Origin of the sequence: Halobacillus sp. B29 (assembly GCF_052246755.1) — a bacterium.
Lineage (GTDB): Bacteria > Bacillota > Bacilli > Bacillales > Halobacillaceae > Halobacillus > Halobacillus halophilus.
Genome location: NZ_JBQQCM010000002.1, coordinates 57,672 through 115,342 on the forward strand (window position 1 = coordinate 57,672; position 57,671 = coordinate 115,342).

A 57,671-nucleotide genomic window follows, 5' to 3' on the forward strand; every position below is an offset into this window, starting at 1 on the left:
CATTATGAATGCCCCCTTCCTATTTCTCACCTTTATTATATCATGTTCTATTTTGATTTAGACTTATAATTCAAGCATAATTTAGTGAGTTTTGTGAACTTTAAGAAAGAGGTGAGAAAATGAAGAAACCAGAAAATCCGATAGAACGTGAACAAAAGTTAGAGAGAGAAATGACTGCACCACTGAATGAAAGTTATCAGTCCATAAAAAAGAATGATGAGCCGAAGAAAAAGTCAAGCCAGTAAAAAGATAATCCCACCTCCAATTAAGACGGGGGTGGGATTATTGTGTTTGATTACTGATCTTATTAGCCCCAAGTCCTATGTTTCATAAACCATGGATAGGTAACCATTAATACTGTAAATGTGATAAACCCAGGCGACCAGTTGTCAGGAAAACTGAAATACATGAGACTTCCAAGAATGATAAAAATCAAAGCGTAAGGGTTAATACTCGACGTTTTCGTTAATTGCTCAATAGCTTTTTTATCCAGATGCAGTCGTTTAACGATTAGGTAATCGCCTGAGATGACTGCAGAAATTGGTATGATCAAACCTCCGAGCAATGAAATATAAGATTCAGCTTCATTGACCAGTGAGGGGAAGCCACTTAATAAGACCCCTAGAAATCCAAACATGACCGCACTTTGAACGCGCGTCAGACGGCTGAAAGTATTTAGTAAACTATATCCTCCGGTATAAGCATTGCTAATGTTAATCGAAATCATGGACACTACTGCAGTTAACGTGATTATACCAATAATAACAGGGGAGTCTGTTTGACCGCTTGAAGATACATAAGGGTTAATATCATGGAATAAATAGGCGGATGCACACCCGATTAAGGCTGTTATAAAAAAGCCGATCCCATTTCCTATGAGCAATCCCCAGAACCCGTGGGCCGGAGTTTTTGCATAGCGGGTCATATCGGCAGAAGCACTTACGCCAGAGACATATTGCACAAAAGCCAAGCTGGCATAGAAAAACATAGTGGTTAAAGAACCCTGCATAGGCTCCAATTGGAATGTAAACCATGCGGTGTCCCCATGATTTGTAGTAAAGTATATATATATAATCGTAAACTCTCCAAGTAAAAGGAGGGGAAGAAAGTAAGTGGTGGCTTTTTTTACAGCATCAAAACCTATTATGGCCAGGATTACCATCAGTATAGATAAAGGGATTGAGAACAGTAAAAAAGGCACCTCTTGGCCTGTCATCCGAATGAAAAGCTGCTGAATGACATATGTACCGCCTATGGTCTGTACGCTAAACCAATAGAGGGAGGTTATACTTCGAATAGGAGATGAGAGAAAACGAGCTCCCTGCACTCCGAGAATTGTGCGTATGGCGTATTGTGCAGGGATTCCTAAACGAGCCCCGGGTAACGATAAATAAGAGACAAATAAGAAACCCAAAATTGCTCCGATACATGTTGTAAGAACCCCATTCCAAAAGGATAGACCACCTTCCAGCACGGCCAATGCAGGTACGAGAAAATTCCCTGCATTGGCAGCTACGGCAATTTGGATAAATGCAAAGCGATACCATGAAGTGTTTTGTCTTTTTTTTGGAACCGCTTCTAAACCGATAGTTTCAATTAACTCTTTACGTGAGGCAGCTGCCTTCATTACATCCACGTCCTCTCTGCCGCATTTTATTGTACATAAGGCAGGAGGGCTTGTAAATAAATAGTATGAAAGTAAAAGATCAATGTGGGGGGATTGAAAATGAGGCATGCGATTATAACTGCTGGATCTAAAGGTTTGGGCAGGAAAGTTACTGAGCAGTTTATTAAGAAAAACATATCAGTGACTGTTACCTATTTAAATGATAAAAAATCAGCCATGACGTTGTATGAAGAATTCCCGGAAAAGAAGGACAAGATCCATATAATGAAAGCTGATGTGACAGAACTACAGGATTTACAGACTTTAATCCAAGAAACCATTCAAAGGTTTGGAAGAATAGATTATTTAATTAATAATGCGGGACCTTATATATTTGAACGTAAAAAATTGATGGATTATTCTACGGAAGAGTGGAACTCTATGGTCAAAGGGAATCTTGATGCCGTTTTCCATTTAATGAAACTGACTGTTCCTTACATGAGAGCGCAGTGCTTTGGCCGAATTATAAATTATGGTTTTCAAGGAGCTGGTTCGGCTTCTGGTTGGATTTACCGGTCTGCATTTGCTGCTGCAAAAGTTGGTCTTGTATCTCTTACTAAAACGGTCGCTTACGAAGAAGCTGAGTATGGCATTACTTCTAATATGGTGTGTCCTGGAAATATTGTGGGGGAGTGGAAAGAATCCACAATCGAGAATGGGCGAAAAACAAAGGATGGGTGTACTCCGATTGGACGACCAGGCACAGGGGAAGATATAGCCCGTACTATTGAGTTCTTGTGTCATGAAGACTCGGATATGATAACAGGAACTATATATGAGGTTACGGGCGGTGTCGATGTGATCCACAGGTACAGGTGAAAACTGAATATTTCAATATTTGATAAAAGGTAACCATTTACGTCCTGTTTTGATACAATGAAAGGGCTTTCAAAATAAACATCTACTTTCTATTGAATAATCATGTTATAGTGGAAATCGATAAATAGAGAGAATGGAATAGGAGGTTGAACGGCCTTGAAAATTGGAGTGCCAAGAGAGATTAAAAATAATGAAAACAGAGTAGCGATGACGCCTGCAGGAGTTGTAACTTTGACCAACGCAGGTCATGAAGTTTTTGTAGAAACTAATGCAGGAACTGGCTCTAGTTTTACTGATGCTCAATATAAGGAAGCGGGAGCAAGCATTGTATTATCTGCCAAGGAAGCATGGAGTCAGCAAATGGTGATGAAGGTTAAAGAACCACTTCCTGAGGAGTATGAATATTTCTTTGATGGTCTTATATTATTTACTTACTTGCATCTGGCACCTGAGCCTGAACTTACGAAAGCTTTAGTTAAGAAAAATGTAATAGCGATTGCCTATGAAACGGTGCAGGCCCCCAATGGATCTCTTCCGCTTCTTACCCCTATGAGTGAGGTAGCTGGAAGAATGGCTTCTCAAATTGGAGCACAATTTCTGGAAAGTTCTCATGGTGGTAAAGGAATTCTTCTCGGTGGAATTCCAGGAGTACGTAGAGGCCGAGTAACAGTTATTGGAGGCGGTGTTGTCGGAACTAATGCGGCAAAGATTGCCATGGGTCTTGGGGCAGACGTCACAATCATTGATTTAAACCCGGAAAGATTAAGGCAATTGGATGATATTTTCGGTTCAGATATTAACACTCTTATGTCGAACCCCTTAAATCTTCAGGAATCATTGGCAGAGTCAGACCTGGTAATTGGAGCAGTTCTCATCCCCGGAGCCAAGGCTCCAAAACTGGTTACAGAAGATATGGTTAAATCGATGAAGGAAGGTTCCGTTATAGTAGACGTGGCTATTGATCAAGGCGGTATTTTTGAAACAACAGATCGAATTACTACTCACGATAACCCTACTTATGAAAGATATGGTGTGCTCCATTATGCTGTGGCTAATATGCCCGGAGCTGTACCTAGAACCTCCACGATTGGATTGACGAATGTGACCGTTCCTTATGCCTTGCAGTTAGCTAACAAAGGCTATAAAAAAGCCTGCCAGGAGAATGAATCTCTCTTTAAAGGAATAAATACACTTGAAGGTTACGTTACTTACCGTGCCGTTGCGGAAGCCCAGGGACTCGAATACGCGGATGCGAAAGATTTAATTCATCAGTAAATAAACGAAAAAAAGCGAAGGGATACTGCTCCCTTCGCTTCTTCTATTTTGATTACATGTTCAACCATAGTTCCCAGTTAAAGATAAGCTCCCATTACTTGAAGACTCAGTTTCGAGATATTTGTTGAGCGGAAGGTCCGGAGGGGGACGATTTCGCTTTCCGCGGGCATGTGGTGAGCTTCCTCGGGCTTTGCAGCCCTGCGGGATCTCACCGATCATGTTCATCCCGCAGGAGTCTACATCGTCCCCCTCCGGACCTTGCGATATATAGAGCTCGAAATCATGTTTGAAAAACTCTGGTTTATGGTGGAGAGACATTTTTAACAACGAGCTTATCCAGATGGATGAATCCCGTTTTATAGGCATTTGAGGCGGATCAAGCTCCTCATTTCGCCTATAGAAGGGTCCGTTCACTCTTCAATCGTAGGGTGGCGGAGGAAACAGCGAGACTCCCGCGGGAGAAGGAGCTAGGCGAGACCCCACAGGGAGTGATAACGACTGAGGAGGCTTGCCAGTTCCCCCGCAGGAAAGCGAGTTGTTTCTGCAGCCATCCTTCTCTCTTTCTTAGCAACGGACCAAAGATATCTCGAAGTCGAGTCTTACAGTAACCGGCCCTTTAGTTTAATACGCTGCTTATGAAAAAAGTTGCTGCAATTTTAGTGAATTTTTTATTTTAAGAGGCTGAATGCATGGTTTTTGTTTCTTCATTCCTGTGACTTTTCTCTTTTTGTTTTCGGAATAAGGTGGCAATAATTGGCCCGGATATGTTATGCCATACACTGAAAATGGCACTTGGAACGGCAGCGAGAGGGCTGAAGTGAACGGCGGCCAATGAAGCACCAAGCCCGGAATTCTGCATACCGACTTCTATAGAAACTGCTCGTTGCTTAGCAGGTTCCATGTTGAAGATTTTTCCTAACATGTATCCAGTTAAATATCCTAGAGAATTGTGAAGGACAACGATTGCGAAAATGACTGCTCCCGTTTGAGCAATTTGAGTTTGATTGACACTAACGACGGCCGCTACAATGGCAACAATCGAGATTACGGATACGAGAGGAAGGGCCTTCACTCCTGCCTCTACTTTTCTACCAAGTAAAGCTTTCACACCAAGCCCCAGAAGAATTGGTAAAAGGACGATCTGTACAATTGATAGGAATAAATCTCCAGCAGATACCGGCAGCCATTGACTGGCAAACAGCCAGACTAGGAATGGAGTAAATATTGGAGCGAGCAAGGTAGATACAGCAGTAATAGAAACAGAAAGAGCTGTGTCTCCTTTAGATAGATAAGTCATTACGTTTGAAGAAGTTCCTCCAGGACAGCATCCAACAAGAATAACTCCAACAGCTACTTCTGTTGACACTGGAAGGATTGTGACTAGGAAGAAAGCCAACAGTGGCATAAGTATAAATTGCGCTCCCACTCCTACGGCCACGTCCTTTGGTCTTTTAAACACTTCTTGAAAGTCCTTTTTAGATAAAGTAAGTCCCATTCCGAACATAATGATTCCTAATAATGGCACAATATAGGGAGCGATCCATGAGAAACCTGATGGAATAAAAAATGATAACACCGCAAACAGTAACACCCAGATTGCAAAGGTTTTCCCTACAAAGTTACTTACTTGTTCTAATACCTTCATATATTTCCACTCCTTTATAAATTATTTGAATTTTGATTATACGCGACACATTCAGTTTTCAAAGAGGTGAATAAGGGAAAAAAATGAAAAAAATAATAATGGAGAAATACGCTAAACAGGCATTTAGATCAAAAGTCTGATACGATAATAAGAGAAAACTTTTTAAAAAGTGAAACCAAAGGGTATCCAGGCACGTAGATAAAAGTACACAGGGTCTTAGTGAAAGGTGAGGTGAGTATTTGGGATTCTTTTCAAGATTGTTTTCCAACCAAAAGAAACAAGCTCCTGAAGTAGAAGAAAGAACCGTGTTGAATATTCAGACAGGAGATATTCTCACATACGATCTTGTGGATTATGAGGTGGTGGGTAAGATCACCTACCGGGACGGATCATATGAGTGGTTTGCTTACCAGCTCCTGGAAGGTCAATCTACCAAATGGTTATCGGCTGAAATGGATGATGAGCTTGAGCTTGGAATTTATGAAACGATTAAGCTCCCGGTTTCCACCCCTTATCCAAAAGAACTTCAGTATGATGGAAAATCCTATTATAAGGATGAAGAAGGCGAAGCACGTGTTACAGGGGAAGGCAGAAGTAAAAATATTAATGGCCGCACTACTCATTATGCGGATTATCTTTCAGAAGATGAAGAAAGTTATCTCAGTCTGGAAGCGTGGGGTAGTGAAGTAGAAGTTAGTTACGGTCATGATATTGAAGCTTATGAGATTAAAATAATTGCTGGTTCCAAATAATAAAGGAGGAATTGTAAATGTTTAAATTTTTCAAACGCGTTAAGACAGTAGTAGGTTCAGAATTAAACTCCATGCTCGATAAAGCAGAAGATCCTGTGAAAATGCTGGACCAATTCATGAGAGATATGGAAAATGACATCCGCGAAGCTGAAAGTGCGGTTGCTAAACAAATTGCCAATGAGAAAATGCTGAAGCGTAAATATGATGATGCTCAAGCAATTGTTGATAAACGTATGCAGCAGGCTGAGCAAGCCATTGAAGCTGGAAACGAAGATTTGGCCCGCCGTGCTCTTGAAGATAAAAAGAATCATCAGGAGCAGGCAGATCAACTAAAAGCTTCCTGGGAGCGTGCCCAGACTGATTCCAGTAATCTGCGCCAAAAATTGGACGAAATGAAGAAAGAATATCAGGAAATGAAACTGAAAAAAGATTCACTAAAAGCGCGTGCTGAATCTGCGAAGACCCGTACGAAGATGAATCGTACAATGTCTAATATCGGCGGGGATGAGTCGCGTCAAGGCTTTGAGCGTATGGAAGAGAAGGTCATGCAGCATGAAGCAGAAGCTGAAACAAGCGAAGATATGTCCTCTGAAAGCCGTTCCCTCGATGATGAGTTTGAAGAATTGAATAATAATGACAGTGTAGATAATGAACTGGATGAATTAAAGAAGAAGATGAATAAAAAATAACTAGTATGCAAATGATACTCCGTGCCTGACACTGCGTCAGGCACGGATATTTTAGAGAAGAGGGGAGGAGCTGCATTGAGAGAATATGGAGGCATATTTGTCGTTGGTATAATTGCTATCGTTCTTTTGTTTAATGTGTTTGGAAATGGGAATCCAATGAGAGGTATTTCAGGGTCAAATATAGAAGATACATATGGAGAACTTCCCAGTGAACCTGATCGTTCTGAAATTTTAAATAAAATAGAAAATTCAGAAGCGGATTCAGTTGAAGACTTAATTCAACAAAACTTTCCTTTGTTAGACACTGTACAATCTGACCAGGGAACTACTTCACGCATATACATGACCAGAGAATTGACACTTACGGAAGTAGCTGATGCTTTAGCTGGTGCTATAACGCCCGAAGAAATCAGTGAGAGGCAGGAAGATAAACAAGCACTCGTTTATCCGGACCACTTTGTAATTATTCAGGAAAGTGAAGAAGAACCAGACGTTATCACTATTGAACTGGCTTCTGATCAGTTTGTTAGAAATCACTATTCACCAGGTTTCTTTAATGGGATGTTTACGGCTCTCCTGTTAAACCGAATGCTGGGTTCAAACGACTGGTATGACCGTAGAAGCAATACATGCAGGCAATCAGGAAACTGCTATGGCGGGTACGGAATGTACGGGAATTATAATACAGGAACTTCAGGGTCTCTTCGTGGGTCTTCAACTCGCGGTGGAGGGCCAGGAACAGGAAAATAAAGGAGGTAATCAGCATGGAACCGTTTTTAGCTACGTTAGGATATTTTGTCATTGCTGTAATAGTAATAGTAATTGGACTTTTAGTATTTGAATGGTTAACACGACAGTATAAGGACTGGGATGAAGTTAAAAAAGGCAACCAGGCCGTAGCCATGTCCATATCAGGGAAGATTATCGGGATTTGTATAGTTCTTTCCTTTGCTATTTATCACAGCTTTACCGTTTGGGATACATTAATTTGGGGCGCATATGGAGTCTTCCTTCAAATGATCGCTTATCTATTATTTGAAATGCTTACTCGTAAATTTTCAGTGGAAACTCAACTTAAAGCTAATAATACGGCAGTAGGGATCATTTCAATGGGTGTGTCCATAGGCCTCGCTTTTGTAATTGGAGCGTCAATTACATAGATAACAATGGATATCTTAGGAAAGCCACTATGAGTACCAGCATAGTGGCTTTTTTGAGGGATAACAACAGAATCCGAAAATTACGGGTTGGAGTGAACAAATTTGGAAACAAACGGCAAGAGAAAAAGTCATCTAATCTATTGGGCTTCAGGAATCGTTTCTATATGCGGAATTATATTTGAGGTTCTGTTCGGGGCACTAGGCTCCTATATCCTTGGAGATGGCGTGAAGCAGTACACCCTGACCATCAGTTTATTTCTAACCGGAATGGGTGTAGGGGCCAGTATCAGCGAGCGTGTTATGAAAAACCTGATTATTACGTTTATATGGATTGAGTTCATGGTGGCGCTTATTGGTGGTTTTTCAAGCTTTATCATGTTTGGGATGACAGCATTTGCTCCCTCAGGTACTGATGCGTTGTTTTTGTATCTTATAACTTTTACAATCGGGGGATTGACTGGTCTTGAATTGCCCATATTAATTCGAAAAGCTAATGAAATTGGAGTAGAACTGAACCGGAGTACAGCTAGAGTGTTGTTTTCTGATTACGCAGGAGGTTTGATAGGAGGGTTATTGTTTGCCTTCTATCTGCGGCCCCAAATGGGTATGGTTAAAAGTGCCTTTTTTGTAGCCTGTATCAATTTATCGGTAGCTTTAGTCGTTTTATATTTATTTCGATCTGAAATTAAGCGCTTAGTTCTTCACACAAGTGCAGCTGTTTTTATTGCGATTCTTTTAATTGGCGGTTTATTCTTCGGGGAAGAATTAGCATTTTCCTTCGAACAGAAGTTATACAAAGATCCAATTATTCACATGGAGGAAAGTGCGTATCAAAAAATAGTCGTGACAAAAGAACAGGGAGACACTCGTATGTTCTTAAATGGTTCGCTGCAATTTAGTTCCTCAGATGAATACCGCTACCACGAAACGCTGATCCATCCTACTGTTGCTAATGCAGAAGCTAAGGGAAATGTACTCGTTCTCGGCGGGGGAGATGGAATTGCCGTAAAGGAACTATTAAAGTATGAGAAAATCAAGAATATTACGGTAGTAGATTTAGACCCGGCTGTAACCACTTTAGCGAAGAATAATTATCATTTATTACAGTTAAACGAAGGAGCACTATCAGATGAACGAGTTCAGGTGCGAAACGAGGACGCTTTCGAATTTTTAGAAAAGTCTGAGGATTGGTATGACATTATTATTTCCGATTTGCCAGACCCCAATAATGAGAGTTTAAATAAGCTTTACACCAGAGAATTTTATTCCTTACTCCGGAATCATCTGGAACCTGGGGGTGCAGCAATGGTTCAGGCCACTAGTCCTGTGTTTGCTCCCAGTGTCTACTGGACGATAAGTAAAACAATAGAATCGACGGGATTACATACAGTAAATCTTCATGTGGATATCCCAAGTTTCGGTAACTGGGGGTTTGTTATGGCAAGCAGGGAGCCAATTAAAGTTGAAGAGATTTCAATTCAAGCCGAAACAGAATTTCTAACAGATGAAGTGTTAAAGTCTATGACAGTGTTTGGAAAAGACGAAGACCGGGAAATTGTAAACCGTGAAGGGGAAGTTGTTCCCTTAAAGCCAAATACATTAATAGATCCTCATTTAATACAAAAGTATGAAAGTGCCTGGCAAAACTATTAAACGAGGAAAACTAATTAATAAGGAGTGGTAAAGTGAAAGTATCTTATCATGGACATTCTGTAGTAAAGGTAGAAGCGAATGGCAAAACGATTTTAATTGATCCGTTTATTTCTGAAAATGGAAACACTGATCTTAACGCAGATGAAGTGAATCCGGACGTCATTTTACTCACACATGGTCACAATGATCATGTAGGAGACACCTTTGAGATTGCAAAACGCAATAATTGCCAAATTGTTGCTCCGTTTGAGCTAGCCACTTATCTTGGAAACAAAGAGTTAAACGCCCACCCAATGTATATAGGGGGAGGTCATGAATTTGACTTTGGTCATGTGAAATTCACTCAGGCGTTTCATGGTTCATCCTATACAGAAGAAGATGGAACAATTGTTTATACAGGAATGCCAACAGGCATCCTCTTAACAATTGAAGGAAAAACTATTTTCCATGCAGGCGATACAGGGCTATTCTCTGATATGAAAATGATAGGGGAACGTAATAACATCGACCTCGCTTTCCTTCCAATTGGTGATAATTTTACTATGGGTCCTGAAGATGCCCTGACAGCTGCTGAATGGCTTCAGGCTAAACAGGTTGTTCCTATTCACTACAACACTTTTGAATTGATTAATCAGGACGGGAAAGGTTTCGCTGAGCAAGTTAAGCCTGGTAAAGGAATGGCTCTCGAACCTGGAGACACTTTAGACCTTTAATATCAACTTAACGTAGTCTTCCATCTATTATAGATGGAAGACTTTTTAATGAAAATAAATCATATCCTAACAGAAATTGCGAAGTAACTGTATCACTTGTATAATAACAATATTAAGGTTATTAATTAGTACAGTTAGAAAGAATGGTGGGCGTATGGCTACAAAACATGAACAGATCCTGGAGTATATTGAAACATTAGAGGTCGGTAGTAAAATTTCCGTTCGTCGTATCGCAAAAGCCTTGAATGTTAGTGAGGGAACAGCTTATCGTGCGATTAAAGAGGCTGAAAACCAAAATTTAGTCAGCACCATGGAGCGGGTTGGAACCATTCGAATTGAAAAGAAAAAGAAGGAGGATATTGAACGACTGACCTTCGCCGAAATTCTAAATATTGTGGATGGTCAGGTACTTGGTGGAAGAGAAGGGCTCTATAAGACGTTAAGTAAATTCGTGATTGGAGCCATGAAGCTCGATGCAATGATGCGTTATACAGAAGCGGGATCCCTGCTTATTGTTGGGAACAGGACCAATGCACATGAATTAGCTATTAAAGAAGGAGCAGCTGTCCTCATAACTGGAGGTTTTGATACAGCTGATCAAGTGAAGCAATTAGCAGATGAGAAAGAACTTCCTGTCATTTCAACCAGCTATGATACGTTCACAGTAGCTACAATGATTAACCGTGCGATTTATGATCAATTAATTAAAAAAGAAATTGTTTTAATTGATGATATTTATACTTCTTTTCAAGAAACTAAGTTTTTAGTAGTAGATGATCAAGTGGAAAAATGGCATGAATTTAATAATGAGACAAAGCACAGCCGTTATCCAGTCGTTGATAAACATAATCGAGTTGTCGGGATTGTAACATCTAAAGATGTTATTGGAAAAGAAAGCTCTATGAGAATAGACAAAGTTATGACTCGGAACCCAATGACCGTCCATGTAAGAACCTCCTTAGCAAACGCTGCTCACGTGATGGTCTGGGAAGGAATTGAATTAATGCCTGTGGTGGATCCTTCTCATAAATTGCAGGGAATTATATCCCGCCAGGATGTACTGAAAGCTTTGCAGCAGATACAGAGACAACCGCAAGTCGGAGAGACGATTGATGATTTAGCCACGAACCAACTTGAAATCGTAAAGAATGAAGAAAATGAACATGTACTTAAAACAATGGTCACTCCGCAAATGACAAATCAGCTGGGCACTATGTCTTATGGGGTGTTTATTTCTCTAATAACAGAATCCTCAAGCAGACTGTTAAGGAAATATAAAAAGGGAGATCTTGTAGTAGAAAATATTTCTGTCTATTTTATAAAGCCCGTGCAAATTGAAAGTGAAGTCATTATTGCCCCTAATATCTTAGAAGTAGGACGTAAATTCGCTAAAGTAGACATAGAAGTTCACCATGAAGGATCTATTGTAGGCAAGGCCTTATTGATGGCTCAGTTAATTGATCGATAAATAAAAAAAGTCGCTGCAGTTAAGCAGCGGCTTTTGATTTAAGATTGAACACTAGCCTGATGTTTTTGAAATTCATTACGGTAATGTTTTGCAGCCTTCCATCCTTCTTTAGTTTGGAAGATTCCAAGTGCAAGAAATAGAATACCAATAAATAAAGAAAGTTTTGTCTCATAAAACATATATTGGTTGATTCCAAAAAAGAAGATGAAACTTCCTAAAAATATTTTTGATTTACTATTCAAATAATCTTGGGTTAAAGGATCTTTGGTCCTTACGATCATAACTTTGTAATAAATATAAAGAACTAAGGACACCAAAATTAGAACAGGAAATATTATCACAATGTATCGACTCCTGAAGTTAAATTTTTTCTCCTTTATTGTAGCTTGTTTTCATTGAAATGGCTACCTGTGAAAAGAAATATATGATTTAATTATAAAAGGCTAAGTATAGAGAGGGTTTTGTTAATGAGTATAAAGGCTATTGCGGAAGCGATAAAAAAATATCCAAAGATTATTATCCATCGGCACGTAAGGCCTGATCCGGATGCTTATGGGTCCCAGGCAGGACTGGCAGAGATGATTAAGGCAAGTTTCCCGGATAAGAATATATTGATTACAGGGGAAGAAGAACCTTCGTTACATTTTTTTGCGCGGATGGACTCCGTCCCTGATGAAGCTTATCAAGGTGCACTAGTGATTGTTTGTGATACTGCCAATCAGGCACGAATAGATGATCAAAGATACAAAGACGGTGATCTTCTCATAAAGATTGACCATCATCCAGAGGTGGATCGATATGGAGATATCCAGTGGGTGGATACATCGGCAAGCTCCACTTGTGAAATGATTTATCATTTGTACACTCAATGGAATGAAGAATTATTTACTTTGAATGAACAAGCCGCCCGATTAATCTATGGAGGTATTGTCGGTGATACCGGGCGTTTTTTATTCCCTAGTACAACACATAGAACACTTACGTATGCTGCCGAGTTAGTAAATTATGAATTTGACCGTCCAGCCCTCTATAATGAACTATATAAAACTCCTGTTAAAGTCGCTAAACTTAAAGGGTATGTACTGCAGAATTTCACAGTCACCAAAGCTGGTTGCTCTACGGTAGCATTACCTAAGCGAGTATTGGAAGACTTTGAGGTGACGGCTTCAGAAACTAGTATGCTGGTTGGATTGTTGGGCGATATTGAGGGTGTAATGGCTTGGGCGTTCTTTGTAGAGGAAGACAATATTATCAGGGTCAGACTTCGTTCTAAAGGACCGGTTATTAATGAAATAGCAGCGAACCATGACGGAGGCGGACATCCTATGGCTGCCGGAGCTTCAGCTTCCTCATGGGAGGAAACGGAAGAGATTGCCAGAGAGCTTGAAGAGGTTTGTATGAACTATAAAAACTAGCAGGGTTGCCCCTGCTGGTTTTTGTTTAATGTACAAGTTTAATTTCCAGATGAATTTTTAGGACCTGCGATGCAATTAGCTTTGCTACTTTTAGTTCGTAAGTAAAATCGTCAACTACATAATTTTTATTTTCTATCGTAGATATAATTAGATCGACTTGATCAGCCACGACCTTCAAGTCTTTACCAGGTACTGATATAAGCTGTTCCTTGACGAGGGTAGTCAGCTGATGTTGAGTCAGAAGGTCTATCTCTAATTTTTTTGCGTTTGTGTAAGAAACGGAAATATCCACTACAGTAAATGGATGGTTTTCCGTTTCTTCTTTTTGATTATTAAGCATTCCTTCGTATTTGGCTTCCATTTCGCTTAATTTGGAATTAAGTTCGATATGTTCCTCAGTATATTTCTCCTGCAGCTGTCCATATATGAATAAAAAAAACAAGTATCCTATAACTGCTCCAAATACCATCCCTGCAAAAAAACGCCTCCACTCCTTTTTCCTATACAGTGGCGGGATATGCATCAGGTCACTTCCTCTCCAAGCAGCCACTCAAATAATAATAGTGCTGCTTTGACACCTCCCATAGCTGCTACGATGATCATGACTTGTTTGAACAAATCAAAGGTAGATCCATCAAAAATTCCTTTTTCAAAGTTGCTTATTGCATCGAACGTGCCACCGATAGCCGCCACAATCGCCCAGATTCTAAGCCCTTTTGCAATACGGAACATGGCAGTTAAAGGAGCTTCCCCTGTTATATAGCTTCCGATACTTCCGATAATAGTACCCCCTACAATAACCCCAAATGCGATAAAGAAGCATTGAGTCATGGATATGATTAAGCGGTCGTCCATCTTGTCCCTCTTTTCGCCAGCTTGTTTTTGTGTTGTTATTATGAAAATATGGTGTGTACAGAGGAAATATGCAGGAGGCTTTCAAGTCGCATCTCATCCCGCTATAATTGAGAAGGAAAGAAGGTGAAGAAGGTGGCTTTTACTCACTTAAATGTTCAAAGCGGATATAGTTTAATGAAGAGTACTGTGAAAATAGACTCATTGGCAGAGAGGGCAAGTGAGCTGGGATTTCAAGCATTGGCTTTGACAGATGAAGAAGTGATGAGTGGAAGTGTGGCATTTTATCAAGCCTGTCAAAAGCGAGGAATTAAGCCGCTTATTGGTATGAAGACCAGCTTGTACTCGGGCGGAGGAGATTTTTCTGTGCTTTTTCTGGCTAAAAACTATAAGGGTTATCAGAATTTAATGAGATTAAGTTCTTACATACAAACACAGAAAGAGTCTCTTCCTTTATCCTATATGAATTCATATAAAGATGGTCTACTCGCAATAATTATGACCTCCTCCTCTCCCTGGGCTGAACCAATTTCGAGGCGTGAGTTCAGTGAACTGGAGCGTGGACTGGAGAGTTGGAAATCCATTTTTCCGTCAAATGACCTTTATCTAAGTATAAAAGACAGTGATCTTCATTCAGAAAGGCAGATTCACCAGCCATTAAAAGAGTGGACGTCTGATAAACGGGTCTCAGTGGTTGCTGTAGGAGAAGTTAAATATCTAAAACAAGAGGATGCATCAGCTTATCAAGCGCTTCTGGCTATAGAAGAAGGGAAAAGGCTGGCATCAGATGCAGAAGAAAGAGTTCAGCATGAATATTTAAAATCAACTGATGAAATGGAAAATTTATTTAAAGACTGGTGGCCTGAAGTCATTGAGCAGTCTGCTAAGATTACTGAAAAATGTGATCTTCAACTGTCACTGGATCAGCAGTTAATTCCTTCCTATCCAGTTCCTGAAGATAAAAGCGCGGACGACTATTTAAATAAATTGTGTTATGAGGCGTTAGATGAAAAGTACCAACAAAGAAGAGTAGAAGCCCAGGAACGATTGGAACATGAATTAAATGTTATCACCTCGATGGATTTTAGTGATTATTTTCTAATTGTCTGGGACTTTATAGCTTATGCACGGCGGCAGGGAATTCATGCCGGACCAGGCAGGGGGTCGGCGGCTGGTTCTATCGTCGCTTATCTTTTAAACATTACTCAAATTGACCCTCTAGAGTATAACCTGTTATTTGAGAGGTTTTTAAACCCTGAACGGGTCACCATGCCGGACATAGATATTGACTTTCCTGATCATAGAAGAGATGAAGTGATCGAGTATGTTAGCCGTAAATATGGAGAAAAACATGTAGCTCAAATCTGCACGTTTGGTACATTCGCTGCAAGGAGTGTTTTAAGAGAGTTGTTTAAAGTGATGGCAGTAGATGAAAGCGACTCGGCTTATATATTGAAGCATATTCCAAAAGGCACGAATGACGGACTCGTTCAGATTGTGCAAAGGTCGGAACCTTTAAAAGAATATATAAGAAGTTCTCTTCCATTAAAAAAATTATTTCATATAGCTGCCAAACTTGAAGGACTTCCTCGTCATGTTTCCACACATGCAGCAGGAGTTGTCATTAGTCAAAAACCTTTAGTGAATTACACTGCCCTTATGAATGGACAAAGTGAGGTCTATCTTACACAAATGGCCATGGGGGATTTAGAAAAAATAGGCTTATTAAAAATTGATTTTCTTGGGCTGAGAAATCTTACTTTTTTAGAAAAAGTGGAAAGTAAAATAAGAAAATATGAAAATTATGACTTCTCTCTTTCCCATATTCCATTAACAGATGAATCTACTTTTTACTTATTAAAAGAAGGAAGAACGAATGGCGTTTTTCAACTTGAATCACAGGGCATGAAAAGTGTTTTAAGAAGGCTGAAGCCTTCCCACTTTGAAGATGTTGTGGCTGTTAATGCTCTATATCGACCAGGTCCTATGGATTATATACCTGTTTATATTAATCGAAAGCATGAAAAAGAAGAAATACAATACCCTCATCCGGATTTAAAACCGATTTTAGCCTCTACTTTTGGGGTATTGGTTTATCAAGAGCAGATCATGCAAGTAGCGCAAAAAGTTGCTGGCTATAGTCTGGGGCAGGCGGATTTATTAAGAAGGGCAGTAAGTAAAAAGCAGTCTCAGGTGCTGCAGCAGCAAAGAAATGAATTTATTGCCGGGGCTGTAAAGAATGGATATGACGAGACAGTGGCTTACGAACTATTTGATTGGATCGTAAAGTTTTCTAATTATGGGTTTAATAGAAGTCATGCTGTGGCGTACAGCTTTATCTCTTATCATCTGGCTTACCTTAAAGCCCATTACCCTTCTTACTTCATGGCAGAATTAATTAATGCAAATAACGGTGATCGAGAGAAGCTGGCTGCTTATATTCGTGAAGCTCGCGAGCTTAAGGTTTCCGTGAAGGCTCCTTCCATTAATAGGAGCTACATGTCCACCCAGAGTGAAGGCAGTGGGATAAGGATAGGTTTGACAGCCATAAAAGGAGTGGGATATCAGGCTGTTCAGGCTATTCTTGAGGAAAGAAAAAATGGTGCGTATAAACACTTGAATGATTTTTGTTTAAGAGTTATTTCCAGTTCAGTCAGCCGTGCTGTTATTGAATCACTCATTATAGCGGGAGCATTTGATGAACTCAATACGAACCGGGCAAGTCTGCTTGCAAGTATTGACCAAGCCCTTGAGCAAGGTGAGCTTTTTAAAGAATTTCAGGATCAGCCAGGTATGTTCAGTGAAGATATAGATATGAAGGAACCTGTAAGCGTAGATCCGTTTCCAATTTTAAAAAAATTAGCCATGGAAAAAGAGTTGCTTGGAACGTATCTATCCGAGCACCCGCTGGAATACCATCGCAAATCTCTTCGTAAAAAAGGGGTTCTATCCTTACAGCAATCATTATTGACGAGCAGATCCCGGAAAATCACAACGGCTGCCGTAGTAGAAGCTATAAAAGAAATTAGAACAAAACGGGGAGATCCTATGGCATTTATGACGATTAGTGATGAAACAGCGGAAATGGAAACTGTGCTCTTTCCAGAAGTCTACAGAGGTGCAAAAACTTGGTTGTCTGAACAAATGCTGATCATCGTCTCAGGGAAAGTAGAAGAAAGAAATGAACGTAAGCAGCTGCTCATTTCTGAAATTTCCAAGTTTGAGATCGAAAGTTTGCCCTCGGAAACAAAGGATCGTTTGTTTATTAAATTGGATAAACCCAAGGAATACCAGGCATTGGAGCACTTAACAGAGGCTGCAAAGTATTTCCCGGGTAATACACCAGTATTGTTATTCAGGACAGAAGATAGAAAAACCTATCAGCTGGATGAAAATTATTCCTTGAATCCATCCAGAGAATGTCTTCAAATGCTGGAGCAATATTTTGGACCTTCCTCAGTGGCTCTGCGTCACAACAATATATGAACATGTCTCAGTCCATGCTTTTGTATTTCCTTTACACTAGCAAGTCATCTGTTATAATTAAGAAGTTAATGGTGGTCTGACCACCTGGAGCGGTTTATACTAATTGGTTAAAGGAGCGTGTAGTCGTGTCGAATTTGCGAGATGAAGCACTGCATATACATCGTGTCAATAAAGGAAAACTGGAAACCCATTCCAAGGTCCCTGTAAGGAATGCTAAGGATTTAAGTTTGGCTTATTCACCAGGTGTCGCTGAACCATGTAAGGAAATTTATGACCATAAGGAAACAGTCTATGACTACACCATGAAAGGAAACATGGTCGCGGTTGTGAGTGATGGATCTGCTGTACTTGGCCTTGGTAATATTGGGCCGGAAGCTGCACTTCCTGTAATGGAAGGCAAAGCCGCATTATTTAAAAGTTTCGCCGGGGTAGATGCTTTTCCAATCTGTTTAAACACAAGAGATGTTGATCAGATTGTTCAGACTGTTAAGCTTATGGAACCAACGTTCGGGGGCGTGAATCTAGAAGATATCGCTGCTCCAAACTGCTTTATCATAGAAGATCGCCTTAAGAAAGAAACTAACATCCCTATCTTTCATGATGATCAGCACGGCACAGCGATTGTTACAGTTGCGGGTTTAATGAATGCCTTAAAAGTAACTGGAAAGTCTTTCTCTGATATTAAAGTAGTGGCAAATGGAGCTGGTGCAGCAGGAATTGCTATTATTAAGCTTCTTTACCATTTCGGTGTACGGGACATTATCATGTGCGATTCTAAAGGTGCGATTTTCGAGGGACGCGATTATGGCATGAATGATGTTAAAGACGAAATAGCTAAGATCACAAATAAAGATCGGTTAGAAGGAAAGCTTTCTGAGGTAATGGAAGGTGCAGACGTGTTTATAGGTGTTTCAGTAGGCGGGCTTTTATCTAAAGAAATGGTTTCTCGCATGAATGATGACTCTATTATATTCGCCATGGCTAATCCGGAACCGGAAATTATGCCGGAAGACGCAAAAGAAGCTGGGGCGCGTGTAATCGGGACAGGTCGCTCAGACTTTCCTAATCAGGTGAATAATGTGTTAGCGTTCCCGGGTATATTCCGAGGAGCTCTTGATGTTCGTGCGACTCGAATTAATGAAAAAATGAAAATAGCTGCGGCTGAGGCGATTGCTTCCCTTGTAAGCGAAGAAGAATTGAACGCAGACTACGTGATTCCTGCGCCTTTTGATACCCGTGTAGCTCCGGCAGTAGCAGCAAGTGTTGCGAAAGCTGCCATGGAATCTGGTGTTGCCAGGCATCATGTAGACCCTGAAGAAGTTGCAGAAAAAACTAGACAAATGACTTTAATAGAAGAGCAATAATACGATTGGAGAAAGGCAGCCGCTTTTCTCTTGTTACATATATTTGAATTGCTCTTCAACTGAAAAAGGGGTGTTCAAAGTTCGTGACCCGATCGCATCAAGGGAAAGTATATGAAGGTGTTTTATACCAATTAAAGTCTTATATTGATGAAAATCAATTAAAACCAGGAGATAAATTACCTTCAGAGCGTGAGTTAAGTGAACAGTTAAATGTTGGCAGATCATCAATTAGAGAAGCTTTTCGTGCCATGGAGCTGCTTGGTTTAATCGAGACTAAGCGTGGTGAGGGTACATATATACGTGCTTATCGCCCCTATCATATGGTTGAATTATTATCGAGTTTCCTTTTAAATGAATCAAGGACCAGGGAAGAATTATTGACGGCTAAGCAGATGATGGAGAAGGAAGTCTTATTTATCCTTGTTGGAAAGGTCGCGGAAGGTCAAAGGTTGAAACTGGAGCAAATAATGGTAAAAGAAAATGCAAGAGAGAGATATCAGTCTTTCTTTACCTTCTTATTTGAACTTTGTGAGCGTCCACTGCTATTATCAATGTGGCAATTCATATCCGGATTCGCACTTGCAAGAGAGGAGATCCAATATGAAGCTGGCTGGTATAAACAAGTGATAGAGATTATAAAAAATGGAGATAAAAAAGATATACTTATGCTTTATCCTTAAGGATGGTTTGTCGTAATCGTTCGGCAAATAAGAGTGATTATAGCAGTGCTATTTTGTATATTAGATAGAAAGGAAGCTTTGTCCCAAAGGAGGAATCACCTTGCTAAGAGATTTTTTCAGCAAGAAAAAACGCTATGCATCCATCCCGCGACAAGAAGCGAAAAAGGATGTACCTGAAGGTCTTATGCAAAAGTGTCCAAATTGTCAAAAGATCTTTTATAGAAAAGAATTAAATCGGAACATGAATGTTTGCCCTCACTGTGATCATCATCACCGTTTGAATGCTTATGAAAGATTGGATCATATATTTGATGAGGATACTTTTGAAGAATGGGACAAGCATATGATTTCAAGCAATCCATTAGGCTTTCCTGATTATGAGGAAAAGCTTGAAAAAGATCGCTTGAAATCAGACTTGAATGAAGCCGTTGTTACTGGCAGAGCTCAATTGAACGGCTTGGATACAGCGGTAGCTGTTATGGATGCCCGTTTTCGTATGGGAAGTATGGGGTCTGTAGTTGGTGAGAAAATTACGAACGCTATTGAGAAAGCAAGGAAAGAAAAAATTCCATTTATCATTTTTACTGCTTCTGGCGGTGCTAGAATGCAGGAAGGTGTGCTGAGTTTAATGCAGATGGGTAAGACCTCTGTAGCTCTCCAACGGCTGCACGCAGAAGGTGGTTTGTTCATTTCGGTTATGACCCATCCTACAACAGGTGGGGTTTCAGCGAGCTTTGCTTCACTAGGGGATTATAATTTCGCGGAGCCTGGAGCATTAATTGGTTTTGCCGGTAGAAGAATCATTGAGCAGACTATTCGTGAGAAATTACCAGATGACTTTCAGACCGCTGAATTCTTGCTGGAACATGGACAGCTGGATCGTGTGCTGCATCGTCATGAATTGAAAAAAACACTTGGAATGGTCTTAGAAATTCACCATCCAGGAGGTGAAGAAACGTGAAGCATATACTTGAGTTTGAGAAACCGGTAATTGAGCTGCGCGAAAAAATTGCAGAACTGAGGCGCATGACTGAAAATAGCGAAATGGATCTGAGTGAAGAAATTATAACCTTAGAGAAACGATTGGAAAAGCTGGAAATCGATGTCTATGATCGTATGCAGCCTTGGGACCGAGTTCAAATGGCAAGGCATCCCGAGCGTCCGACAACTCTTGACTATATTGAATACATCTTCTCCGACTTTCTGGAGCTTCACGGTGATCGCTTATACGGGGATGACGCTGCGTTAGTGGCAGGCATTGCTAAATTTCAGGGAACTCCAGTTACCGTCATTGGACATCAGCGCGGAAAAGATACAAAAGAGAATATTAGAAGGAACTTTGGCATGCCTCATCCTGAGGGCTACCGAAAAGCTCTGCGTTTAATGAAACAGGCTGATAAATTCAAACGTCCAATTATTACTTTTATTGACACGAAGGGAGCTTATCCCGGAAAGGCAGCAGAGGAGCGGGGACAAAGCGAAGCTATTGCGCGGAATCTTATGGAAATGGCAGGTCTTAACGTTCCCATCATCTGTGTTGTGATCGGAGAAGGAGGAAGCGGGGGAGCGCTTGGTCTCGGAATAGGGGACCGGATTTATATGCTTGAGAACTCGACTTATTCTGTAATTTCTCCTGAAGGTGCGTCGTCTATACTTTGGAAAGATGCAGGACTAGCCCAGCAGGCTGCTGAATCTATGAAGATTACGTCCTATGACTTAAAAGAATTAAATGTAATTGATGAAGTCATACCTGAAGTCAGAGGTGGAGCTCATCGTGATGTAGAATATCAAGCAAGAGAAATTGAAAAAGTTATTGAGTCATCACTAAAAGAACTCTCATCTTTGGAAAACAGCCAATTATTAGAAGAACGATTTAATAAATATAAAAGTATTGGCGATTATGCGTTTCTTGATTTATAATGAACACGGTATAAATGAATATCAGCCAATATGAAGAAGTCGCACATCAAGAAGTGCGACTTTTCCCATCTTAGGAGGATGGTAACGCTATCAAACCGAATTTTTAAGACTTGATCCACTTATCTTTTACATTTTACTTATTTGTACAAACTAGATGTATGAGAGAATCTTGTGGGTTCAGAAGGTTTCAAAAGTTCCATGATTGGGCACAAACCAATTAGTAAATAATTTGAGGTGATTCTAATGAAAAAAATTGGTGTACTTACAAGCGGCGGCGACGCTCCAGGCATGAATGCTGCTATTCGTGCCGTTGTGCGTAAAGCTATCTATCACAATGTAGAAGTATACGGAATTAAGTATGGGTACCAGGGGCTAATCGATGGCAGTATTGATAAAATGGAACTAGGCTCCGTAGGCGATATTATTCAGCGCGGAGGTACGAAGCTGTATTCAGCCCGCTGTGAAGAATTTAAGACCGAGGAAGGCCAGCTGAAGGGCATTGAACAGATGAAGAAGCATGGTATAGAAGGACTGATCGCCATTGGTGGTGACGGGACCTTTATGGGTGCTAAGAAACTTACTGAAAAAGGTTATCCGTGTATTGGTGTACCTGGAACAATAGATAATGATATTCCGGGAACCGATTTTACAATTGGTTTTGATACTGCTTTAAATACGATTATTGATGCTATTGATAAGATTCGAGATACGGCTACTTCTCATGAGCGCACCTATGTTATTGAAGTTATGGGACGTAATGCAGGAGACTTGGCTCTATGGGCTGGACTGGCTGATGGAGCGGAGAGCGTATTAATACCAGAATTTGAAGATGAATTCAATGATGTTATCGACCGCTTAAAACGTGGACATGAACGCGGAAAGCGTCACAGCATCATTATCGTTGCAGAAGGAGTCGGAAGTGGTGTTGATTTTGGGCGCAAGATTAAAGAAGCCACAGATCTAGAGACGCGAGTGACAGTATTAGGACATACCCAGAGGGGCGGATCTCCCTCAGCCTCAGACCGTGTCCTTGCCAGCCGCCTGGGTGCTCATTCTGTAGACCTTCTATTGAACGGAAAATCAGGGCGCATGGTTGGTATACAACAAAACAAATTAGTCGATCATGATATAGTAGAAATTCTCAACACCAAGCACCAAGTGGATCTTGATATGTATCGTCTTTCTAAAGAATTATCAATATAATATGAATGATGGATCAGAGGAGGAAATAAGTATGTTTAGAAAAACAAAAATCGTTAGTACGATTGGACCGGCTTCTGAATCAGTTGAGAAATTAAGTCAACTAATTGAAGCAGGAATGAATGTTGCTCGTTTGAATTTCTCGCATGGAGATTTCGAAGAACATGGAGCTCGTATTAAAAACATTCGTGAGGCATCTGCCTCCACAGGTAAAACGGTAGCTATACTATTAGACACGAAAGGTCCTGAAATACGGACAGGTACGCTAAAAGAAGAAGAAGTTTATTTGGAAAAAGGATCTACTGTCTATGTTTCAATGGATGATATCCAAGGGGATGCAGAGCGCATCTCAGTCACGTATCCAGGTTTGATTAATGATGTCCAGCCAGGCTCGAAAATATTACTGGATGATGGTTTGGTAGAGTTACTCGTAGAAGAAATCGACAAAAAAAATAACGAAATCAAAACAACTGTCTTAAACAATGGTCCTTTAAAAAATAAAAAAGGTGTCAATGTACCTAATGTAAGTGTAAACTTACCGGGGATTACGGATAAAGATGCGAAGGATATTGAGTTTGGAATTGAACAGGGAGTAGACTTTATCGCCGCTTCTTTCGTACGTCGTGCTTCAGATGTTCTTGAGATCAAAGAACTATTAGAAAAGCACGGAGCGCTGGATATCCAAATTATCCCTAAAATTGAAAATCAGGAAGGCGTTGATAACATCGACGAAATCCTGGAAGTAAGTGACGGCCTAATGGTAGCGCGTGGAGATTTAGGTGTTGAGATCCCAGCGGAAGATGTCCCTCTTGTGCAAAAACAACTTATTCACAAATGCAATAAAGCTGGAAAACCAGTTATAACAGCTACTCAAATGCTGGACTCTATGCAAAGAAATCCTCGTCCAACTCGTGCAGAGGCATCAGACGTTGCGAACGCTATTTTTGATGGAACAGACGCGATTATGCTTTCTGGTGAAACAGCAGCAGGTGATTATCCTGTTGAATCCGTTCAAACGATGCACAATATTGCCAGCAAAACAGAGACAGGCTTAAATTATAAAGCGATCCTTGATGAGCGTTCTAAGCACAGTGATATGACGATAACGGATGCAATTAGTCAATCTGTTACTCATACGGCCATTAATCTTGATGTAAATGCTGTGGTGACTCCAACGGAAAGCGGTCATACAGCCCGGATGATTTCCAAATATCGTCCAAGAGCACCAATTGTAGCTATCACTTCAAGTGAAGCTGTTAACCGTAAGCTTTCTCTCGTATGGGGAGTTTATGCTGTGATGGGACCACGTGCTCAATCTACAGATGATATGCTTGATGTAGCGGTTGAACGCAGCTTAGCATCTGGAGTTGCTACTCGTGGTGATCGTGTGATTATCACTGGTGGAGTACCAGTAGGTGAAAGTGGCACAACAAACCTTATGAAAGTGCATGTAATAGGAGACGTACTTGTTAAAGGACAAGGCGTTGGTCAGAAAAGCGCCTATGGACGAGCTGTTGTAGCGAAGGATCCTAAAGAAGCGATTGACCGTGTAGTAGACGGGGATATTCTTGTCACCCATGGAACAGATCGTGATATGATGCCTGCTATAGAAAAAGCTGCAGGCCTGGTTACAGTAGAAGGCGGATTAACATCTCATGCTGCAGTAGTAGGTTTGAGCCTTGGAATTCCTGTTATTGTAGGTGTGAAGGATGCACTTAGTATAATTTCTGACGGGAACGATATAACTATTGACAGTTCACGCGGAGATATTTATGAAGGACATGCTAGTGTCCTGTAAAGACAAAAAAAGGGAAGTGTAAACACTTCCCTTTTTTTTTAGCTCATTTAAATGCTGTGGTTCGTTTTTATAGAGGCATTCATCTATTCAGTTCTGAAGTGAAATATTCAGATTCTAGACTGCTGAAATTTTCTAAATGATTCTAGTTTGTGTAACGTGAAGCCATTTTTGCAGCCAAAGTCTTCATAGGAAAGAGTATGGGTATTTCCTTTAATGTACTTAACTTTAAAAGTGCTGAAACTCCAAGTATAATAGAAGAAAAGAGTTGGAAAGGGACGATAATATGTTTCGCTGGTTATTACTATTTATTCTGATTGTCCCGGCACTTGAGATCGGTTTACTCATTGGGGCTGGAAACTTGATTGGACCCTGGTGGGTTATATTACTGATCATCCTTACAGGAGTTATAGGAGCGTGGCTTGCGAAACAGCAAGGTTTAGAAACGATCAGAAACTTCCAAAATTCGATGTCGAGCGGACAAATGCCTCAGGATACTCTATTGGATGGTGCCTGCATATTAGTAGGGGGGGCAGTTTTACTGACTCCTGGATTTATTACTGATGCGATAGGTTTTTTATTATTAATTCCTCCCACTAGAGCACCCATTAAACGTCTTATTAAAAAAGTAATCTCAAAAATGATGGATAAAGGCACCATCACTATTTATAGAAGATAAAATGGTCCCCCTGTTTCTTTATGAAATAGGGGGGTCAGTTTCCTTTAATAAAATGCCACGTGTAGTTAAAAATTCCAGTAGTATGAAGAACCTTTACAAACACAATTACTAAAGGACTAAGTATTATTCCATATACGCCGAAAATTTGAAAACCCAGAAACATACCTGCTAATAATAAGATTGGGGGGACACCGAAGTGGTTAGCGAGTATTTTAGGTTCAAGTGTCTGTCGAACGATTAGGACTACCATATATATAATTGAAAGACCAATGGTCATCTGAAATTGTCCTGTGAAAAATTGATAAAAAATCCACGGAATAAAAATGCTGCCAGTCCCAATATAGGGAATGATATCTACTATTGAAGCAGCCATGGTAATCGTAAGTGCATTTGGGGCTTGAATAATAAATAAACCTATCCCGATGATAGCAGTAGATATACCTACAAGAATACACTGGGCTCTGATGATACCTTTAAAGGTGGACTTGAGTTCCATCGGAAATCTCCTGGTTTTTTCAAGATAATGGGCGGGTATGATACGAGTAAGGCTTCGAATAATCAATTCCCAATCCTTACATATAAAAAATATGGCCAGCATTAAAATTAGCATAGTGGTAATAGAGGAGGGCAGGCTGGTCAATCCACGAATTAGGCTTTGAAATAAGGTTTCTAACATCTGGACGCCTGTGGCTGCTGCCTTTACTTTTATTACCTCTATATAATCAAAAATGGAACTTTGCTGCTCAGTTGATAATTTAAGAATAACTTGTTCGATTTTATAAAGTATAGGGGTGAACCAAATGGTGAACTGGTCGATGGAATGGTTCACCAGGTTACCAAAGTTTACAGGTGCTGCTATTGCCAGACGCTGGATGCCTTTAATTAGTTCAGCAATGACCAGTGTAAGCAGAGAAACGGTAAGAAGTGTTAGTAAGAACAAAAGCGATAGTACGGCCAGGGTTCTGGGGAAATGTAATCTTTTTTCTAAAAGTTGAATAAATGGTTGAAGAGCACCTGAGATTAAAAAGGCAAGAAGAAAAGGATATAAATATATCCAAGCTCCAATAATTAAAAATATACTGGACAGCATAAGAGTGATCACAAATAGGAAGCGGAAGAACTGGTGAAAAACGGGGTTGTTCATGTGAACCTCACTTTCTAGTGACTTTTCATTCAGGGTCAGCTTTTTTATGGAAATAGTTATTTTAAAAAAGGAATTCCCTATGAAATTTCGATAAATTCCCTTAAATTAAACGGTTTCAATTCACATTCAACTCAGAATACTTTATAATTGTCTTTGGGGTTCATTTCCTAATTATTTCATATAAGAGTACATGAAACGTTTTCTTGCCGCTTGGGCCGAAAACATCGGACATTTTTAAAAGGAGAGATTGTATGTCATCAACCAAAGGTCTTGAAGGAATTACAGCAACTGAATCATCGATCAGTTCAATTATTGACGATAAATTAACCTACGTAGGTTACGATATCGATGATCTAGCAAATAACTCAAGCTTTGAAGAAGTTATTTATCTTCTTTGGAATCAGAAACTTCCAAACAAAGATGAACTGAATCAATTTAAATCTGATTTAATCTCAAACATGGACATCCCTCAGGAAGTAGTAGATCACCTCAAATCTTATGATCTATCTACAGTGCATCCCATGGCTGCTTTACGTACCGCAGTATCGATGCTCGGCATTCATGACCCTGAGTCGGATGTAATGGAAGATCAAGCTAATAAAGACAAAGCTCTTCGAATTCAAGCAAAAATGCCTACAGTTGTTACGGCCTTTGCTCGCATCCGTAATGGGGAGGAGCCAGTTTCTCCTAAAAAAGAATTAAGTTTTGCAGCTAACTTTTTGTATATGCTGAATGGTAAAAATCCTGAAAATATTGAAGTCGAGGCATTTAACAAAGCGCTAGTATTACACGCAGACCATGAATTAAACGCTTCAACGTTTACGGCACGTGTGTGTGTGGCAACACTATCCGACATTTATTCAGGCGTAACAGCTGCTATTGGTGCTTTAAAAGGACCTCTCCATGGTGGAGCCAATGAGCGTGTTATGAAAATGCTTACTGAAATTGACAGCGTTGAAGATGCGATTCCTGCTATAGAAAAGAAGCTTGAAAATAAAGAAAAAATCATGGGTATGGGACACAGAGTTTATCAATCCGGCGATCCTCGCGCGAAGCATTTAAAAGAAATGTCTCGTGAGCTGACCAAGCTGACAGGACACTCTAAATACTACGAGATGTCTATTAAAATTGAAGATTACATTAAAGAAAATAAAGGACTCCCAGCAAATGTGGATTTCTATTCCGCATCTGTTTATCATAGCCTTGGAATCGATCATGATATTTTTACACCGATCTTTGCGGTCAGCCGCGTTTCCGGATGGTTAGCCCACATTCTTGAACAGTATTCAGATAACCGCCTGATTCGTCCTCGTGCTGAATATGTAGGACCTAAGGGGCAGACTTACACACCAATTGACGAACGTTAAGAGAGGGGACGCTAGGCTTCCTCTTCTCTTTGCTTTTTCTTCTATATAATTTAACGTATGATAGAAGAGGATATTACATCCCATTTTATGAAATAAATTTAGGAGGGTATATTTTGACACAATCTGAGAAAATCACAGTAGAACAAAACGGAGAATTGAACGTACCTAATCGTCCAATCATCCCTTACATTGAAGGTGACGGTATTGGTCCGGATATTTGGGCGGCTGCCAGCCGTGTAATTGAAGCTGCCGTAGATAAAGCTTACAACGGGGAAAAATCGATTGAGTGGAAGGAAGTATACGCTGGTCAGAAGTCTTATGACAAAAGCGGAGAATGGCTGCCAGACGCTACATTAGATACAATTCGCGATTACAAAATTGCAATCAAAGGACCCCTGACGACTCCGATCGGCGGCGGAATCCGTTCACTTAACGTAGCTTTACGTCAAGAACTTGACTTATTTACCTGCCTGCGTCCGGTACGCTATGTAGAAGGTGTACCATCACCTGTTAAACGTCCAGAAGATACAGACATGGTAATCTTCCGTGAAAATACAGAAGACATTTATGCCGGAATCGAGTGGCAAAAAGGTACACCTGAAGTTAAAAAAGTTATAGACTTTCTTCAAAATGAAATGGGTGTACATAATATCCGTTTCCCGGAAACTTCTGGAATTGGTATCAAGCCTGTATCTGAAGAGGGTACGAAACGTCTAGTTCGTGCATCTATTGATTACGCTTTAAATGAAGGCCGTAAAAATGTAACACTAGTTCATAAAGGAAATATTATGAAATTCACCGAAGGTTCCTTCAAAGCATGGGGTTACGAAGTAGCTGAAGAGGAATACGGAGATAAAGTATTTACGTGGCTGGAATATGATCGAATTGTTGAAAAAGAAGGGAAAGAAGCAGCTAATAAAGCACAGGATGCTGCGGAAGCAGAAGGTAAAATCATTGTAAAAGATGCGATTGCAGACATTTTCCTACAGCAGATTTTAACTCGTCCAAAAGAGTTTGATGTAGTCGCTACCATGAACCTGAATGGGGACTACGTTTCAGATGCACTAGCTGCTCAGGTTGGCGGAATAGGAATTGCGCCAGGTGCGAACATAAACTTTGAAACAGGTCATGCTATTTTTGAAGCTACGCATGGTACAGCACCTAAATATGCAGGAATGGATAAAGTGAATCCGTCCTCTGTAATTCTGTCTGGCGTACTTATGCTTGAGCACCTTGGGTGGAGAGAAGCGGCAGATTTAATTTCTAAATCCATGGATAAGACCATCGGTAGTAAAGTGGTAACGTATGACTTTGCACGAATGATGGATGGTGCTAAAGAAGTGAAGTGTTCTCAGTTCGGTGACGAACTAATTAAAAATATGGACTAATCGCTGATTAAAAAGGAGCTGGGTAATATGGCTATTCGCAGAAATAAAATATCCGTGATCGGTGCCGGCTTTACTGGTGCTACTACTGCACTTATGGCAGCCCAGAAAGAACTGGGAGATGTTGTATTGGTCGATGTCCCTGATATGGAAGACCCTACTAAGGGGAAAGCTTTAGATATGTTAGAAGCTAGTCCTGTACAAGGGTTTGATGCCAAAGTAAAAGGAACTTCTAATTATGAAGATACTAAAGGCTCTGATCTGGTGATTATTACAGCGGGAATTGCTCGAAAGCCTGGCATGAGCCGTGATGATCTTGTTGCGACGAATTCAAAGATAATGAAAAGTGTAACAAAAGAGATTGTAAAGTATTCTCCAGACTGCTACATTATTGTATTAACTAATCCAGTTGATGCGATGACGTACTCTGTATTTCAGGAAGCCGGTCTTCCTAAGAACCGTGTCATTGGCCAATCTGGTGTCTTGGATACTTCGCGCTTCCGCACCTTTGTAGCGGAAGAACTGAACGTTTCCATAAAAGATGTTACCGGTTTTGTTCTAGGTGGTCATGGAGATGACATGGTGCCATTAACTCGCTATTCTTTTGCTGGTGGCATTCCGCTTGAAAGATTAATTTCTAAAGAACGTCTTGATGCGATAGTGGAACGTACAAGAAAGGGAGGAGGAGAAATTGTAGGTCTGCTTGGGAACGGAAGCGCCTACTACGCTCCAGCTGCTTCTCTTGTTCAAATGGCGGAAGCGATTTTAAAAGACCAGCGCCGTATATTGCCAGCTATAGCATACCTGGAAGGTGAATATGGATATGATGGCATTTATCTTGGAGTTCCTACCATCCTTGGTGGAAATGGAATTGAAGAAGTCATCGAGCTTGAATTAACGGAAGATGAAAAGCAGCAGCTCGACCAATCAGCAGACTCTGTTAAAAATGTGTTAAATGTATTAAAATAAGAGTGTAAAGGATTCGGGGCTATCCTCGAATCCTTTTTTACACAACAAACAGAAAACGCTTTCAAAGAGGTGGTTTAATGTTAAGTAAAAAAAGAAAATTAGGAAAGAAGATGAACGACTTACAGGCAGGCGATCTGTTCACTACTTCTGCAACAGTTGAAGACCGGGATCTACTTATGTATCTAGGACTTACAGATGATGCAAACCCTCTGTATATTCAGCACGATTATGCCTCGCAAACTCCATTTAAACGTCCGATTGTGCCCACGGTTATGGTGTTTGGGATGGTTTCTTCCATAATATCCATGCACCTCCCTGGGCCGGGCAGTCATATTGTTTCTCAAGAAATCTCATACCCGAAACCCGTCTACCACTACGCTGAAGTACGCTTTAGAGCAGAGGTTACATCTATAAATAAGGATAAGCATCTTGTTACGATTCAAGTCACTGGCTATGATGAGGAGGGGGATGAAGTAGTCCGGGGTACTTTAGAGGTGAAGCCGCCATATGAACCCAATTCTATGAATGCTCATTCTCTTGAAAACTTTTATTAATAATCTGACTGAGGCCTTCCTAGAAGGCCTCTTTCTTTTTTGGAATCCTTAAGAGAAAGATCTGTGGTCGTTCACTCGGATAATTAGTTTTTTTAGTATTAGAACATCTGTTACTGTTTATGGTGTAAAACGCGAGTATGGAGATGCCCCCTTTTTAAACGACCATTGTACCGTTATAGGAACAGCTTAAGGGGCGTTAAAGTACCTAAATTATTCAAATGAATGATTTATTAAGTTTAAGTAAAAATTATTAACATCCATATCCAAATTGTAAAGTTCATTGTATTATGAAATTAACTTGTAGGTTGGGGTGATGAGAAGTGGATCAGAAGATTTTGATTGTTGACGATGAAGAATCCATCGTAACGTTACTTAAATATAATATAGAACAGGCTGGTTTTGAAACAGAAGTTGCATATACGGGTACGGATGCTTTAGAGAAAGCATCTGTTACTTCTTTTGATTTGATTGTATTGGACGTTATGCTCCCTGGAATGGATGGGATGGAAGTATGTAAGAAATTGCGTCAAATGCAAGTGGATACACCTATTTTAATGCTTACTGCAAAAGATGATGAATTTGATAAAGTTCTTGGCTTAGAATTAGGGGCTGATGATTATTTAACTAAACCGTTCAGTCCAAGAGAAGTTGTAGCCAGGATTAAAGCTATATTACGCCGTATGCTACGTGAACCTGCAGAGGTGGATGAAACTCATATTAAAGTTGCGGGTCTCTCTATTTATCCGGAACAATATGAAGCGACGATTAATGAAGAGCCTCTGACGTTTACGCCGAAAGAATTTGAACTTCTTCTCTATTTAGCTAATAACCTTGGACGTGTTCTTTCAAGAGATCAACTTCTTCGTGCTGTCTGGAATTATGATTTTGCTGGTGATACAAGGATTGTGGATGTTCATGTAAGTCATTTACGGGAAAAAATAGAACCAGAGACCAAAAAGCCGGTCTATATTAAAACTATTCGAGGACTTGGATACAAAATGGAGGAACCAAAGTAAATGTCATCTAATACGAGACCATTAATTACCTACACAATTTTAGTTGTCATTGTGATGGTGGGTCTTGGGATCCTTTTAGCTCAGCTGACACGAACCTATTTCATCAATATTTTTGAAGACCGGGTAGCCGTTGAGAGTCAGTACTTTTCTACTTATCTTGAGAGATATGCGAAGGATAATGATATTAGTCAGGAAGAACTCTTTAATTTCAGTGAACAGCTGAACACAGGTATGGTGTTTGAATCTGATAATGGTGAAATACTAGTGGATACTGTCGAAGCGATCCCCATCATATCCGAAAATGAAAAACAAAGAGTCTTAAATAGTGTCGACAGCAACGGCTCGCAAGAGGGTCAATTAATTGGAGATTTATTTTATTATACGACCAGTACAGAAGTGAACAATACGGAGGGGACCTTGACTCTTCTCTCTCCTGTTAAATCGTTAACGAATATTACAAAGAATATTTGGCTGTTAATAGGGGTTACGTTATTCTTAGGTCTTTTAGTTATATTTGTTATTGGATTTAATGTGTTTTCTAAATACATTCGTCCGATTCGTTCAGCTGCCAACGTGGCCACCGAACTGGCAAAAGGGAATTATAAGGCCCGAACATACGAGGGGCACTTTGGTGAAGCCGGTCAGCTAAGCCGCTCCATTAATATTTTAGCTAGAAATCTTCAGGAAATGACCAGTACTCAGGGGATGCAGGAAAACCAGCTTGAAGCCGTTATTAACAATATGGGAAATGGGCTTGTTCTGATTGATGAGAAAGGATATATTCTCCTTGTAAATCGCGCCTTTTTGGAAACATTTAAAGGAGAGCCAGGTGAATACATCAGTTATTTATACCATGATGCTATACCTTATACTGCGATTCACGAAACTGTGAAGAAGATCTATATGTTTGAGGAAACCGTTAGTGAAACGTTTGTTTTGCCGGTGAAAATAGATCGTAAACATCTGGAGGTGACCGGCGCTCCTATTTTTAGTGAAGATCGTAAGTGGAAAGGTGTTGTACTGGTATTTCACGATATATCAGAACTTAAACAACTAGAACAAATGAGAAAAGATTTTGTAGCTAACGTTTCCCATGAGTTGAAAACGCCTATTACTTCTATAAGGGGCTTTTCTGAAACACTTTTAGATGGAGCAATGAAAGATGAGGCTATGCTCGAACAGTTCCTTCATATCATTCTAAAAGAAAGCGGGAGGCTTCAATCACTCATTCAAGACCTTCTTGAACTCTCTAAATTAGAAAGAGAAGATTTTAACTTGAATATTGAACAAGTTAATATTCAACGGTTGTTATCCGACCTTCTTCCTATAGTTCAACAGCATGCTGACCAAAAGGAAGTCCATTTAACAACAGAGGTAGAAGGGAACACAATGATCGAAGGAGATTCCAGTCGTTTAAAACAAGTCTTTATGAATTTATTGACCAACGCGATTAATTACACCAAAGTAGATGGAAACGTTTCGTTGATCTTTAAGGATCAGGATGATCGAATTTTAGTTTCCGTGTCGGATAATGGTGTTGGGATCCCGCAGGAAGAGGTTTCCCGCATTTTTGAACGGTTTTACCGTGTAGACAAAGCAAGAAGCAGAAATTCAGGAGGGACTGGCCTCGGTCTTGCTATTGTGAAGCACATTGTCGAAGCTCACCACGGAAATGTGCATGTAGACAGTGTCGTAGATGAAGGCACAACCTTTCACGTGGAAATTCCTAAGCAATTTACACAATCTTAATAATGATTTAAATGTACATTCATATTTCTTTGGTAATATAACTATGAAACCCTTTCATCCAAGGTGTTTTCTCTTTTAGGCAGAAGCTTCCCTCGCTTCTGCCTCTTTTTTTTCTCGAATTTCTATTAATAGTTGAACCATTTTATAAAATGTAAGAATAACGGAGTTTTTTTTCTTCTCACTACTAAACATGGTAGAATGAACAAAAAGGCGTTTTTTATTATTGAAGGAGTGAGTTCATGGCTGAAAAGGTTGTATTAATTGATGGAAACAGCATAGCCTATCGGGCATTTTTTGCGTTGCCTTTATTAAATAACGATAAAGGGGTTTACACAAACGCTGTATATGGCTTTACTACGATGCTATTGAAGATATTAGAGGAAGATGAGCCGGACCATTTATTAGTGGCGTTCGATGCTGGAAAGACAACTTTCAGGCACGAAACTTATAGTAAGTATAAAGGCGGACGGCAGAAGACTCCTCCGGAATTATCCGAGCAGTTTCCAGTTCTAAAGGAACTCCTTGATGCTTTCGGTGCTAAGTATTATCAGCTTAACCAATACGAAGCAGATGATATTATTGGTACAATAGCTGATCAGGCGGGGCAGGATGGATATGAAGTCAAAGTAATTTCCGGAGATAAAGACTTACTTCAATTGGTGACGGATCGGGTAAGTGTGAGCTTGACGAAGAAGGGGATTACGAATGTGGATACATACGACCCTTCGTTTATGGAAGAAAAAATGGGGGTCCGTCCTGACCAGATTATCGATTTGAAAGCTCTTATGGGAGATAGTTCTGATAATATTCCAGGTGTGCCCGGCGTAGGAGAGAAAACAGCTGTAAAACTGCTTAAGCAATTCGATACCATTGACCGCCTTTATGATAATCTGGACCAGGTGAGTGGTAAAAAGTTAAAAGAGAAGTTGGAAAACCATAAAGAAGATGCGTACATGAGCCGCAAGCTTGTAACGATTGAAAGACACGCTCCTATAGAAATAGAATTAAAGGATTTAGGTTACCAAGGATATCAATCCACTCAGGTCAGCCACCTGTTCAAAGACCTGGGCTTTCAGTCATTATTGTCAAGAGTTCAAGAAGGCGGTATAGAGGACGAAAGTGAGGCTGCTGAACCTTTTCCAGATATTAAAGTGGAAGTTGTAGAAGACTTTGAAGACGACATGTTTACAGGTAAGGAAGCCTTAGTTGTTGAGATGCTGTACGATAACTACCATCAGGCTGCTGTAGAAGGAATTGCAATTGTTAATGAATCAAATAAGTATGTTATTTCAATGAATAATGCAAAAAATTCAAAAGGTTTTAAGAAATGGGCCGAAGATGGTAAAAAAGAAAAATGGGTGTTTGATGCTAAGCGTACAGTGGTAGCTCTTATGCGTCATGATGTAAACATTAAAGGCATTCAATTTGATCTCTTATTGGCTTCTTATTTAATAAATCCAGCGGAAAACCACCATGACATTCCTGCTATTAGTCATCGGATGGGGGAAAGCAAAGTTAAATATGATGAAGAGGTTTATGGAAAAGGCGCTAAAATGAAGCGTCCCGAAAATGATAACGACTTCCACGAACATATTAGCAGGAAAGCTGACATGGTGTATAAACTTAAAGACACAGTGGAAAATGAACTGAAAAATAAAGAACAGTACAATTTGTATATGGACTTAGAGATGCCGCTTGCTTTAATTCTTGGGAGAATGGAGCATAGAGGCGTTCTTGTAGACCAAAAACGTCTAGAGGAAATGGGTGCTGAATTAGAAAGCAGACTGACTGCTATAGAGAAAGATATTTTTGAGCTTGCCGGAGAATCTTTTAATTTGAATTCTCCGAAACAGCTTGGGCCCATTTTGTTCGAAAAGCTGAACTTGCCGGTTATTAAGAAAACGAAGACCGGATATTCAACCTCCGCTGATGTACTTGAACAATTAGAAGATCAGCATGAAATTATTTCCAGTATTTTAATGTATCGTCAATTGGGTAAACTGAAGTCCACTTACATTGAAGGACTGCTTAAAGTAATTAACGATGATACTCATAAGATTCATACTCGCTTTAATCAAGCCTTAACTCAAACTGGACGTCTAAGTTCAACTGAACCAAATCTTCAAAATATCCCGATTCGTTTAGAGGAAGGACGCAAAATTCGCCAGGCCTTTATCCCTTCAAAAGAAAATTGGGTTATTTTTGCTAGTGACTATTCTCAAATTGAACTTCGTGTACTAGCGCATATTGCACAAGATGAGAAACTGATTGAGGCTTTCCGCGAAGGGCAGGACATCCACACGCAGACAGCAAGTGAAGTGTTTGGTGTTGCAAAGGAAGACGTGACGAGTGAAATGAGGAGACAGGCTAAAGCAGTAAACTTTGGAATTGTTTATGGAATCAGTGATTACGGACTATCCCAAAGTCTCGATATTCCGCGTAAAGAGGCTCAAGCTTTCATTGATAAGTACTTGGAGAGCTATCCTGGGGTTAGAACCTATATGGAAGAGACGGTTCAGCAAGCAAAACAGGTCGGTTACGTTACCACCTTTATGAATAGAAGGAGATATCTCCCTGAGCTGACCAGCCGTAATTTCAACCGCCGTAATGCGGCAGAGCGTACCGCTATGAACACGCCTATTCAAGGAAGTGCGGCAGACGTAATTAAAAAAGCCATGATTGATCTTGAACATCGACTAGCGGAAGAGAACCTGGAGGCAAAGATGCTGCTGCAAGTCCATGATGAATTGATTTTAGAAGCACCCGAAGAAGAAGTGGAACAGTTGAAAGAAGTCGTGGCATCAGTAATGGAACAGACGGTGAAGCTAGATGTTCCATTGAAAGTGGATTATTCATATGGATCTACTTGGTATGATGCAAAGTAAGTGAGGAGAATGACACCATGCCTGAACTTCCAGAAGTCGAAACAGTTAGACAAACCTTAAAAACATTAGTTTTAAAGAAAACTATAGATGATGTTTCAGTGTATTGGGGCAATATCATTAAGAATCCTAGAGACCCTGATGAATTTAAGCGCCTGCTTAAGGGCCAATCCTTTTTGGATATTGAACGTAAAGGGAAATTCATGATCTTTCACATGGATGATTTGGTGCTTGTATCACATCTGCGGATGGAGGGGAAATTTGGCCTTTATGATGCGGAGATTGAAAAGCCCAAGCATACCCACGTCGTTTTTCACTTTACAGACGGCACAGAATTAAGATACGACGATGTACGGAAGTTTGGAACGATGCATGTGTTTCCAAAAGGGGAAGAATTGGATAGAAAACCGCTTAATCAACTAGGACCTGATCCATTTGATAAAGCCTTTACACTTGATTATTTTTTTCATAAATTGCAAAGAACATCCAGAAATATTAAAGCGGTTCTTTTGGATCAGTCGATTGTAGCTGGACTTGGAAACATTTATGTGGACGAAGCTTTATACAGAGCAGGTATTCACCCGGAACGATTGGCGAACCAGCTTTTAAAAGAGGAAGCGGATCGAATTAGAAAGTCGAGTGTGCAGATCATCGAGGAAGCTATTGGTCTGGGCGGAAGCACAATAAGATCCTATCTAAACAGTCAGGGTAAAATTGGTAGCTTTCAGCAGAATTTGAAGGTTTATGGCAAACAGGATACAAGTTGCCAAGAGTGCGGGGATGTAATCATAAAAACGAAAGTCAGCGGAAGAGGTACTCATATCTGTCCCACATGTCAATCGTATCAAAATTTTTAGAGTCCCATATACTATTTACACCTTAGCGAACAGGGGTGGAATAGATGGGGATTACGACTTTCACTTTTTTATTTGTAATAGCACTTAGTATAGACAGTTTTGGAATAGGGTGCGTTCTGGGGATGAAAAAGATCAGCCTTTCACTGAGAGGGATTCTAACGATTGCTTTTTTATCAGGTGCAGGATTCATGGTCTCTTCTTACATGGGCGCGCTTATATTGCCAATTGTTCATCCTGATTATGCGGAGAGAGTTGGGGCACTAGCTTTAATAGGAATTGGATTGTATTTTTTATATCAATACTTTCGCAAACCTGATCATAGTCAGAAGAAAGAGCCATGGTCCCAGCCTGCCCGCGTACTTAACGATCCTGTAGCAGCTGACGTTGATCAGTCCGGTGGTATAAAGGGGAAAGAAGTATGGCTGCTGGGAGCCGCCCTTTCACTGGATACACTCGGCGCCGGCATCAGCGGAGCGTTTATGGGGGTTGAACCTTTTGTAACAGCTTTATGGATTTCAATCATAACTTTTATTATGCTCTATGCTGGGATTTTGAGCGGAGCTAAATTAAGTGAAAAAGCAGAAAGTGTCTCGATTGTACCTGCTGTATTGTTGATTACAATAGGGATTATCAAATTAACGTAAGGAGGTTTCAAATTGACCGTTGTTATTGGATTGACCGGAAGTATTGCCAGCGGCAAAAGTACCGTTTCCCAAATGTTTTCGAGGTTTAACATTCCAGTTGTGGATGCCGATCGCCTTTCTAGAAAGGTTGTGGAACCAGGAGAGCCTGCCTACAATAAAATTGTGGAGGCTTTTGGTTATCAAATTCTTCAGGATGACCGTACGATTGACCGAAAGCGACTTGGAAAAATTATTTTTTCGGATGAAGAAAAGAGGCAACAGTTAAACTCCATTGTTCATCCGCAAGTGAGACAGGAAATGCTGGAAGAGAGAGAAGCATACAAGGCTGAAGACTATCCAGCTGTAGTGCTTGATATCCCCTTGCTTTTTGAGAGTAGACTTACCAGTTTTGTAGACCGGGTAATGGTGGTCTATGTTGATGAAGAAACACAGTTAAAGCGGCTGATGGAAAGGGATCAATCAAAACGTGAAGAAGCTGAAGAAAGAATCCAGGCACAATTAACGATCACTGAAAAAGCAAAAATGGCAGATGCTGTAATCGATAATAATGGATCTGAAGAAGAAAGTTTTCAACAATTAAAAGACATACTTCATCAGTGGAACATCGTATAGTAACACGTCAGAACTTTTTTAGTTTTGGCGTGTTTCTTATTTTTATGGAAAGTTAGTCATCATTATAGATCGAGGCTGGCTGCGGAAGCGATTTAGTGCACGGGGCAGGGCTGAAGCTGAGTCCTGGATTATCGGAAGCTTATCTGTAAATTAAATCCTTTATATTTAACAGACGCATATTAAGAGCAACGAAATCTTCCTGCCATAATTAAAATCAGAATTATTGTAAATTGTTTGATAAGGAATCTGCGAAAATGATCGTTCACAGTGTAGCCTACTTTAAAAAAAATCTTGGTTTAACTGAAAAAGCGCTTACAATATGTTATACTATTTCTGAAAAATCGATTTTAAAGTATATCATATATATAGGGGGCTGGAGCATGGGGAAAACAAAGATCGCTATAAATGGCTTAGGTAGAATCGGGAGAATGGTTTTTAGAAAAGCTGCAGCAGACGATTCAATTGAATTAGTAGCAGTTAATGCCAGTTATCCTGCTGAAACTATAGCTCATATGTTGAAGTATGATAGTGTACATGGTCGTTTCGATGGAGAAATTAGAGCGGTAGCAGATGGTTTGGAAGTGAATGGGAAAAAAATAGTGATGTGTTCTACTCGTAATCCTCTGGAATTGCCATGGGATCGCCTCGGAGTAGACATCGTCATAGAAGCTACAGGTAAGTTCAGAACTAAAGATGAAGCCTCTTTGCACATTGAAGCAGGTGCAAAAAAAGTAATTATCACAGCTCCTGGAAAGCAAGTTGATGCAACGATCGTCATGGGAGTAAACGAAGAAACCTATCTCCCTAAACAGCATCATGTGATTTCCAATGCTTCATGCACGACCAACTGCCTCGCTCCAGTAGTTAAAGTTCTGGAGGATGAATTTGGAATAGAAAATGGTCTGATGACAACAGTCCATTCTTTTACAAATGATCAAAAAAACTTAGATAATCCTCATAAAGATTTACGAAGAGCTCGAGGGTGTACTCAATCCATTATACCAACTTCGACAGGAGCTGCCAGAGCGCTTGGGGAAGTCATTCCCAGCTTGAATGGGAAATTAAATGGTATGGCTTTGAGAGTTCCTACACCAAACGTATCTTTAGTTGATTTAGTCGTGGATCTAAAAAGAGATGTAACAGCCGAAGAAGTGAATCAATCATTTTCCAATAAGGCTTCAAGAGAGATGAAAGGTATAATAGAGTATAACGAAGAACCGTTAGTATCCATTGATTATACAACTTCGCCTTCTTCCGCAATAATTGATGCTCTTTCTACACAGGTAATTGAGAACCGCAAAGTAAAAATATTAGCCTGGTACGATAATGAGTGGGGTTATTCCTGCCGTGTCGTTGATCTTGCGAAATATGTAGGAAATGTAATGAAGCAAGAAAAAGAAGCCCGTGTTTCTTAGTAGCCAACCACCCCACAAGTATCTTATAATAGGACCATCGTGTAAGGTATTATTTTACAAGAACTCTCATTATTAAAAGTTATAGAGAGAGTCATGTAAAAATAAATCTTGCAAAATGGGGGTATAACGTATATACTTCTTTTTGACCTTCTGAATTTCAATCCATTTCATCTCTACTCAAAGGGTTAGGACCTCTCAGGACTAACTTTCCCCCGTGGTAGTGCATGACTGTTTTTTAGAAGGGGAAGAAGTTAATGTACAAAAGGGGGATCCTAATTATGGATACAATGGGAAGACATGTAATTGCTGAACTATGGGATTGTAATGAAGGAAAATTGAATGATATGTCGTATATAGAACAAGTTTTTGTCGACGCCGCTTTAAAAGCAGGGGCAGAAGTAAGAGAAGTTGCTTTTCATAAATTCGCACCTCACGGTGTTAGCGGAGTAGTCATTATTTCTGAATCTCATTTGACGATTCACAGCTTTCCTGAACATGGTTATGCTAGTATTGATGTTTACACATGCGGAGATCGTATAGACCCTAATGTTGCAGCTCATTTTATTGTGGAAGCTTTAGAGGCAGGGCGCAATGAAACAGTGGAAGTTCCAAGAGGAATGGGTCCTGTAGAAGTTGAACAGTCACGAGCTTTATAATTGTACAGGTAAAAGCCACACAGGATATCCTGTGTGGCTTTTTTGAATCTTTGTGTTTTTCAAATTCGCATCTTACTGCCCTGCTTCCTCCATTTGAGTTCCCATTTCTTATTTTGTTGAATCGTGTTAAAATGTAGGAAGCCAATGTCGAATGGAATGAAGGGGTTAGGTAAGTGAAAGCATTTATATCCAGATATTTTAGTAATCATTCGGAAACTAGTGAACAGCATAAAGATGAGAAACTTGTTACCCATTACTACAATGCTAAGCATGAGGAACTTATTCGTGGAGTGGAGTCCCTGTTTCCCTCCCCTTCAGAAATTGTTGCCGTTTCTAAAGAGCGTGGGGAAATCACAGTAAAGTATAAAGGGAAGAGGCGTGCATTTGTAGTGGCGACGATTATTATGGTGCGGCCTTTTCGGATAGCTGTAGATTTTTCTGTAACAACGGATTCAGGAGGGCCTGTAGATTTGGGATTCAGCCGTAATTTAATTGTTAATCTCTATGAGGAATTGGATGGACAATTTAATAGAGTGGATCCATCGTAAGGATGCCAATGAAATGAAGACTATGTGGAGTTGATCGAGTTTGAAATGTCCGAATTGCCACTATAAAAGTACCAAAGTCCTTGATTCTAGACCAATTGAAGAAGGACAGTCAATTCGAAGAAGAAGAGAATGCGAACAATGTGATTTCCGCTTTACTACTTTCGAACGTATTGAAGAGGTTCCGTTAATTGTTGTAAAAAAAGAAGGTACAAGGGAAGAGTTCAGCCGTGAAAAACTAATGCGCGGTTTAATCAGGGCTTGCGAAAAACGTCCGGTTGCCGTTGAAGAATTAGAAAATGTGACCCTGGATATTGAGAAAGAATTAAGAAATCGCGGGGTCTCTGAAGTGATGAGTAAAGATATTGGTGAAATGGTTATGGAACGTTTAGCCCATATTGATGAAGTTGCTTACGTTCGTTTTGCCTCAGTTTACAGACAGTTTAAAGATATCAACGTATTTATAGATGAACTGAAAGATTTAATTAAACACGAGGATAAAGAATGAGCCTGACGTGGCTCATTTTCTATTTTTATGAAAGATCGGAGGTGTTGTTTTGAATCATTCTGTAGGAAAGCTTCTTCCGGTGGATGGATTTCGATTATCTAAGTGTGGAGAACTTCCTGTAAGTGCTTATCGATCACTAACTCATCTTTATCAGCCGATTATCGGTCAATTAGCTGTTTCTTTATACCAAGTATTAGTGTCTGAGTATGATATGGCTTCTTCTGGAGAAATTCAAACCCATCACACATTGATGTCGTATTTGTCAGTGCCTTTGGATAAAATATACGAAGCTAGAAAAAAGCTGGAGGCTATCGGCCTGTTGCAAACGTATCGTTTTTCAACGAGTGAGAAGCAGACGGAATATTTATACAGACTTCACCCGCCTTTTGCACCCAAGGGTTTTTTTCTTGATAATATGCTGGCTATGCTGTTATATCATGAATTGGGGTCAGAAAAATATGAGCAGCTCAAAAGGCGTCTTGTTAAACAAGAGTATGCGGTGGAGGGTCTTGAGGAAGTGACCGCTACATTTGGAGAAGTTTTTCATTCTCAAACGATTGAAGCGGCAAGGTCTGAAGCCAATGATCAGCAAGCAGATATTTATCCTCGAAAGAGCGGAGGTCCTTTTCTGCAAGATGATTTCGTAGATTTTGAATGGCTGCAAGATGCTTTAAAGAAACGAATGTATCCAAGCGACAAGATACTAACTGGAGCTAATAAGCGTTTGATCACCCAGCTGGCTTCTCTCTACAACTTAAGTTTGCTGGATATCGAAAAAGCTGTTACCTGGGCAATTGATGAAAATCACCGTTTAGTACCCGATGAGTTAAAGGCAGCTTGTCACGATTTTATGAAGGAAAAGCCTTCAAGCAGAAATTTCAGTCATATTGATCAACGAGAAAAAGCCGTAGCTGGCTCGAGCAAATCAAAGAGTAAAGGGGATCAGTTTATTGAAATGCTGGAGCAGATTTCCCCGCGTGAATTGCTTGAGGATCTCTCAGGCGGTAATAAAGCATCCGACCAGGATTTAAAGCTGATTCGTGATGTTATGACAGAACAAGGTCTTTCTCCTGGAGTCATGAATGTGCTTGTTCATTATGTAATGCTAAAGACTGATATGAAGTTATCCAAAGCCTATATGGAGAAAATTGCTGGTCACTGGACGAGAAAGAATGTGACTACTGTAAGGCAAGCCATGAATTTAGCAAAAGCTGAACATCAGAAATATCAGCAGTGGGGTAATCAAAATCATTATAAACGAAAAAGTAAACAGGATGAAGTTATTCCTGCCTGGTTCAACCAGAAGGAAAAAAATAATGAGCAGAGCCATGAGGATTCAGCTGTAAATACGGATGAGATCGCAGAGAGAATTAAAAAGCTGACGAATAAAGGAAACTGAAAATAAGGTGTGAGAAGAGCCATGGAACCGATTCAAAGATCATTAAAGAAATGGATGCGCGATCATAAACAGTTCCAGGAACGAATGAATCGTATGAAAGAAGAGGTTGTCCAGTCTGAGGAAGTGTCACAATTAATCAGAAATCATCCTTCTCTGACAGAAGATGCAGTAGAAAAACAGTTAATTAAATTATATGAATATCAATCTCAATCTAAAGACTGTGAGAAGTGTCCTTCACGTGAGGAGTGTATTAATATACTTCCGGGTTATGTGCCCCGCGCTGAAGTGGAAGGCAGCGAAGTTAAATTAGCTTATGATAAGTGCCGCCGTCAGAGGAAAGTAGAAGAACAGCAAAAGCAGAAGTCGCTGGTGAAAAGTTTACACATGCCAAGGGAAATTTTAGAAGCAAGTTTATCCAGACTTGATCTAAAGGATCCGGACCGTGGCAGTGCGGTGGAAAAGACAGTCCGCTATATTGAAAATTTAAATGAAGAGCTGCCAAGCAAGGGGTTATACTTTCATGGACCTTTTGGAGTTGGTAAGACGTACTTTCTTGGAGCTATTGCCAATGAATTGAGTGATAAGAATATTTCATCAATGATTATATATATGCCTGAATTTGTACGAGAGATTAAAGCATCAATTAAAGATGATTCTATGAATGAGAAGATTGAAGCATTTAAAGAAACGCCTGTGCTCATGCTTGACGATATCGGCGCAGAGTCTCAGTCTGCATGGTTTAGAGATGAAGTACTAGGTTCTATATTACACTATCGCATGATGGAGCGTCTCCCGGTGTTCTTTACTTCTAATTATAGTCTGGCAGAACTGGAGAAAGTACTCATGCTGAGCAATCGCGGTGATGTAGAACAGGTGAAAGCGAAAAGAATTACAGAAAGAATAAAGCAGCTTAGCCAGGCAGTCAATGTAGACGGTCGCAACCGCAGAGAATAATCCCTCTAATTTTTAACGATCTGTATCATGATTTATGTCATTGAAACATAAATATAAGATGGAAAAGGACAAACTCATACTTGGAGTCTCGCCTTTTAGGCTTTGTCCACTTCATACTTTTAAAAGGCGTGAAGCCACATGATATAGTTTGGAAGGAAGCCGGGAATTAGGGGGAATACTATTGTTTTGTGTACATTTTTCTAAACGGGCTGAGGCCGTTAGTTTTTTAAAATCCATCGATCATACACAGAGGCATTGGTATCTTAAAGAGTATAATAACCATTTTGCGGTATTGGGAGAAACAGGTTCCTCACTAGATTGGATGTATTATCAGGAAGCGGTTGAGGGACTTTTAATGGTAATAAGAGAAAGGAAATGGCTGGGATGGATAGAAGGTGTTTTAAAACATCGCTATTATTATGTCGATCAGGAGGAAGTCCAGCGGATCTTGGAGATTGCGCATGAATTCGAGGATAAGCCTCCAAAGAGCCTGGACCTGCCCGATGTTAACTTGAATTTAAGAGCTGCTATTCAGAAGTATCTAAGCGGAGACAGGAATGTGGATTTTGATGGATTGAGTGTTTATTGTTTAGAGGATCTTCATAGCACGGTAATCGAATACACGGGGCTGTTGATTGATGAATATAAACAAGAAGAATCCTTTCAGTTGCTTTTGGATTCTTGGAGGTGCCGTGTACACCGCATGGATACGGGTATCCAGCTGTTGCATCTGCTGGAAAATGGTTCACTTCACTACTACCATGATGAGGGCAATTCATTAAGTGAATCCGAGACTTTGCTTTATAGAAGGCAGTATCCTGATGATTCCATTAAAGATCTGCCTCTTCGGTGGAATATCACGCCGGCTCTTGTGCACGCTCCTGATGAGCTTATCATTTATTCAGATAAAACAAATGATTCAGAACTGGAATTATTGATGAGTATCTTTGAAGAGAAGGCCAGCTGGAAACCTCTATCAGAATTTCCTTTTGAAATCTCTTGATTTCCATTGGAATAATGGATATAATACCTACATATTTAAATAACCAGCTATGATAAGGACAACAATACGAAATGACGCTTGATTAGAGAAGGGAGCCACCGGCTGAAAGCTCCTGCCTGACGACTTCGTTATTTACCACCTTTGAGCTTTGCTTACGAACCTTTTTAGTAGTGGGCAGCGCCTAATCCTCGTTAAGGATGAATGAAGCCGCATGGAATGCGGGAATTTTGGGTGGAACCACGAGTGATAACGCTCGTCCCTTAGCTGAGGAAGCTACGGGACGGGCGTTTTTTTAGTACAGTAAAAGGGAGTGTTTATGATGGCCAATGCAATTAATATTAAATTTCCAGATGGAAACGTGAAAGAATATGAGCGCGGCACCACGGGTGAAGAAATTGCCCATTCCATCTCACCAGGGTTAAAGAAACAAGCGCTGGCAGTGAAATTGGATGGGGAACCTTTTGATTTAAGACGTCCAATTGAAGAAGACGGGACGATTGAAATACTTACGTATAAAAACCCGGAAGGTTTAGAAGTGTTGAGACACTCTTCAGCTCACCTGATGGCTCAAGCTGTGAAGCGCCTTTACGGTAATGTCAAACTTGGTGTAGGTCCCGTGATCGAAAATGGGTTTTATTATGATATCGACATGGAGGAATCCATCACTCCAGAAGACCTGCCGAAAATCGAAAAAGAAATGCAGAAGATTGTAGATGAAAACCTCGAAGTAGAGCGAATTGAGCTTTCCCGCGAGGAAGCTAAAGAGAAGTTCCGCCAAATTGGTGATGATCTGAAACTAGAATTAATAGATGATATTCCAGAGGGAGAACAGGTTACTATTTATAAGCAAGGAGAGTTTTTCGATCTTTGCCGGGGAGTTCATGTTCCTCAAACTAGTAAAATTAAAATTTTCAAATTGCTGAGTATTTCAGGAGCATACTGGCGCGGAGATAGTGATAATAAAATGCTTCAGCGTATCTATGGTACAGCTTTTGAGAAGAAAGACCAGCTGGAAGAATACTTGCATCTATTAGAAGAAGCTAAAGAGCGCGATCACCGTAAGCTGGGGAAAGAGCTTGAAATATTCACCGTTAATCAAAAAGTGGGACAGGGACTTCCTATGTGGCTGCCAAAAGGAGCGACAATCAGACGTACCATTGAAAGATACATTGTGGATACAGAAGAACGTCTAGGTTACGATCATGTATACACACCTGTTCTTGGAAGTGTTGATTTATATAAGACAAGTGGTCATTGGGATCACTATCAGGATGATATGTTCCCGGTGATGGAAATGGATAATGAGGACCTTGTCCTTCGTCCCATGAACTGCCCGCACCATATGATGGTTTATAAAAACCAATTATACAGTTATCGTAATTTGCCGGTAAGGATTGCAGAGCTCGGAACTATGCACCGCCATGAAATGTCAGGAGCTCTAGCTGGTTTACAGCGCGTTAGGGCCATGACTTTGAATGATGCTCATATATTTGCCCGACCTGATCAATTGAAAGATGAGTTTAAGCGCGTTGTTCGACTCGTACAAGAGGTTTACCATGACTTTGGAATTAATGATTATTATTTCCGACTTTCTTATCGCGATCCTGAGGACAAAGAAAAGTATGTGGATAATGATGAAATGTGGCATAAAGCCCAGGACATGCTGAAAGAAACAATGGAGGATATGCAGCTTGAATACGTGGAAGCTGAAGGCGAGGCCGCTTTTTACGGTCCTAAGCTCGATGTTCAAGTGAAAACAGCACTTGGGAAAGATGAAACGTTATCGACGATCCAACTCGACTTCCATTTACCTGAACGCTTCGATCTAACGTACGTTGGAGAAGATGGAAATGACCACCGCCCTGTCGTTATTCACCGCGGCGTCGTATCAACTATGGAGCGTTTTGTCGCTTTTCTAATAGAAGAATATAAAGGGGTATTCCCTACATGGCTGGCGCCCGTACAGGCGAAAATTATTCCTGTTTCAGCTGATGCCCATCTTGACTATGCTAAAGAGTTAGAAGATGAATTAAGACAGGCCGGTATTCGTGTTGAAGTAGATGAACGAAATGAAAAAATCGGCTATAAAATAAGGGAAGCACAAATTCAGAAAGTACCGTTCCAATTGGTTGTCGGAGATCGGGAAATTGAAGATAAAGCTGTTAATGTACGCAGATATGGAGAACAGGATTCAGCTACAAAATCAGTGAACAAATTTAAAGAAGAAATTAGAAATGAGATTGACCAGAAGCTGTTAAGGAAATAAGTGATAAACACGGGGGTGCGTCCCCGTGTTTATCACTCATAAGTTTACAATTCAGACCTTGATTTTTAATCCAGTATCCTTTAAGCTATTAAAGGTGTAAGTAAAGGAACAAGAGACTTATTGACATTACTCAATAGGCATGCTATTATAGTTTAGGTAACTTAATGAACGGATCTAGAGACAAGTAGAAGCACCCGCTTCTCACCTGATTGACGCTTCAAGCAGTTGGCAGGTTATTATTTCCTTTGTTTTCTTAGGAGACGTGTGGGTGCAGTATGTGTACCGACACTTTTTTTATGCTGAAAATTCTTGTCGATGACAGATCTAATAGAAGTTTTCTAAATATGTTGGAGGTGGCTCAATATTAGCAAGGATAACATGAATGTTAATGAGAAAATTCGTGCCCGTGAAGTTCGTCTAATCGATGTAAATGGTGAGCAGCTTGGAGTTAAATCCCGTAATGAAGCATTAGATATTGCGGCTAACGCAAATCTTGATCTAGTTATGGTGGCTCCTAACGCTAAGCCTCCGGTTTGCCGAGTGATGGACTACGGAAAGTACCGCTTTGAGCAGCAGAAGAAAGAAAAAGAAGCTCGCAAAAAGCAAACCATTATTAAGGTTAAAGAAATTCGCCTAAGTCCGAATATCGAAGAGCATGACTTCAATACGAAGCTTCGTAATGCTCGTAAATTCTTGAGTAAAGGCGATAAAGTGAAAGCATCTGTCCGTTTCCGCGGTCGTGCGATCACACACAAAGAACTTGGTCAGAATGTACTAGAGCGCGTAGCTGAAGAGTGCAAAGATATTGCCCAAGTTGAGACCAAGCCTAAAATGGAAGGTCGAAGTATGTTTCTAATGCTTTCTCCTCTAAACGAGAAGTAAGAAACTGTAAAAAGTAAAAGGAGGAAATTCACATGCCAAAAATGAAAACCCATAAAGGTTCTCAAAAACGTTTCAAAAAAACAGGTACAGGTAAAGTGAAACGTTCTCACGCATTCACTAGCCACTTGTTCGCAAATAAATCTACAAAACAGAAGCGTAAACTTCGTAAAGATACACTAGTTTCTGCTGGAGACTACCGTCGTATCAAGCACATGCTTCCAAAAGACTAATAACAGAACGAATAAATAGGAGGGATTCCCATGCCACGAGTAAAAGGTGGAACAGTGACACGTCAGCGTCGTAATCGTGTCCTTAAACTAGCAAAAGGGTATTATGGTTCAAAACATGCTTTATTCAAACAAGCAAAACAACAAGTAATGAAATCAGGTCAGTATGCGTACCGTGACCGTCGTCAGAAAAAACGTGATTTCCGCAGACTTTGGATCGCACGTATTAACGCGGCAGCACGTACAAATGACATTTCTTACAGCCGTCTTATGCACGGGTTAAAGCTTGCTGGTGTTGAAGTAAACCGTAAGATGCTTGCTGATCTTGCTATTAGTGATGAGCAAGGATTCGCGAATCTTGCGGAGCAGGCTAAATCTGCACTTAAATAAAGACTTTTAAGCGTAAATACGCTGGGTCGCACAAACAATTTTATTATAAAAAAGCCATTTCCGAACGCCTGGAAATGGCTTTTTTATATGAGGCAGGGAAAACAATGAAAATAGCATTTGGATTTATAGTTATAAGCGTAATCGTCATGTCCCTGATCTGCTTCTATCTTATGGGAAGGGACAAAAGAAAGGCAGTAAAAAATCAGTGGAGAGTTTCTGAAAAAACCATATGGCTTGCAGCTATTCTGGGAGGCGCGTTAGGAGGGTGGGCAGGTATGCATGTTTTCCACCATAAAACCAAACATCGTCTTTTTGCCCTGGGACTGCCTGTACTTGCTGTACTTCAAGCAGGCTTGATTGGATACGTATTTGTTCAGTTCTACCTTTCCTGATGTTCTCATAAGATGTAGCTAGGGAGGGGGATTGAATGGGCGACACATCTTCTGCAATCCTTACATGGATCGAACATCAAGAAGCCTGGGCACCGCTCTTATTCATAGGTATTCATTTATTAAGGCCTTTTCTGTTTTTACCGGTGATGCTTGTGTGCATCACGGGAGGGGTATGGTTTGGTCCCATTGCGGGCACCGCTTATTCAGTTATTGGTACTATGTTATCAAGCCTTCTTTTCTATCGTACGATTCGGTTGGTTCCCTCAGGGTTGAAAAGGCTTCGAGGACTGAAGGAAAAGTGGATGAAAAAGAATGCTCACTTAACGGTTAAGCAAGTGGCTGTTCTTCGTTTGATTCCTTTTATTCATTTCAATTTACTATCCTACTGTTTATTGGAAATCAGCGCGGATTTCAAAGAATATGCAAAATCTTCCCTTTTTGCAAACTTTCCCTTAGCTGTGATCTACACGTCCATGGGGCAGTGGATTTCTTTATTGTCCATCCCTATGATGATAATTTTTTCAATTTTTTTAGTTGTATTAAGTTTTACAATCCGAAAGAAAATTGAAGTCTTTGTTTGGAAAGATTTCTTTCATACTGCTCCATGAAAAAAGGCTGCTCCACATCGTGGATCAGCCTTTTTTAATAATTGTCATCTAAAGGATGAATAATCAAGCGATTAATAGGATATTTCCACTCAATGGAGGCATAAGGGTAGCGTATAAGGATTTCCTGCTCTAGAAAATAAATGTCTTCTCGATCCAGTCCTTGAAGCCTTTCGGGCTCATGGGTGCTCACGTTAATCGTAACCACCTCGAAGGAATGCTCCGTCGTGCCTAAATATTTCTCTCCTTCAAATACAAACCCTTTGTAAGTCATAAGAAAGTTCTCTTTTGTATTTTCTTTGTTATCATGAAAATAAAATTCTTTTTTATCACGAGCCAGTTCCAGTTTCCTTCGTGGATTAACAGCAAATTTGTAGGCTGTATATAAGATGAATGCAATAGCAATTAGTAATAATATACGAAAAAGGATTATGATCATACTTATCGTCTCCCTATTTTTGGGTTAGTAGTTTATATACGTTTTGAAGTGTCGTTTTGTTTCAAAAAATGATACATTTATTAAGGATACGCTTTTGGGAAGGAGTCAGATCTTATGAATTGGGAAACCTTATACCTTATGCAGGAAAAGCTCGATCATTATATTGAAACACATCATCAACTGAATAGCTCAGAAAACATAAAAGAAAAGGTCCTGGCTCTTCAAGTGGAATTAGGTGAATTAGCAAACGAAACGCGCTGCTTTAAATTCTGGAGTACCAAGCAAGCCAGTGCGAAAGAAGTAATTTTAGAAGAATATGTAGATGGTCTTCATTTTATTTTATCCTTAGGGTTGGACCTGGGGCACCGGTATGAGTCGCAGCCTGTTACACCTTTTGCATCACAAACAGAAGCTTTTCTAGCGGTGTATTCCCTAATAGAACAGTTTCGTAACCATACAAATGACCAAAATTATAAGAAATTATTCGGAAGCTACCTTAGCCTGGGGGAGACGCTGGGATTTAGTGAAGCTGAACTGGTTCGTGCGTATCATGCTAAAAATGAAGTGAATTATGAACGGCAGGATCAGGGATATTAAGAGCAAAGAGACGCAATTTTTTGTGAAATCGCTTAAAAAGATATATAATAACACTTGGAAATAAAAAGGAGGAATTATTACATATGGCTAAAAAAGATGAAACACTGACCATGCTGAAAGACCTTACAGATGCTAAAGGGGTACCAGGAAATGAAAGGGAAGCTCGTGAAGTAATGAAAAGGTATATTACACCTTTCGCTGATGAGGTGTTTACGGACAATCTTGGCAGCTTAATTGCTAAGAAGACTGGAGATAAAAAAGGTCCGAGTGTCATGGTTGCAGGGCACTTGGATGAAGTGGGCTTCATGGTTACCCGTATCGATGATCATGGCTACGTTTATTTCCAAACGGTCGGGGGCTGGTGGAGTCAGGTGATGCTTGCCCAGCGTGTTACTCTTATGACAAGAAAGGGAGACCTGACAGGTGTTATTGGCTCGAAGCCGCCGCATATTCTTCCTGCTGAGCAGCGTAAGAAACCAGTGGAAATCAAAGATATGTTTATTGATATCGGTGCTTCAAGCCGGGAAGAGGCTGAAGAATTTGGAGTGAAGCCTGGAGACTCTGTGGTTCCATACTTCGAATTCACTCAGATGAAAAATGAAAAAATGCTTCTTGCTAAAGCGTGGGATAACCGAATTGGCTGTGCTATCGCTATTGAGGTTTTAAAACGTCTAAAAGGTGAAAAGCACCCGAACGTGGTTTATGGTGTAGGTACGGTACAGGAAGAAGTGGGGCTTAGAGGTGCCCGTACTGCTGCGAACTTAATTAATCCCGATATCGCCTTTGGTGTAGACGTAGGAATTGCAGGCGATACTCCTGGCGTGTCCGATAAGGATGCTTCCAGTAAAATGGGAGATGGGCCTCAGATCATTTTGTATGATGCGTCTATGATTTCTCATAAGGGCTTGCGTGACTTTGTGACGGATACGGCTGATAAAAACCAAATACCTTATCAATTTGATTCTCTTGCAGGCGGTGGCACAGACTCTGGAGCGATCCACTTAAGCCATGACGGAGTACCTGCTTTGTCCATTACGATTGCTACCCGCTATATTCATTCTCATGCAGCTATGCTTCACCGTGATGACTTCGAAAATGCAGTTAGTTTGATTGTAGAAGTGATTAAGGAACTGGATGCAGATAAAGTTCAGGAGATTACTTTCCAATAAAGGAAAAAGAAGACCAGTCCAAATGGGACTGGTCTTTGTTATGCATAGTTAAGCAGTAGGTTCTTTTAAGCTCTGCTCTAATGTATTTAATATTTCTTGTTTCTCCTGATCATCTGACTCTTTCCAAAGCATCTCAAAGAAAACGCCTAAGCCAGGGAGCATCTTTTCTTCGCCTTTTTGCATCGCATCATCAATTGTTGCCTCCAGCTGCTCTGAGTTATGCCCAGTTACATTGGAAAGAATGGCTTGTCTTAAGTTAAGATTCATTTTAACGGAATCCTCCTTTATATTGAATTATTCTTATAAAAGTTTCCCCCTTAGTTTGACCCAACAGGTGAAACCTATGTATGATTAGTTAGAAATAGACGAACAAATGAGGGAAGACAATGATTACATCCATTCAAAATGCACAGGTTAAAGAGTGGAAAAAACTACATAAAAGAAAATATCGCAACAGAGAACAGCGTTTTCTTATCGAAGGTTATCACTTAGTTGAAGAAGCGATGAAAAGCGACTGGCCTGTTATTGAATTTATTATCAGTGAAGACGCAAGCTTTTCAGTACCTGAGCAGACAAAATGTACAACCGTAAGCAGACAGGTGTTTTCAGCCATTTCAGAAACAGAAACACCTCAAGGGATTGCGGCAGTAGTAGGGCTGAAAGAATGGGAATATTCGCCAGCGCCCCTGACATTGTTAGTGGATGCTGTTCAGGACCCAGGCAATTTAGGAACATTAATCCGGACGGCAGATGCAGCTGGATTTGATCATATTGTCCTGGGAACAGGGACGGTGGATCCTTATAATGATAAAGTTATTCGCGCAACTCAGGGCTCCATTTTCCATATTCCTCACTTCAAGGGTGACTTAGAGGATTATATAGAAGAATTGAAAAGCAGCGGTGCATCCATATGGGCCTCCACTCTTCAAAATTCTACTCCTTTTCAAAAACTGCAGCCGCAGGAAAAGGCAGCTTTAATTGTGGGGAATGAGGGACAGGGAATTTCCCAGGACCTTGTGGATTTAGCGAATGAGCTTGTTTATATCCCTATCTACGGGGAAGCAGAATCATTAAATGTTTCGATAGCCGCAGCCGTATTGATGTACCATATGAAGGGATAGGGTTGCATCCTGCTTTTTCATTCTCTATAATAAGTAAGCAGTTATATAAAAAAAGCGTAGAAAGAGGCAAGTATGTAATTGGGAATCGATCTCAGGGAGGAAGCACCTTAGACTGGAAGTGCTTCTATCGTGACAACTACTGAAATTTCACTCTGGAGCTGATCACTATCCAAGTGGTCCGGAATTCATTCCGTTATTCAATCTGAGGTGGGCACTACAGGTGTCAACAAGGGTGGTACCGCGAAACGACCATGACAAGTCTCGTCCCTTTTTTGGGGACGGGACTTTTTTATTTTTCACTAAAGGAGGATATATTCGATGAAAGAGCGTTTAGAAGAGTTGAAGCAGGAAGCTCTAGAAAAAGTTAGCAAATCCGAAAACGTACAAAGTTTGAAAGATGTTCGGGTAGAATACTTAGGAAAAAAAGGACCTATTACAGAGGTGCTTCGCGGCATGGGGAAATTATCCAAAGAAGAGAGGCCTGTAATCGGTCAGCTGGCTAATGAAGTAAGAGAAAGTATTGCCGCTGCAATTGATACGAAACAGACTCGGCTGGAAGATCAAGAACTCGAAAAACAATTAGAAGCAGAGAGCATTGACGTGACTCTTCCAGGACGACCTGTACGTGTTGGCGGTCCTCATTTGCTTACAAGTATTGTGGAAGAGATTGAAGATCTATTTATCGGAATGGGCTTTGAAATAAAAGAAGGTCCTGAAGTGGAAACCGATTATTATAACTTTGAAGCATTGAACTTACCTAAAGGACATCCGGCTCGAGATATGCAGGACTCTTTTTATATCACGGAAGAATTGCTTCTTCGTACTCATACTTCACCAGTGCAAGCACGTACAATGGGTCAGAAAAATGGAAATGAACCAGTGAAGATGATTTGTCCAGGTAAGGTTTACCGCAGGGATACAGACGATGCGACTCACTCTCACCAGTTTACTCAGTTAGAGGGACTTTTAGTCGATAAACATGTGCGTATGAGTGATTTGAAAGGGGTCTTAAACGCCTTTGCGAAACAAATGTTTGGAGCAGAACGGGATATAAGACTCCGCCCAAGTTTCTTCCCATTTACGGAACCGTCTGTTGAGATGGATATTTCGTGTAAAGTATGTGAAGGAAAAGGTTGTTCTGTCTGTAAAGGAACTGGCTGGATTGAGATATTAGGAGCGGGTATGGTTCATCCAAATGTATTGGAAATGGCAGGATATGATCCAAAAGAATATTCCGGTTTCGCATTTGGAATGGGACCTGAGCGAATTGCAATGTTGAAATATGGTGTGGATGATATTAGAAATTTCTATACCAATGACATCCGATTCTTAGAACAATATCACAAAGCGTAAAGGAGGAGAAAAACAATGCTTGTATCATCCAATTGGTTGCAAGAATTAATCGATATCAGCAGCTATTCAACCGAAGAGTTAGCTGAAATCATCACGAAAACAGGAATTGAAGTGGAAAGTGTGACACCTGTTGCAGAAGGTGTGTCCGGTGTAGTGGTGGGACACGTCCAGTCCTGTGAACAACACCCAAACGCTGATAAATTATCCCTTTGCCAGGTCGACGTAGGAGAGGAAACCCTGCAAATTGTCTGCGGAGCTCCGAATATTGCAGAAGGACAGCAAGTAGCTGTAGCAAAACCTGGAGCTGTTCTTCCAGGTGATTTCAAAATAAAAAAAACTAAGCTTCGTGGAGAAGAGTCCAATGGCATGATCTGTTCTCTTCAGGAGCTGGGTATAGACGAAAAAGACGTCCCAAAAGAATTTGCGGATGGGATCTTCGTTTTCCCAGAAGATGTTGAAGCAGGAGCGGACGCTCTTTCTCTGTTAAATTTAGATGATAAGATTATAGAACTCGGTTTAACGCCTAATCGATCTGACGCCCTGAGCATGGCGGGGGTAGCGTATGAGGTGGCGGCGGCTATTGATGGTGACTATGAACTGCAGAAAGAAGATGTACCCTATTCGAATGAAGCAGCTGAGGATTTCATTTCTGTAGAAGTGGAAGACAAACAAGCCAATCCTTATTACGGGGCTTTCATCATTAAAGATATTAAAGTAGGTGCCTCTCCACTGTGGATGAAGAATCGATTAACGGCTGCGGGTATTCGCCCGATTAATAATGTAGTAGACATTACGAACTACGTACTGCTTGAATATGGTCAGCCGCTTCATGCTTTTGATTACGATCGTTTTGACTCTGACAAGATTGTAACGAGACGAGCAGAGGACGGAGAAATGATTACAACATTAGATAATCAGAAGCGGGAACTGAAGAATCATCATTTGGTGATAACAAACGGTGATGAAGCGCATGCGATTGCCGGAGTTATGGGCGGTGCCAAGTCTGAAGTTCAAGAAGATACGAAAACATTGATTCTAGAGGCGGCCTATTTCGATCCATCAGTTGTGCGGCAGGCTTCGAAAGATCATGGCTTAAGAAGTGAGTCAAGTAACCGCTTTGAGAAAGGCGTAGATCCTAACCGCGTCGAGCGCGCAGGAAAGCGAGCCTGTGAGCTCCTAGCCAAGTATGCTGGCGGTACGGTTTTATCAGGTGCAGTAAGCGTGGACCAGTTGGATCGCTCTGAAAATAAGGTTTCTATTGAAACGTCTGTCATTAACGATCGTCTTGGAACTTCCATTACAAATGAAGAAATTGCTGATATCCTGCGCCGGCTTCAGTTCTCCTATGAACAAAACGGAGAAAATTTTGATGTAAAGATTCCTACACGCCGAGGGGATATAGAGCTTTTTGAAGATATGCTTGAAGAAGTGGCGCGTATTTTCGGGTATGATAATCTTCCTTACACGCTTCCGCAAGGATCTTCGCAAGCAGGCGGGCTGACTCTTGAACAGCAGCTCAAACGAAAAGTGAAATCGTATTTCGAGGGAGCAGGGCTGCACGAAACAATTACGTATTCATTAACACCAAAGGAACGGTCACAGATGCTTGTAAGTCCAGAAATTAAACGACAGGCGAAATCTCCAGTGGCTCTTGCGATGCCGATGAGTGAAGACCACAGCCATCTGCGACTCAGTATGCTGCCTGAATTGTTGCAATCCTTATCTTATAATGTAGCAAGGAAGCAGAAGGATCTTTCCTATTATGAAGTAGGGACCGTATTTGTAAGTAATGAAGAACAAGTAACAAGACAGCCGAGTGAAATTCTAAGAGCATCTGGGGCGTTAACTGGTACGTGGATATCACATCCTTGGCAGCAGGAAAAGAAAGAAGTGGACTTCTATGTAGTGAAAGGAATTGTGGAAGGGTTGAGTGCACAGCTTGATCTGTCCTTCACCTATGAAAAAACAAAGATTCCACATATGCACCCTGGACGCACGGCCCTAGTGAAATCAGGAGATAAAGAAATCGGGTTTATTGGACAAGTTCATCCTAAACTTCAAAAGGAATTAGGTTTGAAAGATACGTATGTGTTCGACTTAAACGCTGAGGAATTATTCGCTCAATATACGAAAGAAGAAGCGTTCCAGGCAATTCCGCGTTATCCATCTGTTTCAAGAGATATTGCGCTTGTGGTTGACGAACAAATAACCTCGGCCGCTATTACCGATACAATATCTGAAGCAGGAGCTCCATTGGTTAAGGATGTACGGGTGTTTGATGTCTATCAAGGCGATCATTTACCAGAAGGGAAAAAATCTCTTGCCTTTAATCTTTTATATCTGGACCCTCACCGTACTTTAAAAGATGAAGAAGTTGAAGAAGCGCACGACAAAATTTTAACAGCTGTTAAAGATCAACATGAAGCAGAGCTTCGTGGATAAAAAAACAGGTGGCCTGGATTTGCCGGGTCACCTGTTTTTTCTTCTATAACTTTTTAGCTTTTTGAGTGTTGGCAAAATGGACTTTTGCTATCTCATCAAGCTTATCTTCACCATAGTGTTTGATGACTTGGGCTGCCGCCTGATCCACTTTTGCGGATGCTCCTTTAGGAATAGAAAGCCCTGTATCCATTTCTAATTGATCCATTGCCTTAACAAAAGCTGACCTAGCGATAATAGATCCTGCAGCAACAGCAATCGAGTAACTTTCGGCTTTGGTCATAAAATATACGTTAGGCTGCAAATGTAATTTTTCACTACGTAAATGCTTTTGGTAAACTTCCGGCTGTGAAAATTGATCAATCAGAATCCCATCTGGTTTCTTGGGAGAAATTTTTTCTAATAATTTTTCGAGAGCCTGATGATGCAGGATCGTTTTCATTTTTCCTTGGGACCAGCCCTTGCGCTGCCATTGATTGTATTTTTTATTCGGAAGCCGCAAAAGACTGTAAGGGATTTTCAGCTCGACGATGCTTTTAGCCAGCTCTCTGATTTGCCTGTCATTTAAATGCTTAGAGTCCTTAACCCCGATGGCTTTTAGCGTATGTGCTTGCTCTTTCGTAACATAAGCGGCAGCAACCGTGATCGGTCCGAAGTAATCTCCAGTTCCAGCTTCATCTGATCCAATGTGTGAACTTGTAAATAAGCTCTCCGGTGGATGGAATGCGTGCGGCTGTTTAGAACTAGAACTACTATTGGATTTAAGGGACCCCTTGTCTGGTTTCCCCCATTGCTCAGACTCCGATTCAGGACTTTTACCTTGGAAAAGAACTTTACCGGAACGATAGGCTGTAATGGTGCAGGCGCTCGTTTTAGCAGCAAAAATAGCGTTTTGAGGCGG

Annotated in this window: 57 protein-coding genes and 1 other annotated feature (2 of these 58 cut by a window edge); of the genes, 47 read left to right on the forward strand and 10 right to left on the reverse strand. The window is 40.5% G+C overall.

Going from position 1 to position 57,671, the window contains the following annotated elements:
* A protein-coding gene (locus ACTWP7_RS02520; protein ID WP_089754275.1) for a universal stress protein crosses the window boundary here: on the reverse strand, window positions 1-3 show its start. It extends 456 nt beyond the left edge of the window; 3 of the gene's 459 nt are visible here — the first part of the coding sequence; its start codon is at window positions 1-3; its stop codon lies off the left edge, out of view.
* Between the two features lie 116 nt (window positions 4-119).
* Between ACTWP7_RS02520 and ACTWP7_RS02525 the strand changes: the two genes are divergently transcribed.
* Window positions 120-245 (forward strand): hypothetical protein, encoded by a 126-nt coding sequence (locus ACTWP7_RS02525; RefSeq protein ID WP_014644018.1) that lies wholly within the window; start codon window positions 120-122, stop codon window positions 243-245.
* A gap of 62 nt (window positions 246-307) precedes the next feature.
* On the opposite strand, the gene ACTWP7_RS02530 is transcribed toward ACTWP7_RS02525, so the two are convergent.
* Window positions 308-1,627, reverse strand: a complete 1,320-nt coding sequence (locus ACTWP7_RS02530; RefSeq protein ID WP_443121908.1) for a purine-cytosine permease family protein — start codon at window positions 1,625-1,627, stop codon at window positions 308-310.
* A gap of 99 nt (window positions 1,628-1,726) precedes the next feature.
* Between ACTWP7_RS02530 and ACTWP7_RS02535 the strand changes: the two genes are divergently transcribed.
* Window positions 1,727-2,485, forward strand: a complete 759-nt coding sequence (locus ACTWP7_RS02535; protein ID WP_443121909.1) for an SDR family oxidoreductase — start codon at window positions 1,727-1,729, stop codon at window positions 2,483-2,485.
* A 156-nt stretch (window positions 2,486-2,641) separates the two neighbouring features.
* Window positions 2,642-3,760, forward strand: coding sequence for an alanine dehydrogenase (gene ald / locus ACTWP7_RS02540; RefSeq protein WP_443121910.1), 1,119 nt, complete (start codon window positions 2,642-2,644; stop codon window positions 3,758-3,760).
* Window positions 3,761-4,433: 673 nt separating this feature from the next.
* On the opposite strand, the gene ACTWP7_RS02545 is transcribed toward ald, so the two are convergent.
* Window positions 4,434-5,405 carry a bile acid:sodium symporter family protein gene (locus ACTWP7_RS02545; protein ID WP_443121911.1) on the reverse strand — a complete coding sequence of 324 codons (972 nt, stop codon included), beginning with the start codon at window positions 5,403-5,405 and terminating at the stop codon, window positions 4,434-4,436.
* Between the two features lie 239 nt (window positions 5,406-5,644).
* On the opposite strand from ACTWP7_RS02545, the gene ACTWP7_RS02550 reads away from it, so the two are divergent.
* The 7 genes from ACTWP7_RS02550 to ACTWP7_RS02580 all read left to right on the forward strand — a co-directional run bounded on the left by ACTWP7_RS02550 (window position 5,645) and on the right by ACTWP7_RS02580 (window position 11,840).
* Window positions 5,645-6,157, forward strand: coding sequence for a DUF4178 domain-containing protein (locus ACTWP7_RS02550; RefSeq protein WP_443121912.1), 513 nt, complete (start codon window positions 5,645-5,647; stop codon window positions 6,155-6,157).
* A gap of 17 nt (window positions 6,158-6,174) precedes the next feature.
* Window positions 6,175-6,846, forward strand: a complete 672-nt coding sequence (locus ACTWP7_RS02555; protein WP_443121913.1) for a PspA/IM30 family protein — start codon at window positions 6,175-6,177, stop codon at window positions 6,844-6,846.
* Window positions 6,847-6,921: 75 nt separating this feature from the next.
* Entirely contained in the window at window positions 6,922-7,596 is a 675-nt protein-coding gene (locus ACTWP7_RS02560; protein ID WP_443121914.1) for a DUF4247 domain-containing protein, read from the forward strand.
* A 14-nt stretch (window positions 7,597-7,610) separates the two neighbouring features.
* Complete coding sequence (locus tag ACTWP7_RS02565; protein ID WP_443121915.1) at window positions 7,611-8,006, forward strand: DUF350 domain-containing protein; 396 nt, start codon at window positions 7,611-7,613, stop codon at window positions 8,004-8,006.
* A 102-nt stretch (window positions 8,007-8,108) separates the two neighbouring features.
* Window positions 8,109-9,659, forward strand: coding sequence for a polyamine aminopropyltransferase (locus ACTWP7_RS02570; RefSeq protein ID WP_014644009.1), 1,551 nt, complete (start codon window positions 8,109-8,111; stop codon window positions 9,657-9,659).
* A gap of 32 nt (window positions 9,660-9,691) precedes the next feature.
* A complete protein-coding gene (locus ACTWP7_RS02575; protein ID WP_014644008.1) occupies window positions 9,692-10,372 on the forward strand; it encodes a metal-dependent hydrolase in 681 nt (226 codons plus the stop codon).
* Window positions 10,373-10,526: 154 nt separating this feature from the next.
* On the forward strand, window positions 10,527-11,840 hold the full coding sequence (locus tag ACTWP7_RS02580; RefSeq protein ID WP_443121916.1) for a DRTGG domain-containing protein: 1,314 nt from the start codon (window positions 10,527-10,529) through the stop codon (window positions 11,838-11,840).
* Window positions 11,841-11,878: 38 nt separating this feature from the next.
* On the opposite strand, the gene ACTWP7_RS02585 is transcribed toward ACTWP7_RS02580, so the two are convergent.
* Window positions 11,879-12,181, reverse strand: a complete 303-nt coding sequence (locus tag ACTWP7_RS02585) for a YtpI family protein (RefSeq protein WP_014644006.1) — start codon at window positions 12,179-12,181, stop codon at window positions 11,879-11,881.
* 126 nt (window positions 12,182-12,307) lie between these two features.
* Between ACTWP7_RS02585 and ACTWP7_RS02590 the strand changes: the two genes are divergently transcribed.
* Window positions 12,308-13,255: a DHH family phosphoesterase gene (locus ACTWP7_RS02590; protein ID WP_443121917.1), complete on the forward strand. Its 948-nt coding sequence runs from the start codon at window positions 12,308-12,310 to the stop codon at window positions 13,253-13,255.
* A gap of 25 nt (window positions 13,256-13,280) precedes the next feature.
* Here ACTWP7_RS02590 and ytrI read toward each other — a convergent pair whose 3' ends face one another.
* The gene (ytrI, locus tag ACTWP7_RS02595) at window positions 13,281-13,778 is read right to left on the reverse strand and encodes a sporulation membrane protein YtrI (protein WP_443121918.1); all 498 of its coding nucleotides are present in this window, start codon (window positions 13,776-13,778) and stop codon (window positions 13,281-13,283) included.
* The gene (locus tag ACTWP7_RS02600) at window positions 13,778-14,110 is read right to left on the reverse strand and encodes a YtrH family sporulation protein (protein WP_443121919.1); all 333 of its coding nucleotides are present in this window, start codon (window positions 14,108-14,110) and stop codon (window positions 13,778-13,780) included. Before ACTWP7_RS02600 ends, ytrI begins: the two co-directional genes overlap by 1 nt.
* Before the next feature lie 123 nt (window positions 14,111-14,233).
* On the opposite strand from ACTWP7_RS02600, the gene dnaE reads away from it, so the two are divergent.
* From dnaE to ACTWP7_RS02640, 8 genes are all read left to right on the forward strand, one after another.
* Entirely contained in the window at window positions 14,234-17,593 is a 3,360-nt protein-coding gene (gene dnaE / locus ACTWP7_RS02605) for a DNA polymerase III subunit alpha (protein WP_443121920.1), read from the forward strand.
* A gap of 125 nt (window positions 17,594-17,718) precedes the next feature.
* Entirely contained in the window at window positions 17,719-18,957 is a 1,239-nt protein-coding gene (locus ACTWP7_RS02610) for an NAD(P)-dependent malic enzyme (protein WP_443121921.1), read from the forward strand.
* Window positions 18,958-19,040: 83 nt separating this feature from the next.
* On the forward strand, window positions 19,041-19,637 hold the full coding sequence (locus tag ACTWP7_RS02615) for a FadR/GntR family transcriptional regulator (RefSeq protein WP_443121922.1): 597 nt from the start codon (window positions 19,041-19,043) through the stop codon (window positions 19,635-19,637).
* 100 nt (window positions 19,638-19,737) lie between these two features.
* Entirely contained in the window at window positions 19,738-20,598 is an 861-nt protein-coding gene (accD, locus tag ACTWP7_RS02620; RefSeq protein ID WP_443121923.1) for an acetyl-CoA carboxylase, carboxyltransferase subunit beta, read from the forward strand.
* Window positions 20,595-21,557 (forward strand): acetyl-CoA carboxylase carboxyltransferase subunit alpha, encoded by a 963-nt coding sequence (locus tag ACTWP7_RS02625; protein WP_443121924.1) that lies wholly within the window; start codon window positions 20,595-20,597, stop codon window positions 21,555-21,557. Before accD ends, ACTWP7_RS02625 begins: the two co-directional genes overlap by 4 nt.
* A 243-nt stretch (window positions 21,558-21,800) precedes the next feature.
* Window positions 21,801-22,760 (forward strand): 6-phosphofructokinase, encoded by a 960-nt coding sequence (gene pfkA / locus ACTWP7_RS02630; RefSeq protein ID WP_443121925.1) that lies wholly within the window; start codon window positions 21,801-21,803, stop codon window positions 22,758-22,760.
* A 31-nt stretch (window positions 22,761-22,791) separates the two neighbouring features.
* Window positions 22,792-24,555 (forward strand): pyruvate kinase, encoded by a 1,764-nt coding sequence (gene pyk, locus ACTWP7_RS02635; protein ID WP_014643996.1) that lies wholly within the window; start codon window positions 22,792-22,794, stop codon window positions 24,553-24,555.
* A gap of 283 nt (window positions 24,556-24,838) precedes the next feature.
* Window positions 24,839-25,231: an FxsA family protein gene (locus tag ACTWP7_RS02640; RefSeq protein ID WP_443121926.1), complete on the forward strand. Its 393-nt coding sequence runs from the start codon at window positions 24,839-24,841 to the stop codon at window positions 25,229-25,231.
* A gap of 34 nt (window positions 25,232-25,265) precedes the next feature.
* On the opposite strand, the gene ytvI is transcribed toward ACTWP7_RS02640, so the two are convergent.
* The gene (gene ytvI, locus ACTWP7_RS02645; protein WP_443121927.1) at window positions 25,266-26,375 is read right to left on the reverse strand and encodes a sporulation integral membrane protein YtvI; all 1,110 of its coding nucleotides are present in this window, start codon (window positions 26,373-26,375) and stop codon (window positions 25,266-25,268) included.
* Between the two features lie 251 nt (window positions 26,376-26,626).
* On the opposite strand from ytvI, the gene citZ reads away from it, so the two are divergent.
* From citZ to ACTWP7_RS02760, 23 genes are all read left to right on the forward strand, one after another.
* Window positions 26,627-27,742: a citrate synthase gene (gene citZ, locus ACTWP7_RS02650; RefSeq protein ID WP_443121928.1), complete on the forward strand. Its 1,116-nt coding sequence runs from the start codon at window positions 26,627-26,629 to the stop codon at window positions 27,740-27,742.
* A gap of 113 nt (window positions 27,743-27,855) precedes the next feature.
* Window positions 27,856-29,130 (forward strand): NADP-dependent isocitrate dehydrogenase, encoded by a 1,275-nt coding sequence (icd, locus tag ACTWP7_RS02655; protein WP_014643992.1) that lies wholly within the window; start codon window positions 27,856-27,858, stop codon window positions 29,128-29,130.
* Between the two features lie 27 nt (window positions 29,131-29,157).
* Window positions 29,158-30,096: a malate dehydrogenase gene (gene mdh, locus ACTWP7_RS02660; protein ID WP_014643991.1), complete on the forward strand. Its 939-nt coding sequence runs from the start codon at window positions 29,158-29,160 to the stop codon at window positions 30,094-30,096.
* A 77-nt stretch (window positions 30,097-30,173) separates the two neighbouring features.
* Complete coding sequence (locus tag ACTWP7_RS02665; protein ID WP_443121929.1) at window positions 30,174-30,650, forward strand: MaoC family dehydratase; 477 nt, start codon at window positions 30,174-30,176, stop codon at window positions 30,648-30,650.
* 320 nt (window positions 30,651-30,970) lie between these two features.
* Window positions 30,971-31,666: a response regulator transcription factor gene (locus tag ACTWP7_RS02670; RefSeq protein ID WP_014643989.1), complete on the forward strand. Its 696-nt coding sequence runs from the start codon at window positions 30,971-30,973 to the stop codon at window positions 31,664-31,666.
* Complete coding sequence (gene pnpS / locus ACTWP7_RS02675; protein WP_443121930.1) at window positions 31,667-33,415, forward strand: two-component system histidine kinase PnpS; 1,749 nt, start codon at window positions 31,667-31,669, stop codon at window positions 33,413-33,415.
* Window positions 33,416-33,654: 239 nt separating this feature from the next.
* On the forward strand, window positions 33,655-36,300 hold the full coding sequence (gene polA / locus ACTWP7_RS02680) for a DNA polymerase I (protein WP_443121931.1): 2,646 nt from the start codon (window positions 33,655-33,657) through the stop codon (window positions 36,298-36,300).
* Between the two features lie 17 nt (window positions 36,301-36,317).
* Complete coding sequence (mutM, locus tag ACTWP7_RS02685) at window positions 36,318-37,154, forward strand: DNA-formamidopyrimidine glycosylase (protein WP_443121932.1); 837 nt, start codon at window positions 36,318-36,320, stop codon at window positions 37,152-37,154.
* Window positions 37,155-37,198: 44 nt separating this feature from the next.
* Window positions 37,199-37,798 carry a manganese efflux pump gene (locus tag ACTWP7_RS02690; protein WP_014643985.1) on the forward strand — a complete coding sequence of 200 codons (600 nt, stop codon included), beginning with the start codon at window positions 37,199-37,201 and terminating at the stop codon, window positions 37,796-37,798.
* 12 nt (window positions 37,799-37,810) lie between these two features.
* Window positions 37,811-38,410 (forward strand): dephospho-CoA kinase, encoded by a 600-nt coding sequence (coaE, locus tag ACTWP7_RS02695; RefSeq protein WP_443121933.1) that lies wholly within the window; start codon window positions 37,811-37,813, stop codon window positions 38,408-38,410.
* A 380-nt stretch (window positions 38,411-38,790) separates the two neighbouring features.
* On the forward strand, window positions 38,791-39,825 hold the full coding sequence (locus ACTWP7_RS02700; protein WP_014643983.1) for a glyceraldehyde-3-phosphate dehydrogenase: 1,035 nt from the start codon (window positions 38,791-38,793) through the stop codon (window positions 39,823-39,825).
* A 278-nt stretch (window positions 39,826-40,103) separates the two neighbouring features.
* Window positions 40,104-40,481, forward strand: coding sequence for an adenosylmethionine decarboxylase (gene speD / locus ACTWP7_RS02705; RefSeq protein ID WP_014643982.1), 378 nt, complete (start codon window positions 40,104-40,106; stop codon window positions 40,479-40,481).
* A gap of 173 nt (window positions 40,482-40,654) precedes the next feature.
* Window positions 40,655-41,029: a cytosolic protein gene (locus ACTWP7_RS02710; protein WP_443121934.1), complete on the forward strand. Its 375-nt coding sequence runs from the start codon at window positions 40,655-40,657 to the stop codon at window positions 41,027-41,029.
* A 40-nt stretch (window positions 41,030-41,069) separates the two neighbouring features.
* A complete protein-coding gene (gene nrdR, locus ACTWP7_RS02715) occupies window positions 41,070-41,534 on the forward strand; it encodes a transcriptional regulator NrdR (protein WP_443121935.1) in 465 nt (154 codons plus the stop codon).
* A gap of 49 nt (window positions 41,535-41,583) precedes the next feature.
* Window positions 41,584-42,933, forward strand: a complete 1,350-nt coding sequence (locus ACTWP7_RS02720; protein WP_443121936.1) for a replication initiation and membrane attachment family protein — start codon at window positions 41,584-41,586, stop codon at window positions 42,931-42,933.
* Between the two features lie 21 nt (window positions 42,934-42,954).
* On the forward strand, window positions 42,955-43,887 hold the full coding sequence (dnaI, locus tag ACTWP7_RS02725) for a primosomal protein DnaI (protein WP_443121937.1): 933 nt from the start codon (window positions 42,955-42,957) through the stop codon (window positions 43,885-43,887).
* A gap of 181 nt (window positions 43,888-44,068) precedes the next feature.
* Window positions 44,069-44,890, forward strand: a complete 822-nt coding sequence (gene ytxC / locus ACTWP7_RS02730; RefSeq protein WP_014643977.1) for a sporulation protein YtxC — start codon at window positions 44,069-44,071, stop codon at window positions 44,888-44,890.
* Between the two features lie 319 nt (window positions 44,891-45,209).
* A complete protein-coding gene (thrS, locus tag ACTWP7_RS02735; RefSeq protein ID WP_014643975.1) occupies window positions 45,210-47,156 on the forward strand; it encodes a threonine--tRNA ligase in 1,947 nt (648 codons plus the stop codon).
* A gap of 176 nt (window positions 47,157-47,332) precedes the next feature.
* Window positions 47,333-47,457 (forward strand) — a sequence feature (ribosomal protein L20 leader region).
* A 77-nt stretch (window positions 47,458-47,534) separates the two neighbouring features.
* A complete protein-coding gene (gene infC, locus ACTWP7_RS02740; RefSeq protein ID WP_014643974.1) occupies window positions 47,535-48,038 on the forward strand; it encodes a translation initiation factor IF-3 in 504 nt (167 codons plus the stop codon).
* A gap of 32 nt (window positions 48,039-48,070) precedes the next feature.
* Window positions 48,071-48,268: a 50S ribosomal protein L35 gene (rpmI, locus tag ACTWP7_RS02745; protein ID WP_014643973.1), complete on the forward strand. Its 198-nt coding sequence runs from the start codon at window positions 48,071-48,073 to the stop codon at window positions 48,266-48,268.
* A 30-nt stretch (window positions 48,269-48,298) separates the two neighbouring features.
* Window positions 48,299-48,655, forward strand: a complete 357-nt coding sequence (gene rplT, locus ACTWP7_RS02750; RefSeq protein ID WP_014643972.1) for a 50S ribosomal protein L20 — start codon at window positions 48,299-48,301, stop codon at window positions 48,653-48,655.
* Between the two features lie 74 nt (window positions 48,656-48,729).
* Entirely contained in the window at window positions 48,730-49,047 is a 318-nt protein-coding gene (locus ACTWP7_RS02755) for a DUF1294 domain-containing protein (RefSeq protein ID WP_231853948.1), read from the forward strand.
* 35 nt (window positions 49,048-49,082) lie between these two features.
* Complete coding sequence (locus ACTWP7_RS02760) at window positions 49,083-49,655, forward strand: TVP38/TMEM64 family protein (protein ID WP_014643970.1); 573 nt, start codon at window positions 49,083-49,085, stop codon at window positions 49,653-49,655.
* A 34-nt stretch (window positions 49,656-49,689) separates the two neighbouring features.
* Here the strand turns inward: ACTWP7_RS02760 and ACTWP7_RS02765 are convergent, their stop codons facing one another.
* Complete coding sequence (locus ACTWP7_RS02765; RefSeq protein ID WP_014643968.1) at window positions 49,690-50,091, reverse strand: hypothetical protein; 402 nt, start codon at window positions 50,089-50,091, stop codon at window positions 49,690-49,692.
* Window positions 50,092-50,205: 114 nt separating this feature from the next.
* Between ACTWP7_RS02765 and ACTWP7_RS02770 the strand changes: the two genes are divergently transcribed.
* A complete protein-coding gene (locus tag ACTWP7_RS02770; RefSeq protein WP_014643967.1) occupies window positions 50,206-50,688 on the forward strand; it encodes a dUTP diphosphatase in 483 nt (160 codons plus the stop codon).
* Window positions 50,689-50,771: 83 nt separating this feature from the next.
* Complete coding sequence (locus tag ACTWP7_RS02775; protein WP_014643966.1) at window positions 50,772-51,857, forward strand: M42 family metallopeptidase; 1,086 nt, start codon at window positions 50,772-50,774, stop codon at window positions 51,855-51,857.
* A 48-nt stretch (window positions 51,858-51,905) separates the two neighbouring features.
* Here ACTWP7_RS02775 and sspI read toward each other — a convergent pair whose 3' ends face one another.
* The gene (gene sspI, locus ACTWP7_RS02780; RefSeq protein WP_014643965.1) at window positions 51,906-52,124 is read right to left on the reverse strand and encodes a small acid-soluble spore protein SspI; all 219 of its coding nucleotides are present in this window, start codon (window positions 52,122-52,124) and stop codon (window positions 51,906-51,908) included.
* A 119-nt stretch (window positions 52,125-52,243) separates the two neighbouring features.
* On the opposite strand from sspI, the gene ACTWP7_RS02785 reads away from it, so the two are divergent.
* From ACTWP7_RS02785 to pheT, 3 genes are all read left to right on the forward strand, one after another.
* Window positions 52,244-52,978, forward strand: coding sequence for a TrmH family RNA methyltransferase (locus ACTWP7_RS02785; protein WP_014643964.1), 735 nt, complete (start codon window positions 52,244-52,246; stop codon window positions 52,976-52,978).
* A gap of 318 nt (window positions 52,979-53,296) precedes the next feature.
* On the forward strand, window positions 53,297-54,331 hold the full coding sequence (gene pheS / locus ACTWP7_RS02790) for a phenylalanine--tRNA ligase subunit alpha (protein ID WP_014643963.1): 1,035 nt from the start codon (window positions 53,297-53,299) through the stop codon (window positions 54,329-54,331).
* A 15-nt stretch (window positions 54,332-54,346) separates the two neighbouring features.
* On the forward strand, window positions 54,347-56,773 hold the full coding sequence (gene pheT, locus ACTWP7_RS02795; protein ID WP_443121938.1) for a phenylalanine--tRNA ligase subunit beta: 2,427 nt from the start codon (window positions 54,347-54,349) through the stop codon (window positions 56,771-56,773).
* Window positions 56,774-56,816: 43 nt separating this feature from the next.
* Here pheT and rnhC read toward each other — a convergent pair whose 3' ends face one another.
* A protein-coding gene (rnhC, locus tag ACTWP7_RS02800; protein WP_443121939.1) for a ribonuclease HIII crosses the window boundary here: on the reverse strand, window positions 56,817-57,671 show its 3' portion. It continues 78 nt past the right edge of the window; only the last 855 of its 933 coding nucleotides appear in the window; its start codon lies beyond the right edge, outside the window — the gene reads right to left on this strand; it ends in the stop codon at window positions 56,817-56,819.

What these genes read in the sequence shown, in the direction of transcription:
- ytvI (WP_443121927.1), bottom strand. Translation starts at nt 26,375, where the DNA reads ATGAACAACCCCGTTTTTCACCAGTTCTTCCGCTTCCTATTTGTGATC.
- rpmI (WP_014643973.1), top strand. Translation starts at nt 48,071, where the DNA reads ATGCCAAAAATGAAAACCCATAAAGGTTCTCAAAAACGTTTCAAAAAA.
- ACTWP7_RS02600 (WP_443121919.1), bottom strand. Translation starts at nt 14,110, where the DNA reads ATGGACGACCGCTTAATCATATCCATGACTCAATGCTTCTTTATCGCA.
- ACTWP7_RS02690 (WP_014643985.1), top strand. Translation starts at nt 37,199, where the DNA reads ATGGGGATTACGACTTTCACTTTTTTATTTGTAATAGCACTTAGTATA.
- ACTWP7_RS02785 (WP_014643964.1), top strand. Translation starts at nt 52,244, where the DNA reads ATGATTACATCCATTCAAAATGCACAGGTTAAAGAGTGGAAAAAACTA.
- ACTWP7_RS02530 (WP_443121908.1), bottom strand. Translation starts at nt 1,627, where the DNA reads ATGAAGGCAGCTGCCTCACGTAAAGAGTTAATTGAAACTATCGGTTTA.
- ACTWP7_RS02545 (WP_443121911.1), bottom strand. Translation starts at nt 5,405, where the DNA reads ATGAAGGTATTAGAACAAGTAAGTAACTTTGTAGGGAAAACCTTTGCA.
- ACTWP7_RS02525 (WP_014644018.1), top strand. Translation starts at nt 120, where the DNA reads ATGAAGAAACCAGAAAATCCGATAGAACGTGAACAAAAGTTAGAGAGA.
- mutM (WP_443121932.1), top strand. Translation starts at nt 36,318, where the DNA reads ATGCCTGAACTTCCAGAAGTCGAAACAGTTAGACAAACCTTAAAAACA.
- pyk (WP_014643996.1), top strand. Translation starts at nt 22,792, where the DNA reads ATGTTTAGAAAAACAAAAATCGTTAGTACGATTGGACCGGCTTCTGAA.
- pheS (WP_014643963.1), top strand. Translation starts at nt 53,297, where the DNA reads ATGAAAGAGCGTTTAGAAGAGTTGAAGCAGGAAGCTCTAGAAAAAGTT.
- ACTWP7_RS02770 (WP_014643967.1), top strand. Translation starts at nt 50,206, where the DNA reads ATGAATTGGGAAACCTTATACCTTATGCAGGAAAAGCTCGATCATTAT.
- sspI (WP_014643965.1), bottom strand. Translation starts at nt 52,124, where the DNA reads ATGAATCTTAACTTAAGACAAGCCATTCTTTCCAATGTAACTGGGCAT.
- infC (WP_014643974.1), top strand. Translation starts at nt 47,535, where the DNA reads ATGAATGTTAATGAGAAAATTCGTGCCCGTGAAGTTCGTCTAATCGAT.
- thrS (WP_014643975.1), top strand. Translation starts at nt 45,210, where the DNA reads ATGGCCAATGCAATTAATATTAAATTTCCAGATGGAAACGTGAAAGAA.
- dnaI (WP_443121937.1), top strand. Translation starts at nt 42,955, where the DNA reads ATGGAACCGATTCAAAGATCATTAAAGAAATGGATGCGCGATCATAAA.
- pheT (WP_443121938.1), top strand. Translation starts at nt 54,347, where the DNA reads ATGCTTGTATCATCCAATTGGTTGCAAGAATTAATCGATATCAGCAGC.
- ACTWP7_RS02765 (WP_014643968.1), bottom strand. Translation starts at nt 50,091, where the DNA reads ATGATCATAATCCTTTTTCGTATATTATTACTAATTGCTATTGCATTC.
- polA (WP_443121931.1), top strand. Translation starts at nt 33,655, where the DNA reads ATGGCTGAAAAGGTTGTATTAATTGATGGAAACAGCATAGCCTATCGG.
- ACTWP7_RS02640 (WP_443121926.1), top strand. Translation starts at nt 24,839, where the DNA reads ATGTTTCGCTGGTTATTACTATTTATTCTGATTGTCCCGGCACTTGAG.
- pfkA (WP_443121925.1), top strand. Translation starts at nt 21,801, where the DNA reads ATGAAAAAAATTGGTGTACTTACAAGCGGCGGCGACGCTCCAGGCATG.
- ACTWP7_RS02700 (WP_014643983.1), top strand. Translation starts at nt 38,791, where the DNA reads ATGGGGAAAACAAAGATCGCTATAAATGGCTTAGGTAGAATCGGGAGA.
- ACTWP7_RS02755 (WP_231853948.1), top strand. Translation starts at nt 48,730, where the DNA reads ATGGCTTTTTTATATGAGGCAGGGAAAACAATGAAAATAGCATTTGGA.
- rplT (WP_014643972.1), top strand. Translation starts at nt 48,299, where the DNA reads ATGCCACGAGTAAAAGGTGGAACAGTGACACGTCAGCGTCGTAATCGT.
- ACTWP7_RS02760 (WP_014643970.1), top strand. Translation starts at nt 49,083, where the DNA reads ATGGGCGACACATCTTCTGCAATCCTTACATGGATCGAACATCAAGAA.
- speD (WP_014643982.1), top strand. Translation starts at nt 40,104, where the DNA reads ATGGATACAATGGGAAGACATGTAATTGCTGAACTATGGGATTGTAAT.
- ACTWP7_RS02665 (WP_443121929.1), top strand. Translation starts at nt 30,174, where the DNA reads ATGTTAAGTAAAAAAAGAAAATTAGGAAAGAAGATGAACGACTTACAG.
- mdh (WP_014643991.1), top strand. Translation starts at nt 29,158, where the DNA reads ATGGCTATTCGCAGAAATAAAATATCCGTGATCGGTGCCGGCTTTACT.
- citZ (WP_443121928.1), top strand. Translation starts at nt 26,627, where the DNA reads ATGTCATCAACCAAAGGTCTTGAAGGAATTACAGCAACTGAATCATCG.
- ACTWP7_RS02555 (WP_443121913.1), top strand. Translation starts at nt 6,175, where the DNA reads ATGTTTAAATTTTTCAAACGCGTTAAGACAGTAGTAGGTTCAGAATTA.
- ACTWP7_RS02590 (WP_443121917.1), top strand. Translation starts at nt 12,308, where the DNA reads ATGAGTATAAAGGCTATTGCGGAAGCGATAAAAAAATATCCAAAGATT.
- ACTWP7_RS02580 (WP_443121916.1), top strand. Translation starts at nt 10,527, where the DNA reads ATGGCTACAAAACATGAACAGATCCTGGAGTATATTGAAACATTAGAG.
- ACTWP7_RS02565 (WP_443121915.1), top strand. Translation starts at nt 7,611, where the DNA reads ATGGAACCGTTTTTAGCTACGTTAGGATATTTTGTCATTGCTGTAATA.
- ACTWP7_RS02535 (WP_443121909.1), top strand. Translation starts at nt 1,727, where the DNA reads ATGAGGCATGCGATTATAACTGCTGGATCTAAAGGTTTGGGCAGGAAA.
- ACTWP7_RS02775 (WP_014643966.1), top strand. Translation starts at nt 50,772, where the DNA reads ATGGCTAAAAAAGATGAAACACTGACCATGCTGAAAGACCTTACAGAT.
- ytrI (WP_443121918.1), bottom strand. Translation starts at nt 13,778, where the DNA reads ATGCATATCCCGCCACTGTATAGGAAAAAGGAGTGGAGGCGTTTTTTT.
- pnpS (WP_443121930.1), top strand. Translation starts at nt 31,667, where the DNA reads ATGTCATCTAATACGAGACCATTAATTACCTACACAATTTTAGTTGTC.